The 57671-nt window shown below is 51.5% G+C and carries 56 protein-coding genes, 2 tRNA genes, 1 pseudogene and 1 other annotated feature (2 of these 60 running past the window's edge); of the genes and pseudogenes, 33 read left to right on the forward strand and 26 right to left on the reverse strand.

The window, feature by feature from the left end; all coding sequences use genetic code 11:
• The 6 genes in view from hemA to kdsA are tightly spaced (at most 41 nt apart) and all read left to right on the forward strand, a layout consistent with a single transcriptional unit that may run on beyond the window.
• On the forward strand, positions 1 to 247 hold the 3' end of the coding sequence (gene hemA / locus GFC06_RS14775) for a glutamyl-tRNA reductase (RefSeq protein ID WP_016153294.1). 1010 nt of this gene lie to the left of the window's left edge; 247 of the gene's 1257 nt are visible here — the last part of the coding sequence; the start codon falls outside the window, past its left edge; the stop codon is at positions 245 to 247.
• Between the two features lie 41 nt (positions 248 to 288).
• Entirely contained in the window at positions 289 to 1371 is a 1083-nt protein-coding gene (gene prfA, locus GFC06_RS14780; protein ID WP_016153293.1) for a peptide chain release factor 1, read from the forward strand.
• Positions 1371 to 2204 carry a peptide chain release factor N(5)-glutamine methyltransferase gene (gene prmC, locus GFC06_RS14785; protein WP_153690310.1) on the forward strand — a complete coding sequence of 278 codons (834 nt, stop codon included), beginning with the start codon at positions 1371 to 1373 and terminating at the stop codon, positions 2202 to 2204. Before prfA ends, prmC begins: the two co-directional genes overlap by 1 nt.
• Positions 2201 to 2593: an invasion regulator SirB2 gene (sirB2, locus tag GFC06_RS14790; RefSeq protein ID WP_016153291.1), complete on the forward strand. Its 393-nt coding sequence runs from the start codon at positions 2201 to 2203 to the stop codon at positions 2591 to 2593. Before prmC ends, sirB2 begins: the two co-directional genes overlap by 4 nt.
• A gap of 2 nt (positions 2594 to 2595) precedes the next feature.
• Positions 2596 to 3405, forward strand: a complete 810-nt coding sequence (gene sirB1 / locus GFC06_RS14795; RefSeq protein ID WP_003020775.1) for an invasion regulator SirB1 — start codon at positions 2596 to 2598, stop codon at positions 3403 to 3405.
• A gap of 35 nt (positions 3406 to 3440) precedes the next feature.
• Positions 3441 to 4295 (forward strand): 3-deoxy-8-phosphooctulonate synthase, encoded by an 855-nt coding sequence (kdsA, locus tag GFC06_RS14800; protein WP_016156739.1) that lies wholly within the window; start codon positions 3441 to 3443, stop codon positions 4293 to 4295.
• A 152-nt stretch (positions 4296 to 4447) separates the two neighbouring features.
• Here kdsA and chaA read toward each other — a convergent pair whose 3' ends face one another.
• Positions 4448 to 5548 carry a sodium-potassium/proton antiporter ChaA gene (gene chaA / locus GFC06_RS14805; protein WP_016153289.1) on the reverse strand — a complete coding sequence of 367 codons (1101 nt, stop codon included), beginning with the start codon at positions 5546 to 5548 and terminating at the stop codon, positions 4448 to 4450.
• Positions 5549 to 5823: 275 nt separating this feature from the next.
• Between chaA and chaB the strand changes: the two genes are divergently transcribed.
• Entirely contained in the window at positions 5824 to 6054 is a 231-nt protein-coding gene (chaB, locus tag GFC06_RS14810) for a putative cation transport regulator ChaB (RefSeq protein ID WP_016153288.1), read from the forward strand.
• 196 nt (positions 6055 to 6250) lie between these two features.
• Entirely contained in the window at positions 6251 to 6946 is a 696-nt protein-coding gene (locus GFC06_RS14815) for a gamma-glutamylcyclotransferase (RefSeq protein ID WP_016156738.1), read from the forward strand.
• Between the two features lie 54 nt (positions 6947 to 7000).
• Here the strand turns inward: GFC06_RS14815 and GFC06_RS14820 are convergent, their stop codons facing one another.
• Together GFC06_RS14820 and GFC06_RS14825 are read right to left on the reverse strand one after the other, a co-directional pair.
• Positions 7001 to 7246 carry a DUF1883 domain-containing protein gene (locus GFC06_RS14820; RefSeq protein WP_003833405.1) on the reverse strand — a complete coding sequence of 82 codons (246 nt, stop codon included), beginning with the start codon at positions 7244 to 7246 and terminating at the stop codon, positions 7001 to 7003.
• 262 nt (positions 7247 to 7508) lie between these two features.
• On the reverse strand, positions 7509 to 7862 hold the full coding sequence (locus GFC06_RS14825; protein WP_153690311.1) for a DsrE/DsrF/TusD sulfur relay family protein: 354 nt from the start codon (positions 7860 to 7862) through the stop codon (positions 7509 to 7511).
• A gap of 175 nt (positions 7863 to 8037) precedes the next feature.
• Here GFC06_RS14825 and GFC06_RS14830 point away from each other — a divergent pair, with 175 nt between their 5' ends.
• A complete protein-coding gene (locus tag GFC06_RS14830) occupies positions 8038 to 9423 on the forward strand; it encodes a YchO/YchP family invasin (RefSeq protein WP_072161095.1) in 1386 nt (461 codons plus the stop codon).
• A 21-nt stretch (positions 9424 to 9444) separates the two neighbouring features.
• Here the strand turns inward: GFC06_RS14830 and narL are convergent, their stop codons facing one another.
• Both narL and narX read right to left on the reverse strand, forming a co-directional pair.
• Entirely contained in the window at positions 9445 to 10095 is a 651-nt protein-coding gene (narL, locus tag GFC06_RS14835) for a two-component system response regulator NarL (RefSeq protein ID WP_003020756.1), read from the reverse strand.
• The gene (narX, locus tag GFC06_RS14840; RefSeq protein ID WP_016156734.1) at positions 10088 to 11884 is read right to left on the reverse strand and encodes a nitrate/nitrite two-component system sensor histidine kinase NarX; all 1797 of its coding nucleotides are present in this window, start codon (positions 11882 to 11884) and stop codon (positions 10088 to 10090) included. Before narX ends, narL begins: the two co-directional genes overlap by 8 nt.
• A gap of 340 nt (positions 11885 to 12224) precedes the next feature.
• On the opposite strand from narX, the gene GFC06_RS14845 reads away from it, so the two are divergent.
• The 5 genes from GFC06_RS14845 to narI all read left to right on the forward strand — a co-directional run bounded on the left by GFC06_RS14845 (position 12225) and on the right by narI (position 20673).
• Entirely contained in the window at positions 12225 to 13616 is a 1392-nt protein-coding gene (locus GFC06_RS14845; protein WP_016153284.1) for a NarK family nitrate/nitrite MFS transporter, read from the forward strand.
• Between the two features lie 394 nt (positions 13617 to 14010).
• Complete coding sequence (locus GFC06_RS14850) at positions 14011 to 17754, forward strand: nitrate reductase subunit alpha (RefSeq protein ID WP_047358964.1); 3744 nt, start codon at positions 14011 to 14013, stop codon at positions 17752 to 17754.
• Positions 17751 to 19289, forward strand: a complete 1539-nt coding sequence (gene narH, locus GFC06_RS14855; protein WP_003833388.1) for a nitrate reductase subunit beta — start codon at positions 17751 to 17753, stop codon at positions 19287 to 19289. The genes GFC06_RS14850 and narH overlap by 4 nt, the downstream gene beginning before the upstream one ends.
• Positions 19286 to 19996, forward strand: a complete 711-nt coding sequence (gene narJ, locus GFC06_RS14860) for a nitrate reductase molybdenum cofactor assembly chaperone (RefSeq protein ID WP_016153282.1) — start codon at positions 19286 to 19288, stop codon at positions 19994 to 19996. The genes narH and narJ overlap by 4 nt, the downstream gene beginning before the upstream one ends.
• A complete protein-coding gene (gene narI / locus GFC06_RS14865) occupies positions 19996 to 20673 on the forward strand; it encodes a respiratory nitrate reductase subunit gamma (protein ID WP_016153281.1) in 678 nt (225 codons plus the stop codon). Before narJ ends, narI begins: the two co-directional genes overlap by 1 nt.
• Before the next feature lie 166 nt (positions 20674 to 20839).
• Here narI and GFC06_RS14870 read toward each other — a convergent pair.
• From GFC06_RS14870 to GFC06_RS14885, 4 genes are all read right to left on the reverse strand, one after another.
• Positions 20840 to 20924 (reverse strand) — tRNA-Tyr (locus GFC06_RS14870).
• A 36-nt stretch (positions 20925 to 20960) separates the two neighbouring features.
• Positions 20961 to 21045 (reverse strand) — tRNA-Tyr (locus GFC06_RS14875).
• A gap of 156 nt (positions 21046 to 21201) precedes the next feature.
• Positions 21202 to 22044: a formyltetrahydrofolate deformylase gene (purU, locus tag GFC06_RS14880; protein WP_016153278.1), complete on the reverse strand. Its 843-nt coding sequence runs from the start codon at positions 22042 to 22044 to the stop codon at positions 21202 to 21204.
• A 55-nt stretch (positions 22045 to 22099) separates the two neighbouring features.
• Positions 22100 to 22555: a YchJ family protein gene (locus GFC06_RS14885; RefSeq protein WP_029139563.1), complete on the reverse strand. Its 456-nt coding sequence runs from the start codon at positions 22553 to 22555 to the stop codon at positions 22100 to 22102.
• A gap of 111 nt (positions 22556 to 22666) precedes the next feature.
• On the opposite strand from GFC06_RS14885, the gene rssA reads away from it, so the two are divergent.
• From rssA to galU, 3 genes are all read left to right on the forward strand, one after another.
• Positions 22667 to 23578 carry a patatin-like phospholipase RssA gene (rssA, locus tag GFC06_RS14890; RefSeq protein WP_016156731.1) on the forward strand — a complete coding sequence of 304 codons (912 nt, stop codon included), beginning with the start codon at positions 22667 to 22669 and terminating at the stop codon, positions 23576 to 23578.
• Positions 23579 to 23668: 90 nt separating this feature from the next.
• Positions 23669 to 24682, forward strand: a complete 1014-nt coding sequence (gene rssB / locus GFC06_RS14895; protein ID WP_016153275.1) for a two-component system response regulator RssB — start codon at positions 23669 to 23671, stop codon at positions 24680 to 24682.
• A gap of 204 nt (positions 24683 to 24886) precedes the next feature.
• Complete coding sequence (gene galU, locus GFC06_RS14900; protein WP_016153274.1) at positions 24887 to 25795, forward strand: UTP--glucose-1-phosphate uridylyltransferase GalU; 909 nt, start codon at positions 24887 to 24889, stop codon at positions 25793 to 25795.
• Between the two features lie 137 nt (positions 25796 to 25932).
• Here galU and hns read toward each other — a convergent pair whose 3' ends face one another.
• Positions 25933 to 26346, reverse strand: coding sequence for a histone-like nucleoid-structuring protein H-NS (hns, locus tag GFC06_RS14905; RefSeq protein WP_003020723.1), 414 nt, complete (start codon positions 26344 to 26346; stop codon positions 25933 to 25935).
• Positions 26347 to 26969: 623 nt separating this feature from the next.
• Here hns and tdk point away from each other — a divergent pair.
• Entirely contained in the window at positions 26970 to 27587 is a 618-nt protein-coding gene (gene tdk, locus GFC06_RS14910) for a thymidine kinase (RefSeq protein WP_019076935.1), read from the forward strand.
• Between the two features lie 238 nt (positions 27588 to 27825).
• On the opposite strand, the gene adhE is transcribed toward tdk, so the two are convergent.
• Positions 27826 to 30504, reverse strand: coding sequence for a bifunctional acetaldehyde-CoA/alcohol dehydrogenase (adhE, locus tag GFC06_RS14915; protein WP_016153272.1), 2679 nt, complete (start codon positions 30502 to 30504; stop codon positions 27826 to 27828).
• Between the two features lie 487 nt (positions 30505 to 30991).
• Between adhE and ychE the strand changes: the two genes are divergently transcribed.
• The 7 genes from ychE to GFC06_RS14950 all read left to right on the forward strand — a co-directional run bounded on the left by ychE (position 30992) and on the right by GFC06_RS14950 (position 38917).
• Positions 30992 to 31639 (forward strand): NAAT family transporter YchE, encoded by a 648-nt coding sequence (gene ychE / locus GFC06_RS14920; protein ID WP_003020714.1) that lies wholly within the window; start codon positions 30992 to 30994, stop codon positions 31637 to 31639.
• Between the two features lie 772 nt (positions 31640 to 32411).
• Positions 32412 to 34043, forward strand: a complete 1632-nt coding sequence (gene oppA / locus GFC06_RS14925) for an oligopeptide ABC transporter substrate-binding protein OppA (RefSeq protein ID WP_016153271.1) — start codon at positions 32412 to 32414, stop codon at positions 34041 to 34043.
• 121 nt (positions 34044 to 34164) lie between these two features.
• Positions 34165 to 35085, forward strand: coding sequence for an oligopeptide ABC transporter permease OppB (oppB, locus tag GFC06_RS14930; RefSeq protein ID WP_003020708.1), 921 nt, complete (start codon positions 34165 to 34167; stop codon positions 35083 to 35085).
• 14 nt (positions 35086 to 35099) lie between these two features.
• The gene (oppC, locus tag GFC06_RS14935) at positions 35100 to 36008 is read left to right on the forward strand and encodes an oligopeptide ABC transporter permease OppC (RefSeq protein WP_003020701.1); all 909 of its coding nucleotides are present in this window, start codon (positions 35100 to 35102) and stop codon (positions 36006 to 36008) included.
• An 11-nt stretch (positions 36009 to 36019) separates the two neighbouring features.
• A complete protein-coding gene (gene oppD / locus GFC06_RS14940; protein WP_003833364.1) occupies positions 36020 to 37033 on the forward strand; it encodes a murein tripeptide/oligopeptide ABC transporter ATP-binding protein OppD in 1014 nt (337 codons plus the stop codon).
• On the forward strand, positions 37030 to 38034 hold the full coding sequence (oppF, locus tag GFC06_RS14945; protein ID WP_016156729.1) for a murein tripeptide/oligopeptide ABC transporter ATP-binding protein OppF: 1005 nt from the start codon (positions 37030 to 37032) through the stop codon (positions 38032 to 38034). Before oppD ends, oppF begins: the two co-directional genes overlap by 4 nt.
• Positions 38035 to 38080: 46 nt before the next feature.
• The gene (locus GFC06_RS14950) at positions 38081 to 38917 is read left to right on the forward strand and encodes an ion transporter (RefSeq protein WP_049269434.1); all 837 of its coding nucleotides are present in this window, start codon (positions 38081 to 38083) and stop codon (positions 38915 to 38917) included.
• 36 nt (positions 38918 to 38953) lie between these two features.
• Here the strand turns inward: GFC06_RS14950 and GFC06_RS14955 are convergent, their stop codons facing one another.
• Both GFC06_RS14955 and cls read right to left on the reverse strand, forming a co-directional pair.
• Positions 38954 to 39283 carry an HI1450 family dsDNA-mimic protein gene (locus GFC06_RS14955; protein ID WP_003020691.1) on the reverse strand — a complete coding sequence of 110 codons (330 nt, stop codon included), beginning with the start codon at positions 39281 to 39283 and terminating at the stop codon, positions 38954 to 38956.
• 34 nt (positions 39284 to 39317) lie between these two features.
• On the reverse strand, positions 39318 to 40778 hold the full coding sequence (cls, locus tag GFC06_RS14960; protein WP_016156727.1) for a cardiolipin synthase: 1461 nt from the start codon (positions 40776 to 40778) through the stop codon (positions 39318 to 39320).
• Between the two features lie 142 nt (positions 40779 to 40920).
• Between cls and GFC06_RS14965 the strand changes: the two genes are divergently transcribed.
• On the forward strand, positions 40921 to 41094 hold the full coding sequence (locus GFC06_RS14965) for a YciY family protein (protein ID WP_016153268.1): 174 nt from the start codon (positions 40921 to 40923) through the stop codon (positions 41092 to 41094).
• A gap of 51 nt (positions 41095 to 41145) precedes the next feature.
• On the opposite strand, the gene GFC06_RS14970 is transcribed toward GFC06_RS14965, so the two are convergent.
• Positions 41146 to 41442, reverse strand: a complete 297-nt coding sequence (locus GFC06_RS14970; protein ID WP_003020675.1) for a YciI family protein — start codon at positions 41440 to 41442, stop codon at positions 41146 to 41148.
• A gap of 224 nt (positions 41443 to 41666) precedes the next feature.
• Between GFC06_RS14970 and tonB the strand changes: the two genes are divergently transcribed.
• Positions 41667 to 42383 (forward strand): TonB system transport protein TonB, encoded by a 717-nt coding sequence (gene tonB, locus GFC06_RS14975; protein WP_049282557.1) that lies wholly within the window; start codon positions 41667 to 41669, stop codon positions 42381 to 42383.
• Between the two features lie 75 nt (positions 42384 to 42458).
• Here tonB and yciA read toward each other — a convergent pair whose 3' ends face one another.
• The 4 genes and pseudogenes from yciA to GFC06_RS23400 all read right to left on the reverse strand — a co-directional run.
• Positions 42459 to 42860: an acyl-CoA thioester hydrolase YciA gene (gene yciA, locus GFC06_RS14980; protein WP_016153266.1), complete on the reverse strand. Its 402-nt coding sequence runs from the start codon at positions 42858 to 42860 to the stop codon at positions 42459 to 42461.
• 165 nt (positions 42861 to 43025) lie between these two features.
• Entirely contained in the window at positions 43026 to 43565 is a 540-nt protein-coding gene (locus GFC06_RS14985) for a septation protein A (protein WP_016153265.1), read from the reverse strand.
• A gap of 54 nt (positions 43566 to 43619) precedes the next feature.
• Positions 43620 to 44363, reverse strand: a complete 744-nt coding sequence (locus tag GFC06_RS14990; RefSeq protein ID WP_016153264.1) for a YciC family protein — start codon at positions 44361 to 44363, stop codon at positions 43620 to 43622.
• Between the two features lie 28 nt (positions 44364 to 44391).
• Positions 44392 to 44478, reverse strand: a pseudogene (locus tag GFC06_RS23400) (YkgJ family cysteine cluster protein); the annotation flags it as partial.
• Between the two features lie 283 nt (positions 44479 to 44761).
• Between GFC06_RS23400 and ompW the strand changes: the two are divergent.
• The 3 genes from ompW to GFC06_RS15005 all read left to right on the forward strand — a co-directional run bounded on the left by ompW (position 44762) and on the right by GFC06_RS15005 (position 47466).
• Entirely contained in the window at positions 44762 to 45400 is a 639-nt protein-coding gene (ompW, locus tag GFC06_RS14995; protein WP_016153263.1) for an outer membrane protein OmpW, read from the forward strand.
• 132 nt (positions 45401 to 45532) lie between these two features.
• The gene (locus tag GFC06_RS15000) at positions 45533 to 45808 is read left to right on the forward strand and encodes a hypothetical protein (RefSeq protein WP_016153262.1); all 276 of its coding nucleotides are present in this window, start codon (positions 45533 to 45535) and stop codon (positions 45806 to 45808) included.
• Positions 45809 to 45993: 185 nt separating this feature from the next.
• The gene (locus tag GFC06_RS15005) at positions 45994 to 47466 is read left to right on the forward strand and encodes a GGDEF domain-containing protein (RefSeq protein ID WP_016153261.1); all 1473 of its coding nucleotides are present in this window, start codon (positions 45994 to 45996) and stop codon (positions 47464 to 47466) included.
• A 32-nt stretch (positions 47467 to 47498) separates the two neighbouring features.
• On the opposite strand, the gene trpA is transcribed toward GFC06_RS15005, so the two are convergent.
• The 6 genes from trpA to trpL form a co-directional block, all read right to left on the reverse strand.
• Positions 47499 to 48305, reverse strand: coding sequence for a tryptophan synthase subunit alpha (gene trpA, locus GFC06_RS15010; protein ID WP_053388565.1), 807 nt, complete (start codon positions 48303 to 48305; stop codon positions 47499 to 47501).
• Complete coding sequence (gene trpB / locus GFC06_RS15015) at positions 48305 to 49498, reverse strand: tryptophan synthase subunit beta (protein WP_003020645.1); 1194 nt, start codon at positions 49496 to 49498, stop codon at positions 48305 to 48307. Before trpB ends, trpA begins: the two co-directional genes overlap by 1 nt.
• A 10-nt stretch (positions 49499 to 49508) precedes the next feature.
• The gene (gene trpCF / locus GFC06_RS15020) at positions 49509 to 50867 is read right to left on the reverse strand and encodes a bifunctional indole-3-glycerol-phosphate synthase TrpC/phosphoribosylanthranilate isomerase TrpF (RefSeq protein WP_151223144.1); all 1359 of its coding nucleotides are present in this window, start codon (positions 50865 to 50867) and stop codon (positions 49509 to 49511) included.
• A 3-nt stretch (positions 50868 to 50870) separates the two neighbouring features.
• Complete coding sequence (gene trpD, locus GFC06_RS15025) at positions 50871 to 52466, reverse strand: bifunctional anthranilate synthase glutamate amidotransferase component TrpG/anthranilate phosphoribosyltransferase TrpD (RefSeq protein WP_153690312.1); 1596 nt, start codon at positions 52464 to 52466, stop codon at positions 50871 to 50873.
• Positions 52466 to 54028, reverse strand: a complete 1563-nt coding sequence (locus tag GFC06_RS15030; protein ID WP_016156654.1) for an anthranilate synthase component 1 — start codon at positions 54026 to 54028, stop codon at positions 52466 to 52468. Before GFC06_RS15030 ends, trpD begins: the two co-directional genes overlap by 1 nt.
• A gap of 23 nt (positions 54029 to 54051) precedes the next feature.
• Positions 54052 to 54146 (reverse strand) — a sequence feature (Trp leader region).
• Positions 54123 to 54167, reverse strand: coding sequence for a trp operon leader peptide (gene trpL, locus GFC06_RS15035; protein ID WP_012905981.1), 45 nt, complete (start codon positions 54165 to 54167; stop codon positions 54123 to 54125). Its footprint overlaps the feature before it by 24 nt.
• Positions 54168 to 54302: 135 nt before the next feature.
• On the opposite strand from trpL, the gene rnm reads away from it, so the two are divergent.
• The 3 genes from rnm to rluB all read left to right on the forward strand — a co-directional run bounded on the left by rnm (position 54303) and on the right by rluB (position 56774).
• On the forward strand, positions 54303 to 55181 hold the full coding sequence (gene rnm / locus GFC06_RS15040; RefSeq protein ID WP_029139558.1) for an RNase RNM: 879 nt from the start codon (positions 54303 to 54305) through the stop codon (positions 55179 to 55181).
• Positions 55178 to 55798, forward strand: coding sequence for an L-threonylcarbamoyladenylate synthase (locus GFC06_RS15045; protein WP_016153256.1), 621 nt, complete (start codon positions 55178 to 55180; stop codon positions 55796 to 55798). Before rnm ends, GFC06_RS15045 begins: the two co-directional genes overlap by 4 nt.
• Before the next feature lie 100 nt (positions 55799 to 55898).
• A complete protein-coding gene (gene rluB, locus GFC06_RS15050) occupies positions 55899 to 56774 on the forward strand; it encodes a 23S rRNA pseudouridine(2605) synthase RluB (RefSeq protein WP_006684306.1) in 876 nt (291 codons plus the stop codon).
• A gap of 83 nt (positions 56775 to 56857) precedes the next feature.
• Here the strand turns inward: rluB and cobO are convergent, their stop codons facing one another.
• Positions 56858 to 57448 carry a cob(I)yrinic acid a,c-diamide adenosyltransferase gene (cobO, locus tag GFC06_RS15055; protein WP_153690313.1) on the reverse strand — a complete coding sequence of 197 codons (591 nt, stop codon included), beginning with the start codon at positions 57446 to 57448 and terminating at the stop codon, positions 56858 to 56860.
• A protein-coding gene (locus tag GFC06_RS15060) for a YciK family oxidoreductase (RefSeq protein WP_016156651.1) crosses the window boundary here: on the reverse strand, positions 57445 to 57671 show its final stretch. The gene runs 535 nt beyond the window's last position; only the last 227 of its 762 coding nucleotides appear in the window; its start codon lies beyond the right edge, outside the window — the gene reads right to left on this strand; it ends in the stop codon at positions 57445 to 57447. Before GFC06_RS15060 ends, cobO begins: the two co-directional genes overlap by 4 nt.

Genomic DNA, 57671 nt, shown 5'->3' on the forward strand with positions numbered 1-57671 from the left:
CGCTCAGGGCGCAAGTGAAACTATCCGCGAGTATCGCAGTCAGTCAGAACAGATCCGTGATGAACTGACTGCCAAAGCGTTGGCCGCTCTTCAACAGGGTGGTGATGCGCAAGCCATTATGCAGGATCTGGCCTGGAAACTGACCAACCGCTTGATCCATGCACCAACCAAATCACTTCAACAGGCCGCCCGTGACGGGGATAGTGAGCGCCTGAATATTCTGCGCGACAGCCTCGGGCTGGAGTAGCAGCACACCAATCTTATTTTTTACAGGGTGCATTTACGCCTATGAAGCCTTCTATCGTTGCCAAACTGGAAGCCCTGCATGAACGCCATGAAGAAGTTCAGGCGCTGCTCGGGGATGCGGGTACTATCGCAGACCAGGAACGCTTTCGTGCACTGTCGCGCGAATATGCGCAATTAAGCGATGTATCTCGCTGTTTTACGGACTGGCAACAGGTTCAGGAAGATATCGAGACGGCTCAGATGATGCTCGACGATCCTGAAATGCGTGAAATGGCGCAGGATGAACTGCGTGAAGCAAAAGATAAATGCGAGCAGCTGGAGCAACATCTGCAGGTTCTGCTGTTGCCTAAAGATCCTGATGACGAACGTAACGCCTTCCTCGAAGTGCGTGCGGGAACCGGTGGTGATGAGGCCGCGCTGTTTGCCGGCGATCTGTTCCGCATGTACAGCCGTTACGCTGAATCGCGTCGCTGGCGGGTAGAGATCATGAGCGCCAGCGAAGGCGAACATGGCGGGTTTAAAGAAGTCATTGCTAAAATTAGCGGCGAAGGCGTGTACGGTCGACTGAAATTTGAGTCCGGTGGGCATCGCGTGCAGCGCGTACCTGCGACGGAGTCACAGGGCCGTATTCACACCTCGGCCTGTACGGTCGCGGTCATGCCGGAACTGCCGGATGCCGAACTGCCGGACATCAACCCGGCCGATCTGCGTATTGATACCTTCCGCTCATCAGGCGCAGGGGGTCAGCACGTTAACACCACCGACTCCGCAATCCGTATTACCCACTTGCCGACTGGTATCGTAGTGGAATGCCAGGACGAACGTTCGCAGCATAAAAACAAAGCGAAAGCGATGTCGGTGCTGGGGGCGCGAATTCGTGCCGCCGAAGTGGCAAGACGTCAACAGGCAGAAGCCTCTGAGCGTCGCAATCTGTTGGGCAGTGGCGATCGCAGCGATCGCAACCGTACCTATAACTTCCCGCAGGGTCGCGTGACCGATCACCGCATTAACCTGACGCTCTACCGTCTGGATGAAGCGATGGAAGGCAAACTGGATATGCTCATTGAGCCGATTGTCCAGGAATACCAGGCCGACCAACTGGCGGCGTTGTCCGAGCAGGATTAATGGATTATCAGCACTGGCTGCGTGAAGCGATAAGCCAATTACAGGCAAGTGAAAGCCCGCGCCGTGACGCCGAGATTTTGCTCGAGTTTGTTACCGGTAAGGGACGCACCTTTATTTTGGCTTTCGGTGAAACGGTATTAACCGAGGCGCAGCGTCAACAGCTCGACACATTACTGGAGCGCCGTCAGCGGGGTGAGCCGGTGGCGCATTTAACCGGCGTGCGGGAGTTCTGGTCGCTGCCGCTGTTTGTGTCTCCGGCTACGCTTATCCCTCGTCCGGATACTGAGTGTCTGGTGGAACAGGCGCTGGCTCGCCTGCCGGCCTCAGCGTGCCGCATTCTCGACTTGGGAACCGGCACGGGCGCCATTGCGCTGGCACTGGCAACCGAACGTCCGGATTGCGCGGTAACGGCGGTTGACCGCATGCCGGATGCTGTTGCGCTGGCCACTCGCAACAAACAGCATTTGGGCATCGACAATGTTTGCGTGCTGCAAAGCAACTGGTTCAGCGCTTTGCAGGGACAGCAGTTTGACATGATTGTCAGCAATCCGCCGTATATCGACGAACAGGATCCGCACCTGGCGCAAGGCGATGTACGCTTTGAACCTCTGTCGGCACTGGTGGCGGGCGATCGGGGACTGGCGGATATTGTGCATATCATTGACCAGTCTCAGCGCGTGTTAACGCCCGGCGGCTATCTGTTGCTGGAACATGGCTGGCAGCAGGGGCAGGCCGTCCGGGACGTCTTTACTCGTGCGGGTTACCAGGCGGTTGCAACCTGCCGTGATTATGGCGGCAACGAGCGAATTACGCTTGGACGCATCCCATCATGAGTACCTTCAGTGTGTTACTCAACATTCATCTCATCAGTATTGCGCTTTCCGTTGGCTTGCTGACGTTGCGTTTTTGGTGGCGTTACACCGACTCGCGTCTTGCCTGCGCACGCTGGACGCGCATTGTGCCACCGGTTGTGGATACCGTTTTATTACTCAGCGGCGTGGCGTTAATGGTTAAAGCGCACATCCTGCCATTCACTGAGCACGGGACATGGCTGACTGAAAAGCTGTTTGGGGTTATCATTTACATCGTTTTGGGTTTTATTGCGCTCGATTATCGTCGGGCGCGCAGTCAGCAGGCGCGATTAGTCGCATTTCCGCTGGCGCTGGTGGTGCTGTACATCATCATTAAACTCGCCACCACAAAAATACCGTTACTGGGGTAAGCATGAGGTCGTTAGCTGATTTCGAATTTAATAAAGCGCCATTGTGTGATGGGATGATCCTGGCGTCGGAGTCTATCCGTCTGGATTTTCCAACACAAACTGTCTACGACGAACTGGAACGTCTGGTCAGTCTGGCGCAAGAAGAAATTAGCCAGCTCCTGTCTCAGGATGAGCAACTGGAAAAACTGCTGGCACTTTTTTACGGCGAATGGGGATTTACGGATACCCACGGCGTCTATCGTCTTTCTGATGCACTCTGGCTTGACCAGGTACTGAAAAATCGGCAGGGCAGCGCCGTGTCTCTGGGGGCGATCTTATTGTGGATTGCCAACAGACTGGAGCTGCCGCTGGTACCGGTGATTTTCCCGACGCAACTGATCCTTCGTATTGAGTCGCTCGATGGTGAAATGTGGCTAATCAATCCATTCAATGGCGAAACGTTAAATGAGCACACGCTGGAAGTGTGGTTGAAGGGGAATATCAGCCCGGTCGCGGAGCTGTTTAACGAAGACCTGGATGAAGCGGATAACGCGGAAGTGATCCGCAAACTGCTCGACACGCTGAAATCATCACTGATGGAAGAGCGGCAAATGGAGCTGGCGCTGCGTGCCAGTGAAGCACTATTGCAGTTTAATCCTGAAGATCCGTATGAAATTCGCGATCGTGGTTTAATATACGCGCAACTCGAGTGCGAACATGTTGCGCTGACAGATTTAAGTTATTTCGTTGAACAGTGTCCGGAAGACCCGATCAGCGAAATGATTCGTGCGCAAATTAATACTATTTCGCACAAACAAATTGTATTGCATTGATTAATCACACTTTACCTACCGTTTAAGGCGATCCTATGAAACAAAAAGTGGTTAGCATTGGCGACATCAACGTGGCAAATGACCTGCCGTTCGTGCTGTTTGGCGGAATGAACGTGCTGGAATCCCGCGATCTGGCGATGCGCATTTGTGAGCACTACGTAACCGTTACTCAAAAGCTGGGTATCCCTTACGTGTTTAAAGCCTCCTTTGATAAAGCCAACCGTTCTTCCATCCACTCTTACCGTGGACCGGGCCTTGAAGAAGGGATGAAAATCTTCCAGGAACTGAAACAGACTTTTGGCGTAAAAGTGATCACCGACGTTCACGAAGCCAGCCAGGCACAGCCTGTTGCTGATGTGGTGGATGTGATTCAGCTTCCGGCATTCCTTGCTCGTCAGACCGATCTGGTGGAAGCAATGGCGAAAACCGGTGCCGTTATCAACGTGAAGAAACCGCAGTTCATCAGCCCGGCTCAGATGGGCAACATCGTGGATAAATTCCATGAAGGTGGCAACGATAAGGTTATTCTGTGCGACCGTGGTGCGAACTTTGGTTATGACAACCTGGTTGTGGACATGCTGGGCTTCAGCGTGATGAAGAAAGTCTCCGGCAACTCACCGGTGATTTTTGACGTTACCCATGCGCTGCAGTGCCGCGATCCGTTTGGCGCAGCAAGCGGTGGTCGTCGGGCGCAGGTTACCGAACTGGCGCGTGCCGGTATGGCGGTTGGTCTGGCAGGTCTGTTTATTGAAGCGCATCCGGATCCAGCCAATGCGAAATGCGATGGTCCATCCGCGCTGCCGCTGGCGAAGCTGGAACAGTTCCTGACGCAGATTAAAGCGATTGATGACCTGGTGAAAAGCTTCGACGAGCTGGATACCGAGAACTAAGAGAGTGTGACAGGCCGGAATTTCCCTCCGGCCTGCTATTTGAAAAGGGTATAAAGGTCGCCGTCAGGCACCAGACGCGCCATCGATTGTGTTATATCGGCAGAAAAGAAAACGGCCCTGAAGAGGACCGTGCGGTACGTCTAAAATAATAATCAGGCAAATATTGTCATCAGATAGGCGATAAACAGTGCCAGATGCGCTGCACCGTTAAGCACATTGGTGCGTCCGGTGGAGAAAGAGATCTGACACAGAACCAGTGATGAAACCATCACAATCATCTCTGGCGCACCCAGCGCAAACATCAAATCATTCCCGGTTGCCCATGCAATCAGCGTCACCACCGGTACGGTCAGCGAAATTGTGGCTAACACCGAACCGAAGAATAAATTCATTGCCCGCTGTACCTGATTGCTCAGAACCGCTTTCAGTGCGCCCAGTCCTTCAGGCGAGAGGATCAGTAACGCGACCAGGAAACCCGTAAATGCGACTGGCGCATTCAGTTCAGTCAGCAAGGTCTCAAGCGGGCTGGCGTTCATCTTGGTCACGGCGATAACAGCGATCAGATGAATGATAAGCCAGGCGGCGTGCCACAGATTGCTGTGCGCTGACGGCTTACCGTGATGCGGGTCGTCGTCGTCACCCTCGTCTTCATGCTCGTAAATGAACAGACTTTGGTGCGTTTTAGTTTGAATCAGCAAAAATACGCCGTACATCGCCGCAGAAATTAACGCCACCAACAGCGCCTGCGCGGTAGTGAAATTTGCCCCCGGCAACGCCATCGGGAATACCAGTACAATAATGGCCAGTGGGAACAGGGCGATTAAATACTGCTTAATACCAAATAGGTTCATATACTGAGTGGCAAATTTACGGCCACCTAACAGTAATGAAAAACCGACCAGACCCCCGGTTACGATCATAATGATTGAATACAGCGTATCGCGCATGAGCGTAGGTGCGGCATCGCCGGTTGCCATTAATGCGGAGATTAAGCTGACTTCAAGAATAACAACGGACAAACTGAGGATCAGCGACCCATAGGGTTCGCCAAGTCGATGCGCTAATACGTCCGCATGACGGACAACGCTGAATGCGCTGCTTAATATACCAATAAGGGCCAGCGCATTAATACCGATGACCACTGGTAGTGACTGACTGCTCCCCCAGAAGAACAGTACTACCAGCGCCAAAATCGGGAAGACGAGAGAGGTCTCCTTGTGGCGGGTTTTTACCGCCTCATGTGCTTGTGTCATTGCATTAATTCTCCATCTCTGCAGGTATTTATAATTATAAAAAGTATTAAAGAATGTAAAAAATAACAGAAAACGTGGTTTTGTAGGTGACATTTTACGAAATTTTACTACATCACCTGTTTTCCCTCTCAAAGCGGCCAAAAACCAATTTCTTGTTTATAGACTGTTTAATTAACAGAAGGTTAGGTAAAGAAAATTTCTAAAAATGTCCATTATTGGCGTCTCGCCGCATTGTTAACCACACTTAAGGTTTAGCCTAAAAAGAGGAGTTCACAATGCCTTATAAATCTAAAAGCGACCTGCCTGACAGCGTGCAGCACGTTCTGCCAGCCCATGCTCAGGACATTTATAAAGAAGCTTTCAACAGCGCCTGGGAACAGTATAAAGACAAATCTGACCGACGTGACGATGCCACCCGAGAAGAGACTGCACATAAGGTGGCGTGGGCCGCGGTTAAAAATGATTACCAAAAAGGTGATGATGGTAAATGGCATAAAAAGACGTAACAGTATCAATTATAATGCCTTTATAAACTCGCTTGCATCAGGCGTTAGCGAATCGTGCTACGCCGCGCGGTTACTGGCTTGCAAGCGAGCGGTGAATTGCCTATTGTCCAGCTATTGGTTTCAAAATGAGCAGTAAAAAAGCCCGGAAGGCGTCAAAAAAGTTGTCGCAGGGAAGCAGCAGTGGCGGAGGTGTATGGTGTTAACGCGTGATTTTTTATTGAATGCCGACTGTAAGACGGCATTTGGTGCTATTGAAGAATCACTACTCTGGTCAGCGGAACAACGTGCAGCCTCACTGGCCGCCACGCTCGCTTGTCGACCAGATGATGGACCGGTGTGGATCTTCGGTTATGGATCGTTGATGTGGAACCCGGCCTTAGAGTTTGAAGAGTCCTGTACCGGCACATTAGTCGGCTGGCACCGTGCATTTTGTCTGCGCCTGACGGCGGGGCGAGGAACGGCGTGTCAGCCAGGACGCATGCTGGCCCTGAAAGAGGGCGGACGCACCACCGGTGTGGCCTACCGTTTGCCGGACGCGTCGCTGGAACAAGAGCTTTCTCTGTTGTGGAAGCGAGAAATGATCACCGGATGCTATCTGCCGACCTGGTGCCAGTTGGCGCTTGATGACGGCCGTACGGTGAACGCGCTGGTGTTTATTATGGATCCGCGCCATCCGCTGTTTGAGTCAGACACGCGCGCGCAGGTGATCGCGCCGCTTATTGCCGCGGCCAGCGGACCTTTAGGCACTAATGCCCAGTATCTGTTCTCGCTGGAACAAGAGCTGGTCAAGCTAGGGATGCAGGATGATTGTCTTAATGATCTGGTGATCACGGTCAAACGATTGTTGGGAGAGAACCTGCCGGAAGGCGTTATGCGGCCAGGGTTTGCCTGAACCCGGCGTGGAATTGTATGCCCGAAAGCAAGGTGCTTTTCGGGCATGTCACGCTTAGGCTGCAATATAACTTATCGAATGCTCAAGCGACTGACTGTGGCTGTCGATCAGCACGTTCCAGACGCCGGTATAGGGCACGGTCAACCATGCGTTATCACGATCCTGCACGCTTAAGATGTCGGACTGCGTGTCTTTGACGTGATTTTTTTCGCTCATCAGGTGGATGTGACAGCGCTCGGAACAGCGCACAACCACCGTATCGCCACCAAATAACTTTAAACTTGCCTTCACTAATGCCATTTTTCACCCCGTTCTTGAAAACAACGTACTTTCTCTCGAAAGTGCTGCGTGATGTTGTTCACATTTCACTCATTGCATAACACCAAAGGGGGAGCAACAGGATGCTGATTTTGATCAAAAAATGGCATAACGATTAAACAAAAGTGACAAAACACCTAAAAAGGGTTGAACGGGCGTGCTAACGTTCAACGAAACCGCACCCATCAAATATTAAATCCGGAAATTATCGACACTTTCAGTGCGCTTGCCTGAAAACGGTATATCAGAAGGTCAACACTTTATCTGCAGCCAGCGTCCATTGAGCCAGTTCTACCAGCGTGCCGACGGCCACCCCATCAATTAACGGCAGCGCCGTGATCCCGCGACCATCGGTGCAGGTTTTGCACAGTTTTACCGGAACATTTTGCGCTGTCAGGATCTCCAGCATTTGCTGAATATTGTAGCCCTCCGCGGGTTTCTGACCACGTAATCCTGCGGTTACGGCGTCAGACATTAAAAACAGACGCAGGTCGAGAGCGGCTTCCTGTTCGCGCAGGGCGATAGCCAGACGCAGGCTGCTAAATAACGATTCGCTTCCATAAGCCGCTCCGTTCGCGACGATCACTATCTTTTGCATTTTTACTCCTGTTACTGCATGTAAGCGTTAATAACCGACACGTATGTTACACCTATTTCTCAATGCCAGGATAATGCCGAAAAAAGGGGGAGGGGCTGAAAATCAACGCTGAACACGTTATGGTTTAAGATAAGTATGCCACTGTGGCTAATTGATGTAAGAAACCACTAACGATTTGAGCCGTATTATCTGTTCTTCTCTTGCTATATTCGCACTCTTGCCGCTGGCAGGCGGTACTGCTAACGCGCAGTCGTCCTTTGTGCACCAGGCTGAAAACCCTTTCGATAACAATAGTGATGGCTTGCCCGATCTTGGCATGGCCCCGGAGTCGCGGGCAGGCGAAAAGCATTTTGCCGAAATGGTCAAAGCGTTTGGTGAAGCCAGCATGACTGATAACGGGCTTGATACCGGTGAACAGGCGAAGCAGTTTGCGTTTGGCCAGGTGCGAGATACGGTCAGCGAACAGGTGAATCAGCAACTGGAATCCTGGCTTTCTCCCTGGGGAAACGCCAGCATCGGGTTGCAGGTGGATAACGAAGGCAGTTTTACCGGGAGTCGGGGAAGCTGGTTTGTGCCGTGGCAGGACAATCAACGTTATCTTACCTGGAGCCAGCTAGGAGTGACGCAACAGGACGACGGCTTAGTCAGTAATGCAGGGATTGGGCAACGTTGGGTACGCGACGGTTGGTTACTGGGTTACAACACCTTTTATGACAACTTACTGGATGAAAATCTGCCCCGGGGAGGCCTCGGCGCAGAGGCGTGGGGCGAATATTTGCGCTTATCCGCTAACTATTATCAACCGTTGTCTTCCTGGCAGGATCGTTTTGCAACCCAGCAACAACGGATGGCCCGCGGCTACGATCTGACCGCGCAAATGCGGATGCCGTTCTATCAACACCTCAATACCAGCGTCAGCGTGGAACAGTATTTTGGCGACCGGGTGGATCTATTTCATTCGGGAACCGGGTATCACAATCCGGTGGCGGTGAACCTCGGGCTGAGCTATACACCGGTGCCGCTAATCACGGTGACAGCGCAGCATAAGCAGGGGGAAAGCGGCATTAGCCAGAATAACCTCGGCTTAACCCTTAGTTACCGTTTTGGCGTGCCGTTAAAAAAACAGTTGATGGTCAGTGAGGTGGCGAACAGCCGTTCACTGCGCGGCAGTCGTTATGATGATCCGCAGCGTAACAATTTGCCGACGCTGGAGTATCGTCAGCGTAAAACGCTGTCGGTATTTTTGGCCACGCCACCCTGGGATCTCAAACCGGGAGAGACGGTGGCGCTGAAGCTGCAGGTGCGTAGTTTGCATGGGATCCGCCACCTGACGTGGCAGGGCGATACTCAGGCGTTGAGCTTAACGGCTGGCAGCAATAACCGAAGCGCGCAGGGCTGGACGATTATTATGCCGAAGTGGGACAGCAGAGAAGGTGCGACGAACCGCTGGCGGTTGTCTGTGGTGGTAGAAGATGAGCAGGGCCAGCGTGTCTCTTCCAATGAGATCACGCTATCACTGACCGAACCGTTTACTACCGTTTCGGAAAATGATCCTCGTTAACAATGACGCATGCGCGCGTTATCAGAAAATACGTTCCTGGTGCACCCATACCGCGGCTTCAACACGTGATTTGAGCTTCATTTTCTTCAGCATATGCTTCACGTGAACTTTTACCGTGCTTTCGGTGATGTCCAGGCGGCGGGCGATCATCTTGTTAGGCAGACCCTGGGCGATGAGCTTAAGAATATCGCGTTCGCGCGGCGTCAGTTGGGTAACATCACGGTCGGACGTTGCACGATTGGCGCGTAGGCTGGCGGCCAGAACCGGCGTTAAGGCTTCGCTCAGCACCATTTCACCGGCAGCCGCTTGCTGCAATGCTTTCAGCAAATCTTCCGGCTCCATATCTTTCAGCAGATAACCGTCGGCACCGCGCTTCAGTGCAGTAACCACGTCTTCTTCATGGTTGGATACGCTAAACACGACGATACGGCCTGACAGTGATTTCTCACGCAGCTTGTCGAGTGTTTCCAAACCGTTCATGCCAGGCATGTTGAGATCAAGAAGGATCAGATCGGGATCAAGGGATTCTGCCAGCTCGATACCCTGCTCACCATTGCTGGCTTCGCCGACAACGGTGATATCGGGCGCCATGCTGACAAGCTGTTTTACACCGGTTCGCAGCATCGGATGATCGTCGATCAACAGGATGGTTGCCGGTTCCAGATTACTCATGGGTATCTCCTTGGACTTCTGTGAAGTTTGTTTCGGGAATAAAAGTGACAGCAACTTCAGTACCGCCTGTCTCGCGACGGCGTACACGGCAATCGCCGCGCAAGCTTTGCGCACGGTCGCGCATGATTATCATGCCGTAGTGGTTACTGCGTTCGGCGTTTTCCGGTACGCCGCAGCCGTTATCTTGCACTGTAAGTTTGACCTGCTTACCATTTTGCACCACCGTCACGACTACTTCATCGGCCTGAGAGTGTTTGAGGGCGTTGCTCAGGGCTTCGCGTGCAATTTGTAGCAGGTGAATCGCCTGATGCGAAGGGACCAGACGCGGTGGCAGCTGATAATCCAGCTTAACCGTAAAACCAAAACGCGCGCTGTATTCCTGACAGCTGGCTTCCAGCGCCGGTCTTAATCCAGGTTCCGTCAGCTGTAAACGGAATGTCGTTAACAGCTCGCGCAGTTGCGCCCAGGAGGCGTTCAACTCGTTACGAATCTGACTGAGCAGCTCGCGGCAGTTATCTGAAAGCGCATCGCCCTGCATCTGCAAACAGCTCACCTGCATCTTCATACAGGAGAGCGATTGTGCAATAGAATCATGAAGTTCGCGCGCAATGGTGGCACGCTCTTCCATCACGATCAACTGCTGCTGACGCTCCTGATGCCTGTCGAGTGCAAGCGTTGCGGTCAGTTGCTCAACCAGGGTATCAACCAGTTGCTGCTGATCGTGGCTGAGATGGCGTCCGTACGGCAAAGTCGCGAGCAGGATACCATACTGGGTATGGGCATCGGTTAGCCGCCATTTCAGTGTGATACCGCCGTCAATGGCGGGTAGCGTACCGCGCGGACACAAATGGCAGCCTTTCTCATCACAACTGACATTGGACTGGCAGGTAAATTCCTGATGATTATCTTCATCTTCCAGGTCATAGACCCGCAGTTCAATATCATGCAGCAGGGTCAAATTTTGCAGGCCGTTCAGTACCGGAGAGAGGCGTTCGCACAACGGCACCTGAGAGTGCAGACGGCGGTTGGCTTGCCACAGGAAAGAGAGGATCTGATTTTTGTGCTCCAGACCCGCCGTTTTCTCCTGTACCCGCTGTTCCAGCACCGCGTAACTTTCGGCCAGTTCTTCCGACATATTATTCAGCGCCGAGCCCAGCGCTGCCATTTCATTACGCCCACTGATATGTGCGCGTTGGGTAAAATCACGTTGACTGACGGCTCGCGCCATCGCCAGCAGTTGTTTCCACGGCTGTAACAGGCGCACGCGTAGCCAGATAATGGTGAAGACCAGCAGCAATGCCATAAATACGGCCATCAGGCGATGCAGCAAGACGACGCGTTCAATGCGTAACTCGGTGGTATGGTCAAAGGCGGTGACCAGCTTATCCAGTCCGCCCACAAAGCGCCTGACATCCTGCGCTACCGCATCAGGCGTTTGCGCATGCGCAAGCCCCGGTGCCAGTTTGGTGTGCCAGTAATCCTGTAAGGCTTTTAACTGCGCCTGTTGTCCGTCACGCTGCGCGGCACGCGTCAATTCCGGGCTAAACGCCGTTTGCTCCATTTCATCCAGTAGTGGTTGATCGTTGGCGTCCAGCGGTATGGCCGCCAGCAGGCGATAGCTTTGCATGCGCAGCGATCCCGCTTTGTTGATTGCATGCGCGCTACCCTGAACGCCCTGAACCAGCCAGCCAGAGACTGCCATACCCGCCACGCCGATGGCAGTAGACAATAAAACAATCAGCGCCACCTGGTTGACCAGCGTAAGCGGGGAAAGACAACGTTTAAACATGGTGACTTGTTCCTTCGGGTTTTCGTAAAACCGAAAACCTTATTGAATGACGATTCTGCTGCAGGCAGTGGCGTTATTCTCGGCGATACACTGGAGTATACCCATACCTCAAACGGGCTACCCCTTAATTGCCGCCAGAGGGAGAGATCCTAAACGAGGGGGAGTAGGGGACGACAGAAGCGTGAAAAACCACATCTTTTTTACCGAAGTTATGTACTCATTTAGGATGATGATAAATTTCAGGCATCAATAATGACACCTTTTCCTTTGATTTATATCAACTTACCTCCAGCTGTAAACCCTAATGTGGCAGGCATCGAAACAAGTATCAGAGGTGTCTATGAGTCACTCATCTGCCCCGGAAAGGGCATCTGGAGCTGTAATTACCGAATGGCGGCCGGAAGATCCCGCCTTCTGGCAGCAGCGTGGTCATCGAATCGCCAGCCGTAACCTGTGGATTTCCGTCCCTTGCTTGTTGCTGGCGTTTTGCGTGTGGATGTTATTTAGCGCCGTGGCGGTGAACTTACCGAAAGTCGGATTTGATTTCACCACTGAACAACTGTTCATGCTGACGGCATTACCTTCGGTGTCCGGCGCGCTGTTGCGTGTACCGTACTCCTTTATGGTCCCCCTGTTTGGTGGACGTCGCTGGACGGCGTTCAGCACCGGTATCCTGATCATTCCTTGCGTATGGTTAGGTTTTGCGGTGCAGGATACCTCCACGCCATTTAGTACCTTTATCATTATCTCGCTGTTGTGCGGTTTTGCCGGCGCGAACTTTGCCTCCAGCATGGCAAACATCAGCTTCTTCTTTCCAAAACAGAAGCAGGGCGGCGCGCTGGGTCTGAACGGTGGTCTGGGTAACATGGGCGTCAGCGTGATGCAGTTGGTCGCTCCGCTGGTGGTTTCACTGTCAATCTTTGCCGCATTTGGCAGCCAGGGTGTTGAACAACCGGATGGTACGCAGCTGTATCTGGCAAACGCCGCATGGATTTGGGTACCGTTCCTGGCTGTATTAACGCTGGCCGCATGGTTTGGTATGAATGAACTGGCAACCTCAAAAGCTTCGCTGAAAGAGCAACTGCCGGTGCTGAAACGCGGGCACCTGTGGATTATGAGCCTGCTGTATCTGGCAACCTTCGGTTCATTTATCGGTTTCTCTGCCGGTTTCGCGATGCTGTCAAAAACGCAGTTTCCTGAGGTACAGATCCTGCATTACGCCTTCTTTGGACCGTTGATTGGCGCTCTGGCTCGTTCAGCAGGCGGCGCAATCTCTGACCGACTGGGGGGGACCCGCGTAACGCTGGTGAACTTCGTGCTGATGGCTATTTTCAGTGCCTTACTGTTCCTGACGCTGCCATCAAACGGTGTCGGTGGCAACTTTATCGCCTTCTTTGCGGTGTTCCTGGCGCTGTTCCTGACGGCTGGTCTGGGGAGTGGTTCAACCTTCCAGATGATCTCTGTTATCTTTCGCAAGCTGACGATGGACAGAGTGAAAGCTGAAGGCGGTTCAGAAGAGAAAGCGATGCGCGAAGCAGCGACCGACACCGCGGCAGCGCTGGGCTTTATTTCAGCTATTGGTGCGATCGGCGGCTTCTTTATCCCGAAAGCATTCGGTACGTCCCTGGCATTAACTGGCTCCCCGGTCGATGCGATGAAAGTATTCCTGATCTTCTATGTCGCCTGTGTGGTTATCACCTGGGCGGTGTACGGACGTCATTCTAAAAAATAAAAAAGTAGTAACTGTTGATTATCCATTGCGCGGTGTTAGACCGCGCTTTTTTTTGCCCGCTATTAGTTACAACATACTTTTATATTGTGACGCGACAACAGCCTGTTAGAACGGTGCTCGTAATATGCTAAACAGGGGGATACCCCTTAATACCCACTTATAAAGAATTTAACATTTGTATGATGAGTGGGTTTAAAAAACTCAATAAAATTCAGTATGTTGATTGATTTATCGATATCCCACTAAGGGGGTATGTGAAAATCGACCCTTAATTTTCATCCCTGCCTGCCTTGATCGTTATCAATTCTCACGCCCTTTCAGAGCGTTACCTTCGCTCTCAATCAAGCAATGTCGATTTATCAGAGAGCCGTCAGGCTCCTACAGGAGAAAACCGATGAGTAAATTCCTGGACCGGTTTCGCTACTTCAAGCAGAAGGGCGAAACCTTTGCCGATGGGCACGGCCAGCTTCTCAATACCAACAGGGACTGGGAGGATGGATACCGCCAGCGTTGGCAGCATGACAAAATCGTGCGTTCAACCCACGGTGTAAACTGCACCGGCTCATGCAGCTGGAAAATCTATGTGAAAAATGGTCTGGTGACCTGGGAAACCCAGCAAACTGACTACCCACGCACTCGTCCAGATATGCCCAACCACGAGCCTCGCGGCTGCCCGCGTGGTGCAAGCTATTCATGGTATCTCTACAGCGCTAACCGTCTGAAATACCCGCTGATGCGCAAACGTCTGATGAAGATGTGGCGTGAAGCAAAAAGACTGCACAGCGATCCGGTAGATGCATGGGCATCCATTATCGAAGACGCCGATAAAGCAAAAAGCTTCAAACAAGCGCGTGGTCGTGGTGGATTCGTTCGTTCTTCCTGGCAGGAAGTGAATGAGCTGATTGCCGCATCTAACGTTTACACCATCAAAACCTATGGTCCTGACCGCGTCGCAGGCTTCTCGCCGATCCCAGCGATGTCGATGGTTTCTTATGCGTCCGGCGCACGTTATATGTCGCTGATTGGCGGGACCTGCCTGAGCTTCTATGACTGGTACTGTGACCTGCCGCCAGCTTCCCCGCAGACCTGGGGCGAGCAGACCGACGTACCAGAATCTGCCGACTGGTATAACTCCAGCTACATTCTGGCATGGGGCTCTAACGTACCGCAGACCCGTACCCCGGATGCGCACTTCTTTACTGAAGTTCGTTATAAAGGCACCAAAACAGTAGCAATTACCCCGGACTACGCAGAAATCGCCAAACTGTGCGACCTGTGGCTGGCTCCGAAGCAGGGAACCGATGCGGCGATGGCAATGGCGATGGGTCATGTCATGCTGCGCGAGTTCCACCTCGATAACCCGAGCCAATATTTCACCGACTACGTTCGTCGTTATACCGACATGCCAATGCTGGTGATGCTCGAAGAGCGCGACGGCTACTATGCTGCTGGTCGTATGCTGCGTGCTGCGGATCTGGTTGACTCTCTGGGCCAGGAAAATAACCCGGAATGGAAAACTGTCGCTATCAACAGCAACGGCGAAATGGTTGCGCCAAACGGTTCAATTGGTTTCCGTTGGGGCGAAAAAGGCAAATGGAACCTTGAGCAGCGCGACGGCACGTCCGGTGATGAAACCGAACTGCAGCTCAGCCTGCTGGGTAGCCAGGATGATATCGCAGAAGTGGGCTTCCCGTACTTTGGTGGCGAAGGCACCGAGCACTTCAGTAAAGTCGAACTGGAAAACATTCTGCTGCATAAATTGCCCGTTAAACGCCTGCAACTGGCCGATGGCTCTACGGCGCTGGTGACCACCGTTTACGATCTGACGATGGCCAACTACGGCCTGGAACGTGGTCTGAACGATGAAAACTGCGCGACCAGCTACGATGACGTGAAAGCGTACACGCCAGCGTGGGCAGAAAAAATTACAGGCGTATCACGTTCTCAGATTGTACGCATCGCCCGTGAATTTGCGGATAACGCAGATAAAACGCACGGTCGTTCGATGATTATCGTCGGCGCCGGTTTGAACCACTGGTACCACCTCGATATGAACTATCGTGGCCTGATCAATATGCTGGTGTTCTGTGGCTGTATCGGCCAGAGCGGCGGCGGCTGGGCCCACTACGTAGGGCAGGAAAAACTGCGTCCGCAAACTGGCTGGCAGCCGCTGGCGTTTGCGCTTGACTGGCAGCGTCCGCCTCGTCATATGAACAGCACCTCCTACTTCTATAACCACTCCAGCCAATGGCGCTATGAGACGGTGACTGCGCAGGAACTGCTGTCCCCAATGGCAGACAAATCCCGCTATAGCGGTCATTTGATTGACTTTAACGTTCGCGCTGAACGTATGGGCTGGTTACCGTCTGCGCCGCAGTTAGGGACTAACCCGCTGTATATCGCGAAAGAAGCGCAGAAAGCAGGTATGACGCCGGTGGACTACACCGTTAAATCCCTGAAAGAAGGTTCTATTCGCTTTGCGGCAGAGCAGCCGGAAAACGGTAAAAACCATCCGCGTAACCTGTTTATCTGGCGTTCAAACCTGCTCGGTTCTTCCGGTAAAGGCCACGAGTATATGCTCAAGTATCTGCTGGGTACTGAACATGGTATTCAGGGCAAAGATCTCGGCCAGCAGAGCGGCGTGAAGCCAGAAGAAGTGGAATGGCAGGATAACGGACTGGACGGCAAACTGGATCTGGTCGTTACGCTGGACTTCCGCCTGTCGAGTACCTGTCTGTATTCCGATATCGTGCTGCCGACCGCTACCTGGTATGAAAAAGACGACATGAATACCTCGGATATGCATCCGTTTATTCATCCTCTGTCTGCGGCCGTTGACCCGGCCTGGGAATCGAAGAGCGACTGGGAAATCTATAAAGCCATCGCCAAGAAATTCTCTGAAGTTTGTGTGGGCCACCTCGGTAAAGAAACCGACGTCGTTACGCTGCCGATTCAGCACGACTCCGCCGCTGAACTGGCGCAGCCGCTGGACGTGAAGGACTGGAAAAAAGGGGAATGCGACCTGATTCCAGGTGTTACGGCGCCGCACATCATGACCGTTGAGCGTGATTATCCGGCAACCTACGAGCGTTTCACCTCCATCGGTCCGCTGATGGAAAAAATTGGTAACGGCGGTAAAGGGATTGCCTGGAACACCCAAAGCGAAATGGATCTGCTGCGTAAGCTCAACTACACCAAGGCTGACGGTCCGGCGAAAGGCCAACCGATGCTGGATACCGCAATTGATGCTGCTGAGATGATCCTGACGCTGGCTCCGGAAACTAACGGTCAGGTTGCCGTTAAAGCCTGGGCGGCTCTGAGTGAATTTACCGGTCGTGACCATACGCATCTGGCGCTGAATAAAGAAGACGAAAAAATTCGTTTCCGCGACATCCAGGCGCAGCCGCGCAAAATTATCTCCAGTCCGACCTGGTCAGGTCTGGAAGATGAACATGTGTCTTATAACGCCGGTTATACCAACGTTCATGAGCTGATCCCATGGCGTACGCTGTCTGGTCGCCAGCAGTTGTATCAGGATCACCAGTGGATGCGTGACTTCGGTGAGAGCCTGCTGGTGTATCGTCCGCCAATCGACACCCGTTCGGTGAAAGCGGTGATCGGCGAGAAATCTAACGGTAACCCGGAAAAAGCGCTCAACTTCCTGACGCCGCACCAGAAATGGGGTATCCACTCCACCTACAGCGACAACCTGCTGATGCTGACGCTGTCTCGCGGTGGTCCGATTGTGTGGATGAGCGAAGTTGATGCGAAGGATCTGGGTATCGAAGATAACGACTGGATCGAAGTCTTCAACAGCAACGGTGCGCTGACGGCGCGTGCAGTTGTCAGCCAGCGTGTGCCGGCCGGGATGACCATGATGTACCACGCGCAGGAACGTATCGTTAACCTGCCGGGTTCTGAAATCACCCAGCAGCGCGGCGGGATCCACAACTCGGTAACCCGTATTACGCCGAAACCAACTCACATGATCGGTGGTTATGCGCAGCTGGCATACGGCTTTAACTACTACGGTACCGTCGGTTCAAACCGCGATGAGTTCGTAGTTGTACGTAAGATGAAGAACATTAACTGGTTGGATGGCGAAGGCAATGACCAGGTACAGGAGAGCGTAAAATGAAAATTCGTTCACAAGTCGGCATGGTGCTGAATCTCGATAAGTGCATCGGCTGCCACACCTGTTCAGTGACCTGTAAAAACGTCTGGACCAGCCGTGAAGGTATGGAGTACGCCTGGTTCAATAACGTCGAAAGTAAGCCTGGCGTTGGCTTCCCGAACGACTGGGAAAACCAGGAAAAATGGAAGGGCGGTTGGATCCGTAAAATCAACGGCAAACTGCAGCCGCGCATGGGTAACAAAGCACTGCTGCTGGGTAAAATCTTTGCTAACCCGCATCTGCCGGGCATGGATGATTACTATGAGCCGTTTGATTTTGACTACCAAACGTTGCACAACGCCCCAGCAGACAGTAAGGCGCAGCCGATTGCCCGTCCGCGCTCGCTGATCACCGGTCAGCGGATGGATAAAATCACCAGCGGTCCGAACTGGGAAGAAATTCTGGGGGGCGAGTTCGAAAAACGCGCCAAAGACCAGAACTTCGAAAACATGCAGAAGGCGATGTACGGTCAGTTCGAAAATACCTTCATGATGTATCTGCCGCGTTTGTGTGAGCATTGCCTTAACCCGGCGTGCGTGGCGACCTGCCCAAGCGGCGCTATCTACAAGCGTGAAGAAGATGGCATCGTGCTGATCGACCAGGACAAATGCCGCGGCTGGCGTATGTGTATCACTGGCTGCCCGTATAAGAAGATCTACTTCAACTGGAAGAGCGGGAAATCTGAGAAGTGCATTTTCTGCTACCCGCGTATCGAAGCCGGTCAGCCGACCGTTTGTTCCGAAACCTGCGTAGGCCGTATTCGTTACCTCGGCGTACTGCTGTATGACGCAGATGCGATTGAAAGTGCGGCAAGCACGGAGCACGAGAAAGATCTGTATCAGCGTCAACTGGACGTGTTCCTCGATCCAAACGATCCGGCTGTTATTGAACAAGCGCTGAAAGATGGTATTCCGTTGAGCGTCATTGATGCTGCACAGCAGTCGCCGGTTTACAAAATGGCGATGGACTGGAAGCTGGCGCTGCCGCTGCATCCGGAATACCGCACGCTACCGATGGTCTGGTACGTGCCGCCTTTGTCACCGATCCAGTCTGCCGCCGATGCGGGCGAGCTGGGCAGCAACGGTATTCTGCCGGACGTTGACAGTCTGCGTATCCCGGTTCAGTACCTGGCGAACCTGTTGACCGCAGGCGACACTCAGCCGGTACTGTTGGCGCTGAAACGTATGCTGGCGATGCGTCACTACAAACGTGCGGAAACCGTTGACGGTAAAGTTGATACCCGTGCGCTGGAAGAGGTGGGCTTAAGCGAAGCGCAGGCACAGGAAATGTATCGTTATCTGGCGATTGCTAACTACGAAGATCGTTTCGTGGTACCGAGCAGCCATCGTGAACTGGCGCGTGACGCGTTCCCGGAGAAAAGCGGTTGTGGCTTTACCTTCGGTGACGGTTGCCACGGTTCTGATACTAAATTCAATCTGTTCAACAGCCGCCGCATCGACGCTGTCGATGTGACCAGCAAAACGGAGCCGCACCAATGATTGAACTTGTCATTGTTTCGCGTCTGCTCGAGTACCCGGATGCTGCCTTGTGGCAGCATCAGCAGGAACTTTTCGATGCACTCGCGTCATCTGAGAACCTGGATAAAGAGGATGCCCAGACTCTGGGCATTTTCCTGCGCGATCTCACCGCGCAGGACATGCTGGATGTGCAGGCAAGCTATAGCGAACTGTTTGACCGTGGCCGCGCCACCTCGTTGCTGCTGTTTGAACATGTACACGGCGAGTCCCGCGATCGTGGTCAGGCTATGGTTGACCTGATGGCGCAGTATGAACAGCACGGTCTGCAGCTCGACAGCCGCGAACTTCCCGATCATCTGCCGCTGTATCTGGAATACCTTGCGCAGTTGCCGAAAAGCGAAGCATTAGGGGGGTTACAGGATATCGCGCCGATTCTGGCGCTGCTCAGTGCTCGCTTGCAACAGCGTGAAAGCCGTTATGCGGTGCTGTTCGATCTGCTGTTAAAACTGGCAAATACCGTTATCGACAGCGATAAAGTGGCTGAAAAAATTGCAGATGAAGCGCGTGACGATACCCCACAAGCGCTGGATGCGGTCTGGGAAGAAGAGCAGGTGAAATTCTTCGCCGATCAGGGGTGTGGTGAGTCGGAAATTTCCGCTCACCAGCGTCGTTTTGCCGGGGCCGTTGCGCCGCAGTATCTGAATATCACCACCGGAGGACAGCAATAATGCACTTCCTGAATACGTTCTTCTTTGACATCTATCCGTACATCGCGGGTTCTGTCTTTCTGATTGGCAGTTGGCTGCGTTATGACTATGGGCAGTATACCTGGCGCGCGGCTTCCAGTCAGATGCTGGATCGCAAAGGGATGAACCTGGCGTCAAACCTGTTCCACATCGGGATCCTGGGGATTTTTGCCGGGCACTTCCTTGGCATGCTGACACCACACTGGATGTATGAAGCGTGGCTGCCGCTTGAAGTGAAACAAAAGATGGCGATGTTCGCGGGTGGTGCCAGTGGTGTGATGTGTTTGATTGGTGGCGTCCTGCTGCTGAAACGCCGCCTGTTCAGCCCACGTGTGCGGGCGACCACTACCGGAGCGGACATTCTGATCCTCTCCCTGCTGGTGATCCAGTGCGCGCTGGGCCTGCTGACCATTCCGTTCTCCGCCCAGCATATGGACGGCAGCGAGATGATGAAGCTGGTGAACTGGGCGCAGACAGTGGTGACCTTCCAGGGGGGTGCGTCTCAATATCTGGATGGCGTTGCGTTCATTTTCCGCATGCACCTGGTGCTGGGTATGACGCTGTTCCTGTTGTTCCCGTTCTCGCGTCTGGTGCACATCTGGAGCGTTCCGGTCGAATATCTGACGCGCAAATACCAGATTGTTCGTGCGCGTCATTAATCGGTTATCTGTGTAAGACAAAACCCTGCTCCGGCGGGGTTTTTTTACGACTAATTGGCGGATAAGCATTGTGCATCAGGCAAATTACCAACCCGAATTGAGGCTTGATCGAGGGCAAGGGATGGGGCATTACAGATGGATGGGATGCTGGTGCTTTATGAGGTGATGGTGGTGGGGGAAGGATTCGAACCTTCGAAGTCGATGACGGCAGATTTACAGTCTGCTCCCTTTGGCCGCTCGGGAACCCCACCAGGGGTATACTAATTTTATGAATCAATCGGAATGAATGGTGGTGGGGGAAGGATTCGAACCTTCGAAGTCGATGACGGCAGATTTACAGTCTGCTCCCTTTGGCCGCTCGGGAACCCCACCACGGGGTAATGCTAGTTACTGGCCTGCTTCCGTTGGAAGCGGGGCGCATCATATCAAATGATGCGCCCCTGTAAAGTATTCCGTTGATAAAAAAGAACTGGTTGCCTGATTTTTACGCGTAAAGATGTAAAGGTAACCAATTCAATTATCAATCGATTACAGAATAATCGTTCGGTTACCGTAAACAAAGACGCGTTGAGCCAGAACCTGATACAGCGCGCGGCTTAATACATTTTTCTCAACGTCGCGACCCGCACGCATCATGTCTTCCGCGGTGTAGGTGTGATCCACATGAATTACGTCCTGCATAATGATTGGGCCTTCATCGAGGTTATCATTCACGTAGTGGGCTGTCGCACCGATGATCTTCACACCGCGCTCATAAGCCTGATGGTAAGGGCGAGCGCCAATAAACGCTGGCAAGAATGAATGGTGAATATTGATAATCTTATTCGGGAAGCGTGACACAAATGTTGGCGTCAGAACGCGCATGTATTTTGCCAGCACGACATAGTCAGGTTGGTGCGCGTCGATAGCGTCGGCCATTTTCAGGTCATGTTCGTCACGCGTTAAACCTTCGTGGCTGACCAGCTCAAACGGGATATCAAACCGTTCAACCAAAGGTCGCAGCGTCTCGTGGTTGCCGATCACAGCGGCGATTTCAACATCCAGCCCGCCATAATTGGCCTTCATTAACAGGTCACCCAGACAATGTGCCTCCTTGGTGACCAAAATGACGATACGGCGGCGTCCTGCTGGTGTTAATTCACGAATGGAGCCATCTGGAAGGGCACTATCCAGATCGGCAAGCAGCGTGACGTCGTTAAAAATACCCTCCAGTTCGGTACGCATAAAAAAGCGCCCGGTACGGTGGTCCACGAACTCATTGTTCTGCACGATGTTCAGTTCATGCTTGTAACAGATATTCGTAATGCGCGCGATCAGACCTTTTTGGTCCGGGCAAATAGTACGCAGCACTTTTCGTTGTAATGAATGCATTTGCAGCGGTGATCCTGTTGAGAATGTTTGCAAAATTGATACTGTCGGGCGTTGATTAGCCGCAGCACTTTTTAAATTTTTTACCGGAGCCACAAGGGCAGGTATCGTTTCGTCCAATTTGAGGGCGTGTACCGTCTATATAGTACCACTGACCGTTTTCTTTTAAAAAACGAGAGCGCTCGATAATTGCACCTGTTTTACCTTGTTCAGAAAATCGCGCAACAAAGCTGACATAGCCGATATTTTCTGTGTCTGCCGTTTGTTGTTCAAAAACGGTCAGCCCGAGCCATTCGGTGTGGCTAAATCCTGCGATAATGTCGTCGCGAAACTCGGCTGCATGACAGTCCGGATGCCAGGTCTTGATAAGGTAATCTGCGTCTTTCATCACAAAAGCACAGTAACGAGAACGCATGAGGTGTGACGGCGTAGGTGCTACTTGCGCGCCGGACACATAACGGTAGCAACATAGGCTATACTCGACAGCGCTACCACAGGGACAAAGCTGAGACACAAAGTACTCCCTGGAATAAAAAAACGGCGTAAAAACGCCAGGGTAGCACTATGTTAACTGAGCGGTAGCGATGTTGCTACGTCTGCAAGCCAGGGGAAGTTTGTACGTACAATGAGAAAAATAAAAATTGGGCTGGCGCTAGGTTCCGGCGCGGCGCGAGGTTGGTCGCATATTGGCGTTATTAAAGCCCTAAAGCATATGGGCATTGATGTTGATATTGTGGCAGGGTGCTCCATTGGTTCGCTGGTTGGTGCAGCCTACGCATGCAATAAGTTACCTGCTCTCGAACAATGGGTTTGTTCTTTCAGCTATTGGGACGTCTTACGTCTGATGGATCTCTCGTGGCGCAGGGGCGGTTTACTGCGTGGTGAACGGGTATTCAATCAGTACCGTAATGTCATGCCGGTAGAAGCAATTGAGCAATGCACTCGCCGTTTTGCAACTGTGGCTACTAATCTGAGTACGGGTCGGGAGCTCTGGTTCACGGAAGGTGATTTGCACCTGGCTGTTCGGGCCTCCTGCAGTATTCCTGGTCTGATGTCCCCTGTAGCGCATAATGGTTACTGGCTGGTCGATGGCGCGGTGGTGAATCCCGTTCCTGTATCCTTAACTCGCGCGCTGGGCGCTGATATCGTTATTGCCGTCGATCTGCAACACGATGCGCATCTTATGCAGCAAGATTTACTCTCCTTCAACGTCAGCAGTGATGCCGAAACGGGTGATGATGTTGACGCGCTTTCATGGCGTGCCCGACTGAAAGAGCGCTTGAGCAACATAACGGCCAGGCGTGCGGTAACCGCGCCGACGGCGATGGAAATCATGACGACTTCTATTCAGGTTCTGGAAAACCGTCTGAAACGTAACCGCATGGCCGGTGACCCGCCAGATATCCTGATCCAGCCGTTTTGTCCGCAAATATCCACGCTGGATTTTCACCGCGCCAGCGCAGCAATTGCTGCTGGACAACTGGCGGTCGAGAAGAAAATGGATGAGCTTCTACCCCTGGTGAAAACCAACATCTAACGCATTTTTTATCAACACTTAAGCAAATTCTGACAGGCGTGAGTAGCAATAGCATGCCACTATTTACTAAAGCCAGTCAGGGGGGAGAATATGACGCAGCCATTGGTCGGAAAACAGATTCTTATCGTTGAGGATGAGCCGGTATTTCGCTCACTCATGGACTCATGGTTTTCCTCTTTGGGAGCGACAACGGCGGTAGCTGGCGATGGACTTGAAGCACTTGAATTACTCGGGCACTTTAACCCCGACCTGATTATCTGCGACCTGGCTATGCCACGAATGAACGGCCTTAAGCTAGTAGAGTATCTGCGTAATCGTGGCGATCAGACTCCAATCCTGGTGATATCAGCGACGGAAAACATGTCTGATATAGCCAAAGCACTGCGATTGGGTGTGGATGATGTGCTGCTAAAGCCGGTAAAGGACCTGAACCGCCTGCGCGAAACCGTCTTTGCGTGTCTGTATCCGAATATGTTTAATTCACGCGTGGAAGAAGAAGAGCGGCTGTTTCGCGACTGGGATGCGATGGTTGGTGATCCCGCCGCTGCAGCGAAGCTGTTGCAAGAATTACAGCCTCCTGTGTCGCAAGTTATTTCACGATGTCGGATCAACTATCGTCAATTGGTAGCCGCCGATCAACCGGGGTTGGTACTGGATATTGCACCGCTATCGGACCATGACCTTGCGTTTTATTGTCTGGATGTGACGCGGGCAGGGGATAATGGCGTTCTGGCAGCATTGTTACTGCGGGCGCTATTTAACGGTTTGCTGCAGGAACAACTCGCGCATCAAAATCAACGATTGCCGGAGCTCGGTGCGTTATTGAAACAGGTTAACCATTTATTGCGCCAGGCTAATTTGCCCGGACAATTCCCTTTGCTGGTGGGTTATTACCACAGCGGATTAAAAAACCTGATTCTGGTATCAGCAGGGCTGAATGCGACATTAAATACAGGTTCCCACAATGTACAAATCAGCAATGGCGTTCCGTTGGGAACCTTAGGGAATGCGTATCTTAATCAACTGAGCCAACGTTGCGAATCCTGGCAATGCCAAATTTGGGGGGCAGGTGGTCGGCTGCGCCTGATGTTGTCTGCAGAATGAACAACCGAGTGGCGTGAGAATGAAATTGGCTCACCCCCCTCATGCTGTGAGTGCTACTATCAGCGCCAGATTTATTCGTATTTATCTTAATTATACCGACGCGCGTCCTTTTCAGACCAGAAGCTTGTCGCGGTACTGATATACTTGGATGCGATACAGATTGATGAACACGTTCAATACATGAACAGTCCAGGAGAGTTTTAAATGGCTGCCCTTAATTCAAAAGTCAAAAAGGCCGTTATCCCGGTTGCGGGATTAGGAACCAGGATGTTACCGGCTACGAAAGCAATCCCGAAAGAGATGCTACCGTTGGTTGATAAGCCATTAATTCAGTACGTCGTAAACGAATGTATTGCTGCGGGCATCACTGAAATTGTACTTGTAACTCACTCGTCTAAAAATTCGATTGAAAACCACTTCGATACCAGCTTTGAACTTGAAGCTATGCTGGAAAAACGTGTAAAACGCCAGCTTCTGGAAGAAGTGCAATCTATTTGTCCGCCACATGTCACTATTATGCAGGTGCGTCAGGGACTGGCCAAAGGTCTGGGCCACGCGGTATTGTGCGCGCACCCGGTGGTTGGCGATGAGCCCGTTGCGGTTATCTTGCCGGACGTCATTCTTGACGAATACGAATCTGATTTATCACGCGACAACCTTGCCGAAATGATTCATCGTTTCGATGAAACAGGCAGCAGCCAGATTATGGTTGAGCCGGTAGAAGATGTTACCGCTTATGGTGTTGTTGATTGTAAAGGCGTTGAATTAGCGCCGGGCGAAAGCGTACCGATGGTTGGCGTTGTTGAAAAGCCGAAAGCGAATGTGGCGCCATCTAATCTGGCCGTCGTGGGGCGTTACGTCCTTAGCGCGGATATCTGGCCTTTGCTGGCAAAAACGCCTCCGGGAGCCGGTGACGAAATTCAGCTGACTGATGCTATCGATATGCTGATTGAAAAAGAAACGGTTGAAGCTTATCACATGAAGGGCAAAAGCCATGACTGTGGTAATAAGCTGGGCTATATGCAGGCGTTCGTTGAATATGGTATTCGCCATAATACTCTCGGCGCTGAATTTAAAGCCTGGCTGGAAGATGAGATGGGTATTAAGAAGTAACCTGCTGGTATTATCAGGTCTGAACGGTGCTGTTAATCCAGCACCGTTTTTTTATACCTGAACTGGGTAGGGACTGTGCGAAGTACAGGTAAAAAAAATCCCGCCAGTGGCGGGATTTTAAGCAAACTATTTCTGAATTATTCCTTGATTAAGAAATCGTCCAGTTGTTTACCTTGTTCTTCCATCGCTTTTTTGATCACTGCCGGTGTACGACCCTGACCAGTCCAGGTTTTAGTTTCACCGTTTTCGTCAACATAGCTATATTTAGCCGGACGTGCAGCGCGTTTAGCTTTGGTGCCAGATTTAACAGCAGCCATGCTATTCAGCAGTTCGTTCGGGTCAATGCCGTCAGCGATCAGCATTTCACGATATTGTTGCAGTTTACGAGTACGTTCTTCAACTTCAGCAGCTGCAGCGCTTTCTTCTTCACGGCGCTCGCTAACAACAACTTCTAATTTTTCCAGCATTTCTTCAAGCGTTTCCAGAGTACATTCTCTTGCCTGCGCACGAAGAGTACGGATGTTGTTCAGAATTTTAAGTGCTTCGCTCATTGTAGTAATCTCAAACTTATATTGGGGGTGGTTTGTTGAGCTAATAATAGAGCGATAAATTCAGTTGTGCAATAGCCAGGAATGTAAGGAATTCAAAATTGCGCTTTATTTAGTATCAGAATTAATTCATCTGTCTTAAATTCACCGCGATGTTGGGCATAAAAAAGGCTTATTGGTGAGGGGGCTTCTCAGCGGCTGAGAGTAAAAATTCAAGATTCAGGTCACATTTTATGGTGTACAAATAGTATCTCTTTGCAGTGATTTCAACCTTTTGTATTAGTTTTGCTTACATGAATTCGCTAATACATGGCGACAGTGGGTAGATTCAATAACAATAAGGGAAGGGTTTCTTTATTGCCGTAAGAAGATAAGAGGTATGGATAAATTTCATGAGCACTATTTGTGAAAGAGTGTGTATATACCAGTCCAGTTTCAGGCTACCTGGGCTATGACTGGAGTGTACTCACGCTCCCATGTCACTTAAAGGATCGGTTATTTAGGCGACACTGAGCGAGTCTGAACGCCTATTTATACGCCTATGCAGGCAACGCTACACCGACACGTTCGTGAAATATGCTACAATCCTGCCCATATTTATTTCCCCGGGTGAGGGCCTACGGTCAATGGCACAGCTATATTTTTACTATTCTGCAATGAATGCCGGTAAGTCGACTGCATTGCTGCAATCTTCGTACAATTATCAGGAACGTGGGATGCGTGCCGTGGTATATACAGCGGAAATTGATGACCGCTTTGGTGCTGGAAAAGTAAGTTCACGTATAGGTCTGTCGTCACCTGCAAAATTGTTTAACCAAAATTCATCATTGTTCGAAGAGATTCGGGCTGAGAATGAGCAGCAAAGAATTCACTGTGTACTGGTTGATGAGTCGCAGTTTCTGACTCGACAGCAGGTTTATGAATTATCTGAAGTTGTCGATCAGCTGGATATTCCCGTGTTGTGCTACGGCTTGCGTACCGATTTTCGTGGTGAGTTATTTGGCGGCAGCGAATACCTGTTGGCGTGGTCAGATAAACTGGTTGAATTAAAAACCATTTGTTTCTGTGGGCGTAAGGCCAGCATGGTGTTGCGTCTTGATCAGGCAGGACGACCTTATAACGAGGGCGAACAGGTGGTGATTGGCGGGAACGAACGCTATGTATCGGTATGCCGTAAACATTATAAGCAAGCACAGTCTGAGGGCTCTCTGACGGCGATACAAGAACGACACAACCACGACTAACTCTACGCGCTTCTGGGCGCTTATTAGCACAGGGTAGGCTGAGACATTCGCTAATGTTCGCTACCCTGTAAGACACTCTCCTGACGCTATTCTCGCATCCTCCTAAGCATCCTTTTACAGGTCCATCCTTTACACGTCGCTGAATTGGTCATGTATCGATTCTGATAACGAAAGATGTAAAAAAAAACGGCCCCAATTTGGGACCGTTTATGGTGAAACTAAAACTTATCTGGATGAATTAAGCGGATTTCTTCGCTTTTTTCTCAGCTTTCGGCGCTGCTACTGCTTCAGTCTTAACGGCGGTTTGATCTTCGCTGTATTCACGACCGTAGTAGGTATCCATCAGGATCTGTTTCAGTTCAGAAATCAGCGGGTAACGCGGGTTAGCACCAGTACACTGGTCATCAAACGCATCTTCAGACAGTTTGTCCACGTGTGCCAGGAAGTCAGCTTCCTGAACGCCAGCTTCACGGATAGACTTAGGAATACCCAGTTCAGCTTTGATTTCGTCAAGCCAGCCCAGCAGTTTCTGGATTTTTGCAGCAGTACGGTCGCCCGGTGCGCTCAGACCCAGATGGTCTGCGATTTCAGCGTAGCGACGACGAGCCTGCGGACGGTCGTACTGGCTGAATGCAGTCTGTTTAGTCGGGTTGTCGTTCGCGTTATAACGAATAACGTTGCTGATCAGCAGGGCGTTCGCCAGACCGTGAGGAATGTGGAACTGAGAACCCAGCTTGTGCGCCATTGAGTGACATACACCCAGGAAGGCGTTAGCAAATGCAATACCGGCGATGGTTGCTGCACTGTGTACACGCTCACGCGCTACCGGGTTCTTAGAACCTTCGTGGTAGGACGCTGGCAGGTTTTCTTTCAGCAGTTTCAGCGCTTGCAGAGCCTGACCGTCGGAGAACTCAGAAGCCAGCACGGATACGTAAGCTTCCAGGGCGTGAGTGACGGCATCCAGACCACCGAACGCACACAGGGACTTAGGCATATCCATCACCAGGTTGGCATCAACAATCGCCATATCCGGAGTCAGCGCATAGTCTGCCAGCGGGTATTTCTGACCAGTTGCATCGTCAGTAACAACCGCAAACGGAGTAACTTCAGAACCGGTACCAGAAGTGGTGGTGACGGCAACCATCTTCGCTTTTACGCCCATTTTCGGGAACTTGTAGATACGTTTACGGATGTCCATAAAGCGCAGTGCCAGTTCTTCGAAGTGGGTTTCTGGGTGTTCGTACATAACCCACATGATTTTCGCGGCGTCCATCGGGGAACCGCCACCCAGCGCGATGATCACGTCTGGTTTAAAGGAGTTAGCCAGCTCAGCACCTTTGCGTACAACGGTCAGAGTTGGGTCAGCTTCAACTTCAAAGAACACTTCGGTTTCAACGCCAGCAGCTTTCAGCACGGAGGTGATCTGGTCAGCATAGCCATTGTTAAACAGGAAGCGGTCGGTCACGATCAGCGCACGTTTGTGACCATCGGTAATCACTTCATCCAGTGCGATTGGCAGAGAGCCACGACGGAAGTAGATAGATTTCGGAAGTTTGTGCCACAACATGTTTTCAGCTCGCTTAGCAACGGTTTTCTTGTTGATCAGGTGCTTAGGACCAACGTTTTCAGAGATGGAGTTACCACCCCAGGAACCACAACCCAGAGTCAGGGAAGGCGCGAGTTTAAAGTTGTACAGGTCACCGATACCACCCTGAGAAGCTGGGGTGTTAATCAGGATACGTGCGGTTTTCATCATCTGACCGAAGTAAGCAACACGTTCTGGCTGGTTGTCCTGGTCGGTGTACAGGCAAGAGGTATGACCGATACCACCCATCGCAACCAGTTTTTCAGCTTTAATAACGGCGTCTTCGAAGTCTTTCGCACGGTACATTGCCAGCGTAGGAGACAATTTTTCGTGAGCGAACGGTTCGCTTTCGTCAACAACTGTCACTTCACCGATCAGAATCTTAGTGGTTTCTGGTACGGAGAAGCCTGCCAGTTCAGCAATTTTGTATGCCGGCTGACCAACGATAGCCGCGTTCAGCGCGCCATTTTTCAGGATAACGTCCTGAACGGCTTTCAGCTCTTTGCCTTGCAGCATGTAGCCACCGTGAGTCGCGAAACGCTCACGTACTGCGTCGTATACAGAGTCAACAACGACAACGGACTGTTCAGAAGCACAAATTACGCCGTTATCGAAGGTTTTAGACATCAGAACAGATGCAACAGCACGTTTGATATCAGCGGTTTCATCGATAACCACAGGGGTGTTACCTGCGCCTACACCGATTGCCGGTTTACCGGAGCTGTATGCTGCTTTAACCATGCCTGGACCACCGGTCGCAAGGATCAGGTTGATGTCCGGGTGGTGCATCAGCGCGTTTGACAGTTCTACGGAAGGTTGATCGATCCAGCCGATCAGATCTTTCGGTGCGCCAGCAGCAATTGCTGCCTGCAGAACGATATCAGCAGCTTTGTTAGTGGCATCTTTAGCACGCGGATGCGGAGAGAAGATGATGGCGTTACGCGTCTTCAGGCTGATCAGTGATTTGAAGATTGCAGTAGAAGTCGGGTTAGTGGTTGGAACGATACCGCAGATGATACCAATCGGTTCAGCGATGGTAATGGTACCGAAAGTGTGGTCTTCAGCCAGCACACCACAGGTTTTTTCGTCTTTATATGCGTTATAAATGTATTCGGAAGCAAAGTGGTTTTTAATCACTTTATCTTCGACGATGCCCATGCCAGATTCGGCAACGGCCATTTTCGCGAGAGGGATTCGAGCGTCTGCGGCAGCCAGAGCGGCGGCACGGAAGATTTTGTCAACCTGTTCTTGAGTGAAACTGGCATATTCACGCTGGGCTTTTTTTACGCGCTCTACAAGTGCGTTAAGTTCAGCGACATTAGTAACAGCCATAATGCTCTCCTGATAATGTTAAACTTTTTTAGTAAATCATCTGCTCGATACGAGAGTATAGACAGATCGACGAAAATTTGTGTAACGTTTTGAAAATCAAACGGTTAATTAACGTCCACTTTACCTTGATTTACTAAAAGAGCTTATACGCTAGCGCCACTTAATTCTAACGCGCTACCTCCAGGTGGCGTAAGCAAGATTACTCACTTCTGAGTAGTAATTGCGTGATCTGGATCAAAATTTCGCAAAGCTGACACCTTTCAGCAGGCCCTTTTAGCGTTTATCGGTAAGTGTTAATGAATTGATGGGGTGAATGCTATTAACATTAGCATATTTAATACATATTAATAACACCAAGTATTGGAAGTGTATTTACGTAGATATACACAGATAGAAGGTGAAGTATGCTGACAAAAGGCGTATCTTCAGCGCGGATTTTATCAATTTTTATGACTCATTTTATCCGGCTAACGCTTCGGAGCTAACCGTGATCCAAACGCTATTTGATTTTCCTGTCTATTTTAAATTTTTCATTGGGTTATTCGCATTGGTTAACCCGGTCGGGATCATCCCAGTCTTTATCAGTATGACCAGCTATCAAACGGCTGCTGCGCGAAATAAAACCAACCTTACGGCAAACCTGTCGGTTGCCATCATCCTGTGGACCTCGCTGTTCCTTGGTGACGGTATTCTGCAGCTCTTCGGTATCTCGATAGATTCGTTCAGGATTGCCGGCGGCATTCTGGTGGTGACTATCGCAATGTCGATGATTAGCGGAAAACTGGGCGAAGATAAGCAAAACAAACAGGAAAAATCAGAAACAGCAATCCGCGAAAGTATCGGCGTAGTGCCGCTGGCATTGCCGTTAATGGCGGGGCCGGGGGCGATAAGCTCAACTATTGTTTGGGGTACGCGCTATCACAGTGCGATTAACCTGTTTGGTTTTTTTGTGGCGATTGCGTTGTTTGCCCTGTGCTGTTGGGGACTGTTCCGCATGGCACCGTGGCTGGTACGGCTGCTGGGCCAAACCGGTATCAACGTCATTACGCGTATTATGGGGTTGTTGTTAATGGCCTTAGGGATCGAATTCATTGTGACTGGAATCAAGTCCATTTTCCCCGGTTTACTTGCCTGATATTCCTCTTCGGCATCAACGGAGCCTCTTTCGGCTCCGTTTCCTTTCGTTATTAGTAAAACTTCTCACTAAAGTTGAAAATCAGCATAGAAATATAAAAAATTCTGATGGCCATTCATTAATTTATTCATTGATTTTATAGATATAACGCTCAGTAGGCCACCAGAGGGATCCCGACGTCACTGTTATTTTATTAACATCATACTCTGGGGCTTGCTGAAGGATTATCGAAATGTTATTAGTTATTTCAGCGTTTTTTTTAGATGAATGTGCTAATTAATAACCAATTGTTAAATTTATGTGCATTTTGGCGTGGTGTTGACACAGGACTGGGGGGTTAACACTGCGCGTGGTGCAATATATTGATTTTTATCGCTTTATTGTCACAATCTTTCATTCGTAAGACTTTTTTAGTGAGATTTATTTCCAATAAAAGAGAATTGGTTAACAAATTTGTAAAATGTATTGGCGGTTAAGAAACGCATTTGATACTTTCCGGCCAGGTATTATGCAGAAGAATTCACGTTGATGAGAATCATTTTCAATTAATTTCTCTCAACAGGGTAATAACGTGTTTCCGGCAGGGGAGGCACGTAGGCAATCGACGCAAGGCGGTCATACGAATCGCCAGAAATAAATAAAGTCGGTGATAGCAAGCAGTAAAACAAGAAACTACCTGACGGCAGAAAATCTCCGGTGCCGTACAGGGATCCTGACAGAATTAACAGTCTGGTTAAAAAACCAGCCATAATAATGAGGGAGTACAAACACAATGACTAACATCACTAAAAAAAGTTTAGTAGCTGCGGGGATCCTAACTGCGCTAATCGCTGGGAATGTTGCTACGGCGGCAGTTGTACCAGCCGGTGTGCAGCTTGCTGAAAAGCAGACTCTGGTGCGTAATAACGGTTCGGAAGTTCAGTCACTCGATCCACATAAAATCGAAGGTGTACCTGAATCCAATATCAACCGTGACCTGTTTGAAGGTTTATTAATCAGCGATGTCGATGGCAAACCATCGCCTGGCGTGGCTGAAAAGTGGGAAAATAAAGACTTTAAGGTGTGGACATTCCATCTGCGTAAAGACGCTAAATGGTCTGACGGCACGCCTGTTACCGCGCAAGATTTCGTGTATAGCTGGCAACGCCTGGCTAATCCAAATACCGCGTCACCGTACGCCAGTTATTTACAGTACGGTCACATTGTCAATATTGACGATATTATCGCCGGCAAAAAGCCGATCACCGATCTCGGTGTCAAAGCTCTCGACGATCATACATTTGAAGTCACCCTGAGCGAGCCTGTTCCTTATTTCTACAAATTGCTTGTGCACTCATCCGTTTCTCCGGTTCCTAAAGCAGCGGTTGAAAAATACGGTGAGAAATGGACCCAGCCCGCTAACATCGTTACCAACGGCGCCTATAAGCTGAAAGACTGGGTGGTCAACGAGCGCATTGTACTTGAGCGTAACACCAACTACTGGGACAACGCCAAAACGGTTATTAACCAGGTTACCTACCTGCCAATTTCTTCTGAAGTGACTGACGTTAACCGCTATCGCAGCGGCGAAATCGACATGACCTATAACAACATGCCGATCGAGTTATTCCAGAAACTGAAAAAAGAGATCCCGAACGAAGTTCACGTTGACCCGTATCTGTGCACCTATTATTACGAAATCAACAACCAGAAAGCACCGTTCAACGATGTTCGTGTTCGTACCGCCCTGAAACTGGCGTTGGATCGTGACATTATCGTCAACAAAGTTAAAAACCAGGGGGACCTGCCGGCGTATAGCTTTACCCCTCCTTACACCGATGGCGCGAAACTGGTTGAACCTGAGTGGTTCAAATGGTCTCAGGAAAAACGTAATGAAGAAGCGAAAAAACTGCTGGCTGAAGCCGGGTATACCGCTGAAAAACCGTTGACCTTTGACCTGCTGTATAACACCTCAGATCTGCATAAAAAGCTGGCCATCGCTGCGGCATCTATCTGGAAGAAAAATCTGGGCGCCAACGTGAAGCTGGAAAACCAGGAATGGAAAACGTTCCTCGATACGCGCCATCAGGGTAACTATGATGTTTCGCGTGCGGGCTGGTGTGCGGATTACAACGAACCAACATCCTTCCTGAATATGGTACTGTCTGACAGCTCCAACAACACCGTCCACTATAAGAGCCCGGCGTTTGATAAGCTGATTGCGGATACGCTGAAAGTGACTGATGAAGCGCAGCGCAGCGAACTGTATTCGAAAGCGGAACAGCAACTGGATAAAGATTCTGCGATTGTACCGGTTTATTACTATGTTAACGCCCGCCTGGTGAAACCATGGGTTGGCGGATACTCCGGTAAAGACCCGATGGATAATATCCACGTTAAAGACTTGTATATTATCAAGCATTAATGGCAAGACGTGGGGCAATCATTTTGCCCCACAGTGTCTTTTTTCTTCGAACTATTAACACCGCTTTACCTGAACGTCGGGGTAGAAGAGGTGTAAAGGCACACGCCAGAAGGTACGGGCAATGTTAAAATTTATATTACGTCGCTGTCTGGAAGCGATTCCGACGCTGTTTATACTTATTACGATTTCATTCTTTATGATGCGCCTTGCGCCGGGAAGTCCATTCACCGGGGAACGCGCGTTACCGCCAGAGGTACTGGCTAATATCGAAGCGAAATATCATCTTAACGATCCTATCTCGACGCAGTACTTCAGCTACCTCAAGCAGCTGGCGCATGGCGATTTTGGGCCATCTTTTAAATATAAAGACTATACGGTAAACGACCTCGTGGCCTCGAGCTTTCCGGTTTCTGCGAAGCTGGGAGCTGCGGCCTTTATTCTGGCGGTCCTCGTTGGCGTTAGCGCTGGGGTGATAGCCGCGCTGAAACAAAATACGCGTTGGGACTACACGGTGATGGGGGTGGCAATGACCGGAGTGGTTATCCCCAGTTTCGTGGTCGCTCCCTTATTGGTCATGATATTTGCCATAACCTTGAAATGGCTGCCCGGAGGCGGCTGGAACGGCGGGGCGTTGAAATTTATGATCCTGCCGATGGTGGCCTTGTCACTGGCTTATATCGCCAGTATCGCCCGTATTACCCGCGGTTCGATGATTGAAGTGCTGCACTCTAACTTTATTCGTACCGCGCGCGCTAAAGGGTTGCCGATGCGGCGGATTATTTTCCGCCATGCGTTAAAACCTGCGCTGTTGCCTGTGCTGTCCTATATGGGACCAGCATTTGTCGGCATTATTACCGGTTCGATGGTTATTGAAACCATCTATGGTTTGCCGGGCATTGGCCAGCTGTTCGTCAATGGCGCGTTAAACCGCGACTATTCGCTGGTCCTGAGCCTCACCATACTGGTAGGCACGCTGACCATCGTGTTTAACGCGATTGTTGACGTGCTGTATGCCGTTATCGACCCGAAAATTCGTTACTGATACTGGAGCTCGCTATGATGTTAAGTAAGAAAAACAGCGAAGCGCTGGAAAATTTCAGTGAAAAGCTGGAGGTCGAGGGCCGCAGTCTGTGGCAGGACGCGCGTCGACGCTTTATGCATAACCGCGCGGCGGTAGCAAGCCTGGTCGTGCTGGTGATTATTGCGCTGTTTGTGACGCTGGCGCCGATGCTGTCGCAGTTTACCTACTTCGATACCGACTGGGGCATGATGTCCAGCGCGCCGGATACAGAATCTGGACACTATTTCGGCACCGACTCGTCAGGTCGAGACCTGCTGGTTCGTGTGGCGATTGGCGGTCGCATCTCGTTGATGGTCGGCATTGCCGCGGCGTTGGTCGCGGTAGTTGTCGGCACGCTATACGGTTCTCTGTCGGGCTACCTCGGCGGTAAAATCGACTCGGTGATGATGCGTCTGCTGGAAATCCTCAACTCCTTCCCGTTCATGTTCTTCGTGATTCTGCTGGTCACCTTCTTTGGGCAAAATATCCTGCTGATTTTTGTCGCTATTGGGATGGTATCCTGGCTGGATATGGCGCGTATCGTGCGTGGGCAAACGCTGAGTCTTAAGCGCAAAGAGTTTATTGAAGCAGCGCAAGTGGGTGGGGTATCTACCGTGCGCATCGTTATCCGTCATATTGTGCCGAACGTGCTGGGCGTGGTGGTGGTGTACGCTTCGTTGCTGGTGCCCAGCATGATCCTGTTTGAATCCTTCCTGAGCTTTTTGGGATTAGGGACGCAGGAGCCGTTAAGTAGCTGGGGGGCGTTGCTGAGTGATGGTGCCAACTCGATGGAAGTCTCACCATGGCTGCTGCTGTTCCCGGCAGGATTCCTGGTGGTCACTTTGTTCTGTTTTAACTTTATTGGCGATGGCCTGCGTGATGCCCTCGACCCGAAAGACCGTTAAGGAGTGCAGCCATGAGCGTAATTGAAACCTCAACCGCGCCGCTCGCGCAACAACAGGCTAACGCACTGCTGAACGTTAAAGATCTGCGCGTGACGTTTGCCACCCCCGACGGCGATGTGACTGCGGTAAACGATTTAAACTTTTCTCTGCGAGCTGGAGAAACGCTGGGTATTGTTGGGGAATCCGGTTCAGGTAAATCGCAAACGGCCTTTGCCCTGATGGGCCTGCTGGCAGCAAATGGCCGTATCGGAGGTTCTGCAACTTTCAACGGACGTGAAATTCTGAATTTACCGGAACGAGAGTTGAACAAACTGCGCGCCGAGCAAATCTCGATGATTTTCCAGGACCCGATGACCTCTCTCAATCCGTACATGCGAGTCGGCGAGCAGTTGATGGAAGTTCTCATGCTGCATAAAGGCATGAGCAAAGCGGAAGCCTTTGAAGAATCGGTCAGAATGCTGGATGCGGTGAAAATGCCGGAAGCGCGTAAGCGTATGAAAATGTATCCGCATGAATTCTCCGGCGGGATGCGTCAGCGCGTGATGATCGCCATGGCGCTGTTGTGCAGGCCTAAATTACTGATAGCCGATGAGCCGACTACCGCGCTCGATGTTACGGTACAGGCGCAAATCATGACCCTGCTGAATGAACTGAAAAGCGAATTCAACACTGCGATTATCATGATCACCCACGATCTGGGAGTAGTTGCCGGTATTTGCGATAAAGTTTTGGTGATGTACGCCGGACGTACCATGGAATATGGCAGTGCACGAGATGTCTTTTATAAGCCCGTTCATCCGTATTCGATTGGTTTGCTGAATGCCGTACCTCGTCTGGATGCCGAAGGGGAAGAGATGCTGACTATCCCGGGCAACCCGCCGAACCTGTTGCGTCTACCAAAAGGCTGTCCATTCCAGCCGCGTTGCCCGCATGCGATGGAAATCTGTAGCAGTGCTCCGCCACTGGAAGAGTTTAGTCCGGGCCGCCTGCGCGCCTGCTTTAAACCGGTGGAGGAACTGGTATGAATGCGGTCACCGAACAACGAAAAGTGCTCCTTGAAATTGCCGATCTTAAAGTCCATTTCGACATTAAAGACGGCAAGCAGTGGTTCTGGCAGCCGTCTAAAACCCTGAAAGCGGTTGATGGCGTGACTCTGCGACTGTATGAAGGTGAAACCCTGGGCGTGGTCGGCGAATCAGGCTGTGGAAAATCGACTTTTGCCCGTGCGATTATTGGCCTGGTGAAAGCCACCGATGGAAAAGTCGCCTGGCTGGGTAAAGATTTACTGGGCATGAAACCCGATGAGTGGCGGGAAGTGCGTAGCGATATTCAGATGATTTTCCAGGATCCGCTGGCATCACTGAATCCGCGCATGACCATCGGTGAAATCATTGCCGAACCGCTGCGGACTTATCATCCGAACCTGTCTGGTCAGGAAGTCCGCGACCGTGTGAAGGCGATGATGATGAAGGTGGGGTTGCTGCCAAATCTGATTAACCGCTACCCGCATGAATTTTCAGGCGGTCAGTGTCAGCGTATTGGTATTGCCCGTGCGCTGATCCTCGAGCCGAAGCTGATTATTTGCGATGAACCGGTTTCGGCGCTGGACGTATCCATTCAGGCCCAGGTGGTGAACCTGTTACAACAGCTCCAGCGTGAAATGGGATTATCGTTAATCTTTATTGCTCACGACCTGGCGGTGGTGAAACATATCTCCGATCGCGTGCTGGTCATGTATCTCGGACACGCGGTGGAATTAGGGACTTATGATGAGGTGTACCATAATCCGCTGCACCCTTATACCAAAGCGTTGATGTCTGCAGTGCCGATTCCCGACCCGGATCAGGAAAGGAACAAGGTTATCCAGTTGCTGGAAGGCGAATTGCCGTCGCCGATTAATCCTCCTTCCGGCTGCGTGTTCCGTACGCGCTGCCCGATTGCCGGACCGGAATGCGCAAAAACCCGCCCGGTTCTCGAAGGAAGTTTCCGCCACGCAGTTTCCTGCCTGAAAGTAGACCCGCTATAATCCTGAGGGCTGACAAAGGTCAGCCCTTCTTTTTGGTGAGGTATATGTGTCAGGTTTAGTCTCTTCTGTCCGCCGCGCGCTCTATCGCAAATTATTCGATTTAAACACCCGTTCAGGGCGTCGCTTTGAAGGTATGTGCGCGCTGTTCGCCTTGCTCAGCGTTATTGTTATCTTCATTGAGTCCGGCGTCGGGACGCAATACCATTTAACCTTTGAGGAATGGCGCATTTTTGTCTGGCTGGAGATCTTTATTACTCTGGTCTTTACCCTCGAATATTTTCTTCGCTTATGCAGTTGGGCCAATCCCGCTAAATATGTGTTTAGCTTCTGGGGGATTATCGATCTGGCCACCATTCTACCGCTGTACGTGATGTGGCTATGGCCTGAAATCAGTTTGAGCTATGTCTTCGCCTGGCGAGCGATGCGTGTCCTGCGCGTCTTGCGTATTCTCAAGCTGCTGCGTTTTATGCCTTCTCTGCGAGTGTTCTGGAATGCGTTAAAAAGCGCCCGTCATCAACTGATGTTGTTCTATTCCTTTATTGCCATTCTGATGGTTGTTTTCGGCGCGATGATGTATCTGATAGAAGGGCCCAAATATGGCTTTACTACGCTGAATGCGTCTGTGTATTGGGCAATTGTTACGGTCACCACTGTCGGCTACGGTGACATTACACCGCACACGCCGTTGGGACGCATGGTGGCGTCAGTGCTTATCCTGATTGGATACTCTGTGATTGCGATACCGACCGGATTGATAACCACACACATGAGCAGTGCGTTCCAACAGCGAGGATATCAGCGTAGATGCCCGCAGTGTCAGCAGGCGCAGCATGAACATAGTGCGCAGTTTTGTAACCGCTGCGGAAGTAAACTGCCGGGATAAAAATGAAAAAAGCTGCGAGAGCAGCTTTTTTGTTTGTTACTCGCGCCAGAGAATATGGCAGAGTTTGTGATCTTTTTCGCGACATAATAAAACGCGCGCAAAAATATCGTTAATCTCGCCGTCTTCTGTATCTGCCAGACCAATCACTACTTCGGCAAAGAAGTCAGGGTTCAGGTCAAAATCAACATGCTCCTGCCAGTCTTCTGCCGGGTCGAATAACTCGGCACCACCGCGCTCTTCAAACTGTAAATTGAACAGAATGATGTCGGCTGGATCCAGGTTGTCCGCAGCCAGTTCGAGAAAAATATCGTAAGCCTGCTCAAGCGTTTCGTCTTCAGTCAGGCGATTGTTCAAATCCATATCCATAATGACTACCTGTTTACTGTCTGATGGGCACGTTTTACAGCAACGGACTAAAGAAGTAAAACAGTCGCTCAGCGATCCGCTGCCAGAGTGGTCGTTTTACCCACAAACGGGCATCAAGCAGACGGGAACGCGAAATATAATCATCCTGTACTGCCGCGAGATCGCCACCGAATCCGGCATCATCAATGACCAGCGTGATTTCAAAATTGAGCCACAGACTGCGCATATCCAGGTTAACGGTACCGACCAGGCTCAGCTCGCCATCGACCAGTACGCTCTTGGTGTGCAGTAAGCCACCTTCGAACTGATAGATTTTAACGCCAGCCGCCAGCAACTCAGTGAAAAAGGCCCGGCTTGCCCAGCCAACCAGCAGGGAATCATTCTTGCGTGGAAGAATAATACTGACGTCGACCCCGCGCTGCGCCGCTGTACAGATCGCGTGCAGCAGATCGTCGCTGGGAACGAAGTAGGGCGTGGTCATAATTAAATATTCACGCGCCGAATAAGCTGCGGTTAACAGCGCCTGATGAATCAAATCTTCAGGGAAACCAGGTCCCGAAGCGATTGTGTGAATGGTGTGGCCGCTGGCCTGCTCAAACGGCATGATATTGACGTCTGGCGGCGGGGGCAGAATGCGCTTGCCGGTCTCAATTTCCCAGTCGCAGGAATAGACAATACCCATAGCGGTGGCTACCGGGCCTTCCATTCTCGCCATCAAATCCACCCATTGCCCGACGCCGGCATCTTGTTTGAAGAAACGGGGATCGACCATGTTCATGCTGCCGGTATAAGCAATATAGTTATCGATCATGATCATTTTGCGGTGCTGACGCAGGTCCATACGGCGTAAAAATACACGCATCAGGTTTACTTTCAGCGCTTCAACAACCTCGATACCCGCGTTACGCATCATCGCCGCCCATGGGCTGCGAAAGAACGCCACGCTACCCGCGGAGTCCAGCATCAGGCGACAGTGAATTCCACGCCTTGCGGCAGCCATTAATGACTCAGCGACCTGATCGGCCATACCGCCCGGTTGCCAGATGTAGAACACCATCTCGATGTTGTGACGCGCCAGTTGAATATCACGGATCAATGCCTGCATCACGTCCTCTGAACTGGTGAGCAACTGCAATTGATTCCCTTTAACGCCAGCGATTCCCTGACGACGCTCGCACAGCTTAAATAAGGATGACGCGACGCTGCTGTTTTCCTGCGCAAAAATATGCTTACAGGCTTTAAGATCGTTCAGCCACTTGGCCGTTGACGGCCACATTGCCCGGGCGCGTTCGGCGCGACGTTTACCCAGGTGGAGCTCACCGAAGGAAAGATAAGCAATGATCCCTACCAATGGCAGAATATAGATGATCAAAAGCCAGGCCATTGCGGAGGGCACTGCGCGTCGTTTCATTAGAATGCGTAATGTTACGCCAGCAATGAGTACCCAGTAACCCAGAATGACCAGCCAACTCACCACGGTGTAGAAGGTTGTCATAAATTTAAAAATCCTTTTGAAAGCGTATTGTTAAGAGTTTACGCATCAGGATTAATCTGGCAAATAAAAACACGGGAAAACCACTGGTCTGCATTCGGTGTGGCGTTATAATGGCCGCTCAGTGACTGAAAGAGTAGTAAACATGAAGCGTAGTAGAACGGAAGTGGGACGCTGGCGGATGCTGCGTCAGGCTAGCCGCCGTAAAGCACGTTGGCTTGAAGGACAATCGCGCCGTAATATGCGTATCCATACCATCAGAAAGTGTATTCTCAACCATCAACGTAACTCGTTGCTGTTTGCGATCCACAACATCTGATCTCAAAAGGGCACCGCTGTCGGTGCCCAATGTCTGCTTTTCGTTTTGTTTTTAAAATACTTTTTTGTACGGTTTTACTGAAACCTGCGCGTAAACACCTGCCGCCACGTAGGGATCGGCTTCCGCCCACGCCTGCGCGGCTTCTAAAGATTCAAATTCTGCAATCACCGTTGAGCCGGTAAAGCCTGCGGCGCCCGGATCGTTACTGTCAACCGCTGGCATAGGACCCGCCGTGAGCAAACGGCCTTCGTCATGAAGGAGTTGCAGACGAGCCAGATGAGCAGGGCGTACGGAAAGACGTTTTTCGAGAGAGTCTGCGATATCTTGAGCGTAAATAACGTACAGCACGGGTAGAGCTCCTTGAACGGTAAAAGGTCATATTTACGTTATTGGAAAGGCCTGGTAACTGCAACGGAAAGATAACTAATATGTTAAGGCCATACTTTGAAAATGGTTTTTTATCATAAAATCGCGTTTTAAATGCCAGTTAGCTTCACGGTCTTATTGAATATGATTGCTATTTGCATTTAAAATCAGGGCCTGGTTTTTTTACTGAAACGATTATGACTTCAATGACCCTTGATTTACCTCGTCGCTTTCCCTGGCCTACGTTACTTTCTGTCGGCATTCATGGTGCTGTAGTGGCAGGTTTGCTGTATACCTCGGTACATCAGGTTATTGAACTGCCTGCGCCAGCGCAGCCGATCTCCGTTACGATGGTTGCGCCTGCCGATCTTGAACCGCCTCAGGCCGTTCAGCCGCCGCCGGAACCCGTCGTCGAGCCTGAACCGGAGCCAGAACCGATCCCCGAACCGCCAAAAGAAGCGCCGGTAGTGATTGAGAAACCGAAGCCGAAACCTAAGCCGAAGCCAAAACCGGTGAAAAAGGTGGAAGAGCAGCCGAAGCGTGATGTTAAACCAGCAGAGCCGCGTCCGACGTCCCCGTTTGAAAATACGGCGCCTGCGCGTCCAACAACCAGTACCGCTCCGGCAACCACTAAACCGGCGGTGAGCGTACCATCGGGTCCGCGAGCCTTAAGTCGTAATCAGCCTCAATATCCGGCACGTGCACAGGCATTACGCATTGAAGGCCGTGTGAAGGTCAAATTTGACGTGACCTCGGATGGCCGGGTTGAAAATGTGGAAGTTCTGTCCGCACAGCCTGCGAATATGTTTGAGCGTGAAGTGAAAAATGCGATGCGCAGATGGCGTTATGAAGCCGGTAAGCCAGGCTCCGGGCTGGTGGTGAATATTGTTTTCCGCCTGAACGGCACAACACAGATCGAGTAAGCATCAGGCCGGATTTGGCGTTACGCCGCCAAATCCGGCAGAATGATTGCCGGATGGCGATGCTTGCGCGTGCTATCAGGCCAGGGAGGGAATCGGCCGCGGTTTACCGTCTTTATCAACGGCAACGTAGATAAACAGGGCTTCGGTAGCTTTATAACGCTGACCGATAGGTTCTGAAGCGACTTTCTTCACCCAGACTTCAATATTAATGCTGATCGAGGTCGTCCCGCGTTTCACGCAGCGCGCATAGCAACAAACCACATCGCCCACGGCAACCGGGCGCAAAAAGCTCATTCCTTCAACCCGCACCGTTACCACGCGACCATGTGCGATCTCTTTGGCCTGAATAGCGCCACCTATATCCATTTGTGACATCAGCCAGCCACCAAAAATATCACCGTTCGCGTTGGTATCGGCAGGCATAGCCAGAGTGCGTAAAACCAGTTCGCCCTGGGGAGTGTTATTCGTTGTTGTCATTGTAGAACCGACTATAGAGAAAGATTACAGGCGCGATGCTACTAGAATTTACGCGCTGAGAACAGAGGGGATGCGGCCTGCGAGGCGGAAGTAAGCCAGGTTGATGGCAACAAGGAACGCGAAGGGATAAAAATTCGCCAGATCCGGAGATCTGGCGAGCATTTATTACGATTTATCTTCCTGCGGAAGGTGGCGGTAAATATAGACTCCGCTCAGTAACGTAAATAGTAAAGTCAGGGCGGTCAGGCCGAACACTTTAAAGTTGACCCAAATATTCTGCGGTAGCCAAAACGCGATATAGATATTCGCCAGACCGCACAGGATAAAGAAGACGGCCCAGGCGAAGTTAAGTTTTGTCCAAACCGGCTGTGGCAAGCTCAGCTCTTTACCTAACATGCGCTGAATCAGCGGCTTTTTCATTACCCATTGGCTAACCAGCAGCGCACCGGCAAACAGCCCGTAAATCACCGTTACTTTCCACTTAATGAATTCATCATTGTGGAAGAAGATGGTCAGGCCACCGAACACGGCTACCAGAACAAAAGTGATCAATGCCATCTTCTCGACCTTGCGATAGCGGACCCAGCTGTAAATCAAAACCACAGCCGTCGCAACAATCAGCGCCGAGGTCGCCGCGTAGATGTCATAGAGCTTATAAAAAGCAAAAAAGACAACCAGCGGTAAAAAATCAAGAAACTGCTTCATTCTTCGATTCCGTCATCAAAAGCACCGGGGACTAGCCCGGAATGCGTTCAGGGTTTATTGGCGAATTAGCATGTACAGGCGGAACAAATAGATCAGCAATACGGCGGAGATCATATTGCTCAGCGTATTCGCCAATACCGCGCCGACATTTGGCGTAAGTACCGCAAAACTTGGCGCAAAAAGCAACAACAACGTTTTTGCCAGCAGCCAACCGATCACTGCTGGTGCAACCAGGCGCATATTCGACCACGCCAGACGCATACTGTTGCGCATCGCGGCAAAGACACCCATTTTGTCCTGTACTAACATCACCGGTGCAAGTGCCAGCAGGATAGCCAGCAGAATACCGGGTACCACAACCAGCATAATACCGATTTGCACCAGCAGAGTAGTCAGAAAAATCAGAATAAACAGCTTCGGCAAAACCGGCGCGCTGGCACCGATGGCGCGTAACGCGCTGACCCGATGACCGGCTGAAATCAGCTGAATCATCAGGATAATACCCCCGGCGAGGATGGCATTACCAATCAGACCGGAAAACGTCGACGCCGCGGAAGCGCGTAGCAAAATTTGCTGTTGCTCCGGGGTCATGTTTTGCACCAGATCGAACAATCCCACGCTGCTGGTTAACTGATCGCCTTCACTGAGTTGCGCAATTTGTGCGTCGGTGGGAGAAAAGGCATGCCCTAACACCACTGTGATAAACGCGCACAACAACGATACCAGCAAGATGGTAATGAATTGATTACGGAAAAAGTTTCCCGTGTCACGGTAAACGGATTTCGCCGTGATAGACATGCACTCTCCTTGAGTTTTGCAGGTGTTCATTTGTGGGCAATTGTACCCTGGATAACTCTACAGTGGCAGCATCGCGCGGTGTATGGAAAAGCATATCTTTGTAAAGCCCCGGTAATTTTTGACTATGACTTCAGCGTCATGCAAGAACGTTGGTTGTTCTCTGCGCATCACGAACAAATAACCATCGCTATTCTGCAACGGAGGTCAGGTACTTGCGTGGCGAAAATATATCAAAATTGATCTGAATTAGGTTAACCAGGATTTTGAATGCAAGTTCTAACTTAATCTGGATCAATAAATGTTAAATTATCAAAGTCAATGTGATCCAGGTTAGATCACTTATTACTCCAATGTGGGTATATTCGTTCCGCTTTTATAACCATAACGATGGAGCGGACATGAAAAAATTAACAGTTGCAGCAGTGGCTTTAACAACTCTTCTCTCTGGTAACGTATTTGCGCATGAGGCCGGAGAATTCTTTATTCGTGCAGGTTCTGCCACCGTCAGACCGACGGAAGGCGCGGGTGGTACGCTGGGAAGCTTGGGTGGCTTTGATGTCAGCAATAACACGCAGTTGGGTCTGACATTTACCTACATGGCAACCGACAATATCGGTGTTGAATTACTGGCAGCCACGCCGTTCCGCCATAAAATTGGCACTGCCACAACAGGTGATATTGCGACCGTTCACCATTTACCGCCGACCTTAATGGCGCAGTGGTATTTCGGCGATTCCAGCAGCAAACTGCGTCCGTACGTTGGTGTCGGTGTGAACTACACCACCTTCTTTGACGAAGGCTTTAACAATAACGGCAAAGAAACCGGTTTATCTGACCTGAGCCTGAAAGACTCCTGGGGCGCAGCAGGGCAAGTGGGTATGGACTATCTGATTAACCGCGACTGGCTGATTAACATGTCGGTCTGGTACATGGATATCGACACCACCGCGAGCTACAAACTGGCTGGCGCGCAGCAGCATGACAGCGTCCGCCTCGATCCGTGGGTGTTTATGTTCTCCGCGGGTTATCGCTTCTAAGTCCGTGATTAAAATACTGAAAAGCTGATCGTTCCACGGTCAGCTTTTTTATTACCAGTTTATTTCTTCCTGCCTTTCTCCCCGTCGATGTAATGCTACTCTTTAAGCAAACTGGCTTTGAGGGTATTGACGATGATGTTGACTCGCCACCTGCTACAACAAAAAATCACACTTTTGGAACCTTTCACCGGAGATGAAACGGCAGAGTTCGCCGTGAGTGCCGCGCGTGATTTATTGAATTTTATGGATAAAATTGAAGTGCTGGAGAAACGCATTGCGACTCCGGTTAAACTACCTTATTGCAGCGCCAGTCCTGTTTGTGAGATTGAAGCGGGCTATGCCGCAGGCGTGAGCGATTGTCGTGAGGCCATTCGTCGGGCAGGGTATCCGATTGAGGGTGATGATTAGTTTGCATTTATGTTAACAAAAATGTGCTTTTATTGTATAAGTCTGTAACTTTAGCGCACACAATGGCGGGCTTCTAAGGCATCAGCTAAGGGACGGTTAACATTCTCAATCAACATACAGCGCAGTTATGCAACGACAGAAACGGGTAACCGGTTTGGCAATATGTTAACTATCAGGGTGAACTCGTGAAGATTGTGCAGGACAAGCTCAGAAACAGGCAGGCACTGCTGGTATCAGGGCTCATTACGTTGATATTTACGTCGTTGTTTCTGTTTATAATTTATGAGCAGCGGATGGCTGCAGTCAGTGACGGTGTTAACCGCATGCAAGCGCGCATGATGGACATTTTTAACGATAACGAGCTGATCGCCGATGCGATTGGTGAGCGCTATCACCATATTAAATCGGGTGAGCAATGTGGCGATATTTCACAATTTGTTCCCCGCAATGAGATTGAATGGGGAATTAACGCTGACCCAAAGCGTCTGCATTCGGTAACGGGGACAATTATTGCCCAGCAAGCCAGCCACAACGCGCTGTGTATGTATACGGCGGCGGAGTTTATTCGCGGTATGGTTAATGAGCTAAATCCGGGCAGCTTCGATGCACATCGTTATATTATCGCCAAAAATTCAGATTATTTTTACTGGTTTATGGCTTCCGATTCGCGCAACTTCAGTTTCTCAAATTCTGAAATGGCGCGGGATCTCACCAACTTTTTCTATCCGCCGGTCGATTTCTATACCCGACTGTTGCAAAAAAACGTCAAAAACAAAGCCCTTAGTTCAACGAACTTCTATACCGATAAAATTACCGGTGAAAAAGCTTACAGCGTGGTGAGCTATATCTACGATCTGTCTGGCAAAGAGATATCAGACCAAATCGTGGCCTATCTGGTTTATGACCATTCAAAGCCCGAATTGCAGGAAGCGTTGGCTCAAGCATTTGACTACCAGCTCCCACCTGAGCTGAATGTGGAATTGGTAAATTTGACCAACAATGAAAGTCTCTGTTTATCCGGTAAATGTACAGGTCAATCCCGTTTTTTAGTGCGCAATTTTTCGGAGAAATATGCGCTGCACTATTCGCTTTCATTAGGCCGTTTTATGACGCGCGATACCCATGCCGGGATCGTGATCCTGCTGGCGCCGTTCTTTTTCATCATGATTAGTTTCTCGCTAAAATCATGGCTGAACGAAAGCGACCTGAAGGTTTATATAGACACCCTGACCGGTTGCTTTAATCGCCGAATACTCGACATCATCAAGCGCCGAGATTTATCACACTGTTCGGTGGTGCTACTGGACTGCAATAAGTTCAAGGCCGTCAATGATACCTGGGGTCACGCGGCAGGCGATCGTGCGCTGCAAATTATCGCCAACAGGATGTTATCAAACACCCGCACCAGTCACGATATTGTGATTCGTACCGGCGGGGATGAATTTATGATCCTGCTGTTTCGCTCGCAGGCAACTGATGCCATCGCAATCGCTCAACGTATCAGCGGGCAGGTGACCAGCCATGTGTTTGTAGTGGACGGTCATACTGTGCCATTGTCAGTATCGTGGGGGATTGCAGAGGTGAACGGTGAACTGGATGTGGCTATTCAGAATGCAGATAGCGCCATGTATAAAATGAAGCACACGAAAGAAGCGTAAAACCGCCAGAAGTCTCTGGCGGTTGATTTAGCTTACTGCCGGGTGGCGGCTTTCATCGCGCTGACAAAAGCTTTCAGCTCAGCCAGCATCTGTTCCGGTATCGCAACATTTTTCTCAATGATTTTCACTATTGCCGAGCCGGAAATAGCGCCAGCAGCGCCAGCGTCAATCGCGCCGGTTACCTGTTCAGGCGCAGAGATACCAAATCCCTGTAAAGAAGGCGGAGCATCATATGCTTTCAACTTTTCGACCAGGTGATGCAGCGGTAATGCCGCTCGATTTTCTGCACCGGTCACGCCCGCACGCGAAAGCAAATAGGTATAGCCGCGGCCATGAGAGGCTATCTGGCGCAGCAGTTCTTCATCAGCGTTCGGTGGGCAGATAAAAATTGGCGCAATGTTGTGGCGGAGCGCCGCAGCTCTGAATGGCGCGGACTCTTCAACGGGAACATCGGCTACTAACACGGAATCCACGCCAACTTTTTCACACTGGGCGTAAAACTCGTCAATGCCCTTGCTAAACACCAGGTTGGCATACATCAGCAAGCCAATGGGAATCGTAGGGTGCTTCTGGCGAATCAGCGCCAGCATTTCAAAGCATTGCGACGGCGTGACGCCGGCGGCAAACGCACGCAAGGTGGCTTCCTGAATGGTTGGACCGTCAGCCAGCGGATCGGAGAACGGAATACCGAGCTCAAGGGCATCGGCACCGGCTTCAATCAGCGTATCAATGATTTTCAGTGACTGCTCAACAGACGGATCGCCCAGGGTTACGAAGGGGACAAAAGCACCTTCTTTGCGGTCCTTCAGTTGTGCAAACAGGTTTTCGTAACGTTCCATCAGATTTCCCCTCGCGCTTTCAGAATATCGTGTACGGTGAAAATGTCTTTGTCGCCGCGACCGGAGAGATTAACCACCAGTAACTGCTCTTTTTCCGGGTTTTCACGCATCATTTTCAATGCGTGTGCCAGGGCATGGGAGGACTCCAGCGCCGGAATAATCCCCTCGTGCAGACACAGCGTTTTGAAGGCCTCAAGCGCTTCGTCGTCGGTGATCGAAACATAATCGGCGCGACCAATGCTGTTCAGATACGCATGCTGCGGCCCGACAGACGGGAAATCCAGCCCCGCGGAAATAGAGTAAGACTCTTCAATCTGTCCTTCTTCGGTCTGCATCATCGGGGATTTCATGCCGAAGTAAATCCCGACACGACCATGCTTCAACGGTGCGCCATGTTCCCCTGACTCAATCCCATGACCGCCAGGCTCGACGCCAATCAGACCGACGCTGGTTTCATTAATAAAGTCCGCGAACATACCGATGGCGTTAGAACCTCCGCCCACGCAGGCGATAACCGCGTCCGGCAGGCGACCTTCTTTTTCAAGGATCTGCGCTTTAGTTTCCTCGCCGATCATGCGCTGAAATTCACGAACAATGGTCGGGAAGGGATGTGGACCCGCCGCCGTACCGAGCATATAGTGCGCGGTATCGTAGCTGCCAGACCAGTCGCGCAGCGCTTCGTTACAGGCATCTTTCAGGGTTGCAGAACCGCTGTGAACCGGGATAACTTCAGCCCCCATCAGACGCATACGGAAAACGTTTGGCGACTGGCGTTCAACGTCTTTTGCACCCATATAAATACGGCATTTCAGCCCCAGCAGTGCGCTGGCGAGAGCTGATGCAACACCGTGCTGGCCCGCGCCGGTTTCGGCGATGATCTCCGTTTTCCCCATACGCTTCGCCAGCAACGCCTGGCCCAACACCTGGTTGGTTTTGTGCGCGCCGCCGTGCAGCAAATCTTCACGTTTGAGATACAGCGTAGTGTTGGTGCCTTGAGTAATGTTCTGGCATTTGGTCAGGGCAGTTGGACGACCAGCATAGTTTTTCAGCAGGTCTGTAAACTGCGCCTGAAATTCAGGATCCTTTTGCGCGCTGACAAAAGCTTCTTCCAGCTGGCGCAGGGCAGGCATCAGAATCTGTGGCACATACATACCGCCAAATTCACCAAAATACGGATTGAGTAATGTTGTCATGTCCTTTTCCTTAATATGCGCGCAGCGTCTGAAAGACCGAAGCCAAAAGACGTGCATCCTTGATGCCCGGCTGTGACTCTACGCCAGAATTGAAATCGAGACCGGCACAGCCGGTTTTTGCCGCGTCAACGCAGTTATCAGCGCCGAGTCCGCCAGCCAGTAAAACGTTATCCAGCGATTGTCCGCCTAAAAGTGACCAGTCGAAGCGTTGACCGCTGCCGCCCTGACCATTGTCGAATACGTATTTATCGACGTGCTGATAATCACGAGCTGGCAACGTTTCGCTGACGCTTAACGCCTTCCAGATTTGCACCTGTTCGGGTAGCGCGTCGCGCAGGGCGTCAACATAGGCCTGGTCTTCGCTACCATGCAATTGCACGGCTGTTAGCCCCAGAGCCACCGCTGTTTCACGCACGTCGGTGATCTCTGCGTTGCGAAACACCCCGACATATTGCAGCGGTGCGCCGGTCATGACCTCGCGCGCGTGTTCAACGCTGACCGCGCGTGGCGATGTGGACACAAAAATCAACCCGCCGTATATGGCACCCGCTTCGTATGCCGCGTTTGCATCCTGAGGCCGGGTTAAACCGCAGACTTTATTTTCGCCGAGCAGAACTCGACGCACGGCAGCATGCAGATCATCATGCGACATCAACGCAGAGCCAATCAGAAAACCGTTGGCGAAGTGGCTGAGTTCTCGCACTTGACCATAGGTATTGATACCCGACTCGCTGATGACGGTTACGCCATGACCTAGTCGCGGCGCCAGTTGGCGGGTGCGATTCAGATCAATCGACAGGTCGCGTAAATCACGGTTGTTGATACCGACGACTTTGGCACCCAGTGCGATAGCACGCTCCAGCTCTTCATCGTTACTGACTTCGGTCAGTACGCCCATTTTCAAACTGTGGGCGACGGCGGCGAGTTGACGATATTGCTCATCATCAAGCACCGACAGCATCAGCAGACAGGCGTCCGCCTGATAGAAGCGCGCCAGGTAAATCTGGTAAGGATCGATAATAAAGTCCTTACACAGAATCGGTTGCGGTGCGATGCGGCTGACGATGGGCAGGAAATCAAAGCTCCCCTGGAAATATTTCTCATCGGTCAGTACGGAAATCGCGGAAGCATATTGTTTATATACGCCCGCAATCTGTGCCGGGTCGAAGTCATCACGGATCACGCCTTTTGACGGAGACGCTTTTTTGCACTCCAGAATAAAGGCGGTGCGTGCACCTTGCAGCGCATCGTAGAAATCACGAGAGCTGGGTTGAACATCATTCTGAAAGCTGGCCAGCGGTTGTTGCTGTTTGCGGGCTTCTACCCAAATCGCCTTGTCTGCGACAATTTTCGCTAAAACGGTTTGCATCATTTACCCTCTTGCTGCCAGTGCAGTGACACGGTCATAGGCCGCACCGCTGCGCAGTACATTAATCACGGTTTGCGCATTGGCTTTTAAATCTTCTTCACCGTGCAGGCGCATTAACATGGCGACATTCGCGGCAACAGCAGCTTCATGAGCGGCTTCACCTTTACCTTGTAACAAGCGACTAAGAATGTCACGGTTTTCTTCCGGCGTGCCGCCAGCCAGCTGTTCCTGGTGGTAAGGCGTCAGGCCAAAGTCTTCCGCCGTCAGTTGATAGCTCTTGATTTCGCCATCATGCAACTCTGCCACAATGGTCGGTGCATGCAGGGAAACTTCATCCATGCCTCCGCTGTGCACCACGGCTGCCCGCTGATACCCCAACACGCGCAGCGTTTCGGCAATCGGCAGCACCAGTTCCGGACTGTAAACGCCGATCAGCGCCAGCGGCGGATGTGCCGGGTTAATCAACGGGCCGAGGACGTTAAACAGCGTACGGGTTTTCAACTGTTGGCGTACCGGCATAGCATGGCGAAAACCGGTGTGGTATTTCGGCGCAAACAAGAAACACACACCGAGGTCGTCAAGTGCCTGACGGGATTTATCGGCGTTCATATCCAGATTGATGCCAAAAGCCGCTAACAGATCCGAAGAGCCCGACTTGCTGGAGACGCTGCGGTTGCCGTGTTTGGCGACTTTCAGTCCGCAAGCGGCCGCCACAAAGGCGCTGGCGGTGGAAATATTGATACTGTTGCTGCCGTCACCACCGGTACCGACAATATCGGCAAACAGATAATCAGGTCGCGGGAACGGGGCGGCGTTTTCCAGCAGCGCGGTTGCCGCACCGGCAATTTCATTCGGGTGCTCGCCGCGAATTTTCATGCTCACCAGCGCCGCAGCCAGTTGTTCCGGCTTCAGTTCACCGCGTACCACGGCGGAGAACAGCTGGTGGCTTTCCTGCTGAGACAGCGTCTGGGCCTGATACAGTTTCTCCAGAATAGGTTGCAGGGTATTGGTCTGTTCGAGTTTCAGTTGCGCCCAGGCCAGCGTTTGCTCCAGCAGACGTGCGCCCTGGGTGGTCAGAATGGATTCTGGATGGAACTGGAAGCCACATACGCGATCGGTATCGTGACGTACCGCCATCACCATGCCGTTAAAGTGGGCGTTGATGGTCAATCCGGCTGGAACGTTGCTGCCAACCAGCGAGTGATAGCGCGCCACCGGCAGCGGATTTGCCAGACCGGCGAACATTGCCTGACCGTCGTGTTCAATGCTGGACGCTTTGCCGTGCAGGATTTCCCCAGCCTGTCCCACGTATCCACCATAGGCCTCGACAATGGCCTGATGCCCCAGACAAATGCCGATGATTGGCAGCTTGCCGCGCAGGCGGGTTAACAGCTCCGGCATGCAGCCCGCTTCGCTTGGCGCACCTGGACCTGGAGAGAGCATCAGCACCGGATTTTTCATGGTCGCTAAGCGGTCTATTAATGTCTGGGCCGGAATATGGTTGCGGTAAATCACCACGTTATGACCGTTAGTACGCAGCTGATCTGCTAGGTTATAGGTAAAAGAGTCGATATTATCGAGCAGCAGAATGTCAGCCATTAGAAGGTCTCCTGTGCGTGGTGTGCGGTGGCGATAGCACGCAGAACCGCACGCGCTTTATTACGGGTTTCATCGGCTTCTGACTGCCCAACGGAATCCAGAACAATTCCGGCACCAGCCTGTACGGTGGCAATACCGTCTTCCACGAGGGCGGAACGAATCACAATACAGGTATCCAGATCGCCATGGGCCGTGAAGTAACCTACTGCGCCGCCATAGCTGCCGCGACGACGGCCCTCGGCCTCGGCGATAAGCTGCATGGCGCGAACTTTCGGCGCTCCGCTTAGCGTACCCATGTTCATACAGGCGCGGTAAGCATGCAGAACATCCAGATCGCTACGCAGCTCGCCGACTACGCGGGAAACCAGGTGCATAACGAAGGAATAACGATCCACTTTGGTGAGGTCAGCAACGTAGCGGCTGCCGGGCGTACAGATGCGCGCCAGGTCGTTACGCGCCAGGTCTACCAGCATCAGGTGCTCGGAAAGCTCTTTATGATCGGTACGCATCTCCAGCTCAATACGGCTGTCGAGATCGCGATCCAGTGAACCGTCCGCACGACGACCGCGTGGGCGGGTCCCGGCAATCGGGTAGATTTCAATCTGCCGGCTGGTGGCATCGTATTTCAGCGAGCTTTCCGGAGAGGCGCCGAACAGGGTGAAATCGTTGTCCTGCATAAAAAACATGTACGGGCTGGGGTTACTTTTCTTCAGCACATAGTAGGCCGCCAGCGGTGACGGGCAGGGCAGCGAGAAACGACGGGATGGAACCACCTGGAAAATTTCGCCAGCGCGAATGGCTTTTTGCATACCACGAACCACGGCGGCAAACTCTTCATCGCTCTGATTGCATTCGCAGCGCATGTGCGGAACTTCAGTGACGGGCAGCGGCGGCGCAGGTTCGGTAAGCTGCTGGCTCAGTTGCGCCAGACGGGCATTAAGACGCTGTTTTTCTGCATCGCTGGGGGTAAATATGCTGGCCTGAATGCGGGTGCTTTTCTTCTGATGGTCGATGACCATGAGCGTTTCTGCCAGATAGAAGCAGTAGTCAGGGCAACGGTTGCCCGCTTCAAGCTGAGGTAAATCTTCAAAACCGGCAACCAGGTCGTAGGAAAACAGACCGCCGAAGAACATCGCTTCACGTTCTTGCGCAGGAACATTAACCAGCTCCTGCAATAAACGGAAGGCATCAAATACGGACAGGGAACATAAGCGGGCATCTTCATCCAGCAGCGGGCTAACGGCAGGGAATCGCAGATGGCGACCATTCGGTTGTTGTTTGTTCTCAACACCCGCTGGCAGGGCAGCATCCAGCAGCGGCAGCAGCGATGCGCCGTTAGCGGATAATGCCTGAATGGTGACAGTGTCACCGATGGCGGTAATGCGTAATGCACTGTCGACCAGCAGCAAGCTCTTCAGATCGTCTTTGCTGTCGATATCGGCAGATTCCAGCAGCAGCGTTGCCGGACGTGCGCCACACACCTGATGAAACAGCGCCGTCGGATTTTCACGGTAGGCGGCATCGCAGGCAAGCAGTTCGAGTGTCGGTTTTTGTGTTTGCATCGTTATTCTCATTAATTTTGTTCAAAAAAAAGCCCGCTCATTTGGCGGGCCGGGTATCTGGTTGCATATTGCAGACGTAAGACACTGCCCGAAATCAGGAAGTGCGCCACCAACCGTGCAGAACAAATGTTGCTTTCATCTCAGATACCTTCTTCATGTGAACTTGCGTACTAGTTAACTAGTTCAATGGAATAAAGTCAACACCTGATTTCAGTATATTTGTCTAAACCGCTATGATGAGCGTGTTAAGACATTTAGTGAAACGGGAGCCGCATTGAGCGACACGAATTACGCAGTGATTTATGACCTGCACAGTCATACTACAGCCTCCGATGGGCGATTAACGCCAGAAGCCTTAGTACACCGTGCGGTAGAGATGCGAGTCGGTACACTGGCGATCACCGATCATGACACCACGGCGGGTATTGCGGCGGCAAGAGAAGAAATTTCACGTGCGGGTTTAGCGTTAAATTTGATCCCTGGCGTCGAGATATCAACAGTCTGGGAAAACCATGAGATCCATATCGTGGGTCTGAACATTGATATCGCCCATCCAATGATGTGCGAATTTCTGGCGCAGCAAACGGAACGTCGTCAGCAGCGCGCGCGCCTGATTGCTGAACGACTCGACAAAGCGCATATTCCCGGCGCGTGGGAAGGGGCATTACGCCTGGCTGATGGCGGGGCGATCACTCGGGGGCATTTCGCGCGTTTCCTGGTGGAGTGCGGAAAAGCCACAACCATGGCGGATGTCTTTAAAAAATATCTTGCTCGTGGGAAAACCGGTTACGTTCCGCCACAGTGGTGTACAATAGAACAAGCTATTGATGTCATTCATCATTCTGGCGGTAAGGCAGTTCTGGCTCATCCTGGGCGGTACGATCTTAGCGCTAAGTGGCTGAAAAGACTGGTTGCGCATTTTGCTGAACATCACGGCGACGCGATGGAAGTGGCACAGTGCCAGCAGTCTCCCAATGAACGCACCCATCTGGCGACGCTTGCGCGTCAGCATCAACTGTGGGCATCGCAAGGGTCTGATTTTCATCTACCCTGCCCATGGATTGAGCTGGGTCGTAAACTCTGGTTGCCCGCAGGCGTAGAAGGCGTCTGGCAACTTTGGGAACAGCCCGAGACCACAGAGAGGAAAGTATGAGCCAGTTTTTTTATATTCATCCCGAAAACCCACAGCAGCGCCTGATCAATCAGGCCGTTGAAATCGTGCGTAAAGGAGGGGTGATCGTCTATCCAACTGATTCCGGCTATGCGTTGGGTTGCAAAATTGAAGATAAAGGCGCAATGGAGCGCATTTGTCGCATCCGTCACCTGCCGGACGGGCACAACTTTACGCTGATGTGTCGTGACCTGTCCGAACTGTCGACCTATTCGTTTGTCGACAACGTGGCTTTCCGTTTAATTAAAAACAACACGCCGGGTAACTACACGTTCATCCTGAAGGGGACGAAAGAAGTACCACGCCGACTGTTGCAGGAAAAACGTAAGACCATCGGCTTGCGTGTACCCTCGAATCCGATTGCGCTGGCGCTGCTGGAAGCGCTGGGCGAGCCTATGCTCTCTACATCACTGATGCTGCCGGGCAGCGAATTTACCGAGTCAGATCCGGAAGAAATCAAAGATCGTCTGGAGAAAGTGGTGGATTTGATTATCCACGGTGGATATCTCGGCCAGCAGCCAACCACGGTTATCGATTTAACCGATGATTCCCCGGTGGTATTGCGCGAAGGCGTCGGCGACGTTAAACCTTTCTTATAAGGGCGCGAACCGCTATACTACGCGGCCTTAAAATGGCGCTGACTGGCGCCGTTGATTCTCCTGTTCGACGCCTGTGAAGGCGACATCTAAAGGAAGCTCTATGAGCGAAAAGTTACAAAAAGTGCTGGCGCGCGCTGGCCACGGTTCTCGCCGTGAAATTGAATCCATAATTGCCGCGGGTCGCGTGAGCGTTGATGGCAAAATTGCCACGCTCGGCGATCGCGTTGAAGTTACGCCGGGTCTGAAAATCCGTATCGACGGTCATCTGATTTCGGTGAAAGAATCTGCGGAGCAAATCTGCCGTGTTCTGGCTTATTACAAGCCAGAAGGTGAACTGTGTACCCGTAACGACCCGGAAGGTCGTCCGACCGTGTTTGATCGTCTGCCAAAACTGCGCGATGCGCGCTGGATTGCCGTGGGACGTCTGGACGTGAATACCTGTGGTTTACTGCTGTTTACCACCGATGGCGAACTGGCGAACCGTCTGATGCACCCAAGCCGCGAAGTTGAACGTGAATATGCGGTGCGTGTGTTTGGTCAGGTTGATGACGCAAAACTGCGCGATCTGAGTCGTGGCGTGCAGCTGGAAGATGGTCCGGCCGCATTTAAAACGATCAAGTTCAGCGGCGGTGAAGGGATCAACCAGTGGTATAACGTCACGTTGACCGAAGGGCGTAACCGTGAAGTCCGTCGCCTGTGGGAAGCCGTGGGCGTGCAGGTAAGTCGTCTTATCCGTGTACGTTACGGTGATATCCCACTGCCGAAGGGCCTGCCGCGTGGCGGCTGGACGGAACTTGACCTCGCGCAGACCAACTATTTGCGTGAACTGGTGGAACTGAAGCCGGAAACCACCTCTAAAGTTGCCGTCGAGAAAGATCGTCGCCGTATGAAGGCAAACCAGATCCGCCGTGCGGTGAAGCGCCACTCTCAGGTTGGCGGCAGCCGTCGTCCGGGCGGTCGCAGCAACAACGGTTAATCATGAGTAGGCCTGATAAGCAACGCGCCATCAGGCGTTAGCGTGGAGCCGGATGCGGCGTAAGCGCCTTATCCGGCCTACTGTCAGTAATCGATCCCCATCTGGGCTTTCACGCCCGCTTCAAAGGCGTGCTTAACCGGCCGCAGTTCGCTAACCGTATCCGCTAACTCCAGAATATCGCGATGACATCCACGACCGGTGATAATGACCGTTTGATGGGCAGGGCGCGCGTTTAGGGCATTGATGACCTCGTCGAGCGGCAGATAGTCGTATGCAACCATGTAGGTCAGCTCGTCCAGTATCACCATATCCATCTCAGCGTCGGCCAGCATCCGCTTGCCGTGTTCCCATACGGCCATGCAGGCTGCGGTGTCGGACTCGCGGTTCTGCGTTTCCCAGGTAAATCCTGTCGCCATGACCTGAAACTCAACGCCGTGGGGTTCGAGTAAGTTACGTTCACCGTTTGGCCACGTCCCCTTAATAAATTGCACTACGCCGACTTTTTTACCGTGGCCTACTGCGCGCGTGGCGGTACCGAACGCGGCGGTGGTTTTACCCTTACCATTTCCGGTGAACACAATAATAATCCCGCGCTCGTCTCTGGCGGCGGCAACACGGGCGTCAACCCGGTCTTTTACGCGCTGCTGGCGCTGCTGATAGCGTTCTTCACTCATTGGGCGATTCCTGGTTTACGGCCCGGCTGGGCATCGAAAGTCATACCGGTTTTACGGCGGCTGTCATCGCCCATCAGCCACAGGTAGAGCGGCATAATATCGGCGGGGGTTTTCAATTTTTGCGGATCTTCCGTCGGGAACGCGCTGGCTCGCATGCCGGTACGCGTTCCACCAGGATTGATACAGTTTACGCGCAGGTGGCGGTTCTGATATTCATCAGCCA

The sequence above is a fragment of the Citrobacter braakii genome (assembly GCF_009648935.1).
GTDB lineage: Bacteria > Pseudomonadota > Gammaproteobacteria > Enterobacterales > Enterobacteriaceae > Citrobacter > Citrobacter braakii.

Bases quoted from the DNA above. Each gene is read 5' to 3' on its own strand.
- sirB2 (WP_016153291.1), top strand. From the start codon at position 2,201: ATGAGTACCTTCAGTGTGTTACTCAACATTCATCTCATCAGTATTGCG.
- trpD (WP_153690312.1), bottom strand. From the start codon at position 52,466: ATGGCTGACATTCTGCTGCTCGATAATATCGACTCTTTTACCTATAAC.
- GFC06_RS14965 (WP_016153268.1), top strand. From the start codon at position 40,921: ATGAAGCGTAGTAGAACGGAAGTGGGACGCTGGCGGATGCTGCGTCAG.
- GFC06_RS15030 (WP_016156654.1), bottom strand. From the start codon at position 54,028: ATGCAAACACAAAAACCGACACTCGAACTGCTTGCCTGCGATGCCGCC.
- oppF (WP_016156729.1), top strand. From the start codon at position 37,030: ATGAATGCGGTCACCGAACAACGAAAAGTGCTCCTTGAAATTGCCGAT.
- yciA (WP_016153266.1), bottom strand. From the start codon at position 42,860: ATGACAACAACGAATAACACTCCCCAGGGCGAACTGGTTTTACGCACT.
- GFC06_RS14955 (WP_003020691.1), bottom strand. From the start codon at position 39,283: ATGGATATGGATTTGAACAATCGCCTGACTGAAGACGAAACGCTTGAG.
- oppD (WP_003833364.1), top strand. From the start codon at position 36,020: ATGAGCGTAATTGAAACCTCAACCGCGCCGCTCGCGCAACAACAGGCT.
- narI (WP_016153281.1), top strand. From the start codon at position 19,996: ATGCACTTCCTGAATACGTTCTTCTTTGACATCTATCCGTACATCGCG.
- GFC06_RS14845 (WP_016153284.1), top strand. From the start codon at position 12,225: ATGAGTCACTCATCTGCCCCGGAAAGGGCATCTGGAGCTGTAATTACC.
- narJ (WP_016153282.1), top strand. From the start codon at position 19,286: ATGATTGAACTTGTCATTGTTTCGCGTCTGCTCGAGTACCCGGATGCT.
- GFC06_RS15045 (WP_016153256.1), top strand. From the start codon at position 55,178: ATGAGCCAGTTTTTTTATATTCATCCCGAAAACCCACAGCAGCGCCTG.
- chaB (WP_016153288.1), top strand. From the start codon at position 5,824: ATGCCTTATAAATCTAAAAGCGACCTGCCTGACAGCGTGCAGCACGTT.
- narH (WP_003833388.1), top strand. From the start codon at position 17,751: ATGAAAATTCGTTCACAAGTCGGCATGGTGCTGAATCTCGATAAGTGC.
- galU (WP_016153274.1), top strand. From the start codon at position 24,887: ATGGCTGCCCTTAATTCAAAAGTCAAAAAGGCCGTTATCCCGGTTGCG.
- narL (WP_003020756.1), bottom strand. From the start codon at position 10,095: ATGAGTAATCTGGAACCGGCAACCATCCTGTTGATCGACGATCATCCG.
- GFC06_RS14850 (WP_047358964.1), top strand. From the start codon at position 14,011: ATGAGTAAATTCCTGGACCGGTTTCGCTACTTCAAGCAGAAGGGCGAA.
- narX (WP_016156734.1), bottom strand. From the start codon at position 11,884: ATGTTTAAACGTTGTCTTTCCCCGCTTACGCTGGTCAACCAGGTGGCG.
- rluB (WP_006684306.1), top strand. From the start codon at position 55,899: ATGAGCGAAAAGTTACAAAAAGTGCTGGCGCGCGCTGGCCACGGTTCT.
- GFC06_RS15000 (WP_016153262.1), top strand. From the start codon at position 45,533: ATGATGTTGACTCGCCACCTGCTACAACAAAAAATCACACTTTTGGAA.
- oppB (WP_003020708.1), top strand. From the start codon at position 34,165: ATGTTAAAATTTATATTACGTCGCTGTCTGGAAGCGATTCCGACGCTG.
- tonB (WP_049282557.1), top strand. From the start codon at position 41,667: ATGACCCTTGATTTACCTCGTCGCTTTCCCTGGCCTACGTTACTTTCT.
- adhE (WP_016153272.1), bottom strand. From the start codon at position 30,504: ATGGCTGTTACTAATGTCGCTGAACTTAACGCACTTGTAGAGCGCGTA.
- prfA (WP_016153293.1), top strand. From the start codon at position 289: ATGAAGCCTTCTATCGTTGCCAAACTGGAAGCCCTGCATGAACGCCAT.
- rssA (WP_016156731.1), top strand. From the start codon at position 22,667: ATGAGAAAAATAAAAATTGGGCTGGCGCTAGGTTCCGGCGCGGCGCGA.
- prmC (WP_153690310.1), top strand. From the start codon at position 1,371: ATGGATTATCAGCACTGGCTGCGTGAAGCGATAAGCCAATTACAGGCA.
- sirB1 (WP_003020775.1), top strand. From the start codon at position 2,596: ATGAGGTCGTTAGCTGATTTCGAATTTAATAAAGCGCCATTGTGTGAT.
- trpCF (WP_151223144.1), bottom strand. From the start codon at position 50,867: ATGCAAACCGTTTTAGCGAAAATTGTCGCAGACAAGGCGATTTGGGTA.
- rssB (WP_016153275.1), top strand. From the start codon at position 23,669: ATGACGCAGCCATTGGTCGGAAAACAGATTCTTATCGTTGAGGATGAG.
- oppC (WP_003020701.1), top strand. From the start codon at position 35,100: ATGATGTTAAGTAAGAAAAACAGCGAAGCGCTGGAAAATTTCAGTGAA.
- chaA (WP_016153289.1), bottom strand. From the start codon at position 5,548: ATGACACAAGCACATGAGGCGGTAAAAACCCGCCACAAGGAGACCTCT.
- hns (WP_003020723.1), bottom strand. From the start codon at position 26,346: ATGAGCGAAGCACTTAAAATTCTGAACAACATCCGTACTCTTCGTGCG.
- GFC06_RS14985 (WP_016153265.1), bottom strand. From the start codon at position 43,565: ATGAAGCAGTTTCTTGATTTTTTACCGCTGGTTGTCTTTTTTGCTTTT.
- GFC06_RS14990 (WP_016153264.1), bottom strand. From the start codon at position 44,363: ATGTCTATCACGGCGAAATCCGTTTACCGTGACACGGGAAACTTTTTC.
- trpB (WP_003020645.1), bottom strand. From the start codon at position 49,498: ATGACAACATTACTCAATCCGTATTTTGGTGAATTTGGCGGTATGTAT.
- purU (WP_016153278.1), bottom strand. From the start codon at position 22,044: ATGCATTCATTACAACGAAAAGTGCTGCGTACTATTTGCCCGGACCAA.
- cls (WP_016156727.1), bottom strand. From the start codon at position 40,778: ATGACAACCTTCTACACCGTGGTGAGTTGGCTGGTCATTCTGGGTTAC.
- tdk (WP_019076935.1), top strand. From the start codon at position 26,970: ATGGCACAGCTATATTTTTACTATTCTGCAATGAATGCCGGTAAGTCG.
- trpA (WP_053388565.1), bottom strand. From the start codon at position 48,305: ATGGAACGTTACGAAAACCTGTTTGCACAACTGAAGGACCGCAAAGAA.
- kdsA (WP_016156739.1), top strand. From the start codon at position 3,441: ATGAAACAAAAAGTGGTTAGCATTGGCGACATCAACGTGGCAAATGAC.
- ompW (WP_016153263.1), top strand. From the start codon at position 44,762: ATGAAAAAATTAACAGTTGCAGCAGTGGCTTTAACAACTCTTCTCTCT.
- GFC06_RS14820 (WP_003833405.1), bottom strand. From the start codon at position 7,246: ATGGCATTAGTGAAGGCAAGTTTAAAGTTATTTGGTGGCGATACGGTG.
- cobO (WP_153690313.1), bottom strand. From the start codon at position 57,448: ATGAGTGAAGAACGCTATCAGCAGCGCCAGCAGCGCGTAAAAGACCGG.
- oppA (WP_016153271.1), top strand. From the start codon at position 32,412: ATGACTAACATCACTAAAAAAAGTTTAGTAGCTGCGGGGATCCTAACT.
- GFC06_RS14825 (WP_153690311.1), bottom strand. From the start codon at position 7,862: ATGCAAAAGATAGTGATCGTCGCGAACGGAGCGGCTTATGGAAGCGAA.